50 protein-coding genes, 1 tRNA gene and 1 pseudogene are annotated in these 51956 nt (G+C 68.4%); 31 read left to right on the top strand and 21 right to left on the bottom strand.

Features of this window, described 5'->3' with window-relative positions:
- From XM50_RS20375 to XM50_RS03365, 4 genes and pseudogenes are all read left to right on the top strand, one after another.
- Positions 1-279 (top strand): annotated as a pseudogene (locus tag XM50_RS20375) (hypothetical protein); the annotation flags it as partial.
- A gap of 71 nt (positions 280-350) precedes the next feature.
- Complete coding sequence (gene polA, locus XM50_RS03375; protein WP_046407379.1) at positions 351-3131, top strand: DNA polymerase I; 2781 nt, start codon at positions 351-353, stop codon at positions 3129-3131.
- Positions 3132-3177: 46 nt separating this feature from the next.
- The gene (locus XM50_RS03370) at positions 3178-4695 is read left to right on the top strand and encodes a lipopolysaccharide biosynthesis protein (protein WP_046407377.1); all 1518 of its coding nucleotides are present in this window, start codon (positions 3178-3180) and stop codon (positions 4693-4695) included.
- 39 nt (positions 4696-4734) lie between these two features.
- Positions 4735-5199: a PaaI family thioesterase gene (locus XM50_RS03365; protein ID WP_046407376.1), complete on the top strand. Its 465-nt coding sequence runs from the start codon at positions 4735-4737 to the stop codon at positions 5197-5199.
- Between the two features lie 27 nt (positions 5200-5226).
- Here XM50_RS03365 and XM50_RS03360 read toward each other — a convergent pair whose 3' ends face one another.
- From XM50_RS03360 to XM50_RS03340, 6 genes are all read right to left on the bottom strand, one after another.
- Positions 5227-5529 (bottom strand): alkylphosphonate utilization protein, encoded by a 303-nt coding sequence (locus XM50_RS03360; RefSeq protein WP_046407374.1) that lies wholly within the window; start codon positions 5527-5529, stop codon positions 5227-5229.
- A gap of 87 nt (positions 5530-5616) precedes the next feature.
- Positions 5617-6207: a MarC family protein gene (locus XM50_RS19090; RefSeq protein ID WP_052742400.1), complete on the bottom strand. Its 591-nt coding sequence runs from the start codon at positions 6205-6207 to the stop codon at positions 5617-5619.
- Between the two features lie 100 nt (positions 6208-6307).
- Positions 6308-7090 carry a 7-alpha-hydroxysteroid dehydrogenase gene (gene hdhA, locus XM50_RS03350; RefSeq protein WP_231621838.1) on the bottom strand — a complete coding sequence of 261 codons (783 nt, stop codon included), beginning with the start codon at positions 7088-7090 and terminating at the stop codon, positions 6308-6310.
- A gap of 190 nt (positions 7091-7280) precedes the next feature.
- Positions 7281-7355: transfer RNA gene (locus tag XM50_RS03345), tRNA-Thr, on the bottom strand.
- A gap of 208 nt (positions 7356-7563) precedes the next feature.
- Positions 7564-7698 carry a hypothetical protein gene (locus tag XM50_RS20925; protein ID WP_269430555.1) on the bottom strand — a complete coding sequence of 45 codons (135 nt, stop codon included), beginning with the start codon at positions 7696-7698 and terminating at the stop codon, positions 7564-7566.
- Positions 7659-9461 carry an aminopeptidase P family protein gene (locus XM50_RS03340; protein ID WP_046407371.1) on the bottom strand — a complete coding sequence of 601 codons (1803 nt, stop codon included), beginning with the start codon at positions 9459-9461 and terminating at the stop codon, positions 7659-7661. Before XM50_RS03340 ends, XM50_RS20925 begins: the two co-directional genes overlap by 40 nt.
- 134 nt (positions 9462-9595) lie before the next feature.
- On the opposite strand from XM50_RS03340, the gene nadB reads away from it, so the two are divergent.
- The 4 genes from nadB to XM50_RS03320 all read left to right on the top strand — a co-directional run bounded on the left by nadB (position 9596) and on the right by XM50_RS03320 (position 14452).
- Positions 9596-11176: an L-aspartate oxidase gene (gene nadB / locus XM50_RS03335; RefSeq protein WP_046407369.1), complete on the top strand. Its 1581-nt coding sequence runs from the start codon at positions 9596-9598 to the stop codon at positions 11174-11176.
- A 116-nt stretch (positions 11177-11292) separates the two neighbouring features.
- Complete coding sequence (locus XM50_RS03330; RefSeq protein ID WP_052742397.1) at positions 11293-12414, top strand: serine hydrolase; 1122 nt, start codon at positions 11293-11295, stop codon at positions 12412-12414.
- 77 nt (positions 12415-12491) lie between these two features.
- Positions 12492-13496: a threonine aldolase family protein gene (locus XM50_RS03325; protein WP_046407366.1), complete on the top strand. Its 1005-nt coding sequence runs from the start codon at positions 12492-12494 to the stop codon at positions 13494-13496.
- A 38-nt stretch (positions 13497-13534) separates the two neighbouring features.
- The gene (locus tag XM50_RS03320) at positions 13535-14452 is read left to right on the top strand and encodes a DMT family transporter (protein ID WP_046407364.1); all 918 of its coding nucleotides are present in this window, start codon (positions 13535-13537) and stop codon (positions 14450-14452) included.
- On the opposite strand, the gene XM50_RS03315 is transcribed toward XM50_RS03320, so the two are convergent.
- Genes XM50_RS03315 through XM50_RS03305 form a run of 3 tightly spaced genes read right to left on the bottom strand, consistent with a single transcriptional unit; the run spans position 14362 to position 18143 of the window.
- Positions 14362-15183, bottom strand: coding sequence for an epimerase (locus XM50_RS03315; RefSeq protein WP_046407363.1), 822 nt, complete (start codon positions 15181-15183; stop codon positions 14362-14364). The two genes, XM50_RS03320 and XM50_RS03315, sit on opposite strands and share 91 nt — an antisense overlap.
- Positions 15180-16460, bottom strand: coding sequence for a M48 family metallopeptidase (locus tag XM50_RS03310; protein ID WP_082102671.1), 1281 nt, complete (start codon positions 16458-16460; stop codon positions 15180-15182). Before XM50_RS03310 ends, XM50_RS03315 begins: the two co-directional genes overlap by 4 nt.
- Positions 16461-16475: 15 nt before the next feature.
- The gene (locus XM50_RS03305; RefSeq protein WP_046407362.1) at positions 16476-18143 is read right to left on the bottom strand and encodes a M28 family metallopeptidase; all 1668 of its coding nucleotides are present in this window, start codon (positions 18141-18143) and stop codon (positions 16476-16478) included.
- A 216-nt stretch (positions 18144-18359) separates the two neighbouring features.
- Here XM50_RS03305 and pepN point away from each other — a divergent pair, with 216 nt between their 5' ends.
- Positions 18360-20954, top strand: a complete 2595-nt coding sequence (gene pepN / locus XM50_RS03300) for an aminopeptidase N (RefSeq protein ID WP_046407360.1) — start codon at positions 18360-18362, stop codon at positions 20952-20954.
- A gap of 38 nt (positions 20955-20992) precedes the next feature.
- Here pepN and XM50_RS03295 read toward each other — a convergent pair whose 3' ends face one another.
- Positions 20993-21418: a DUF1810 domain-containing protein gene (locus XM50_RS03295; protein WP_046407358.1), complete on the bottom strand. Its 426-nt coding sequence runs from the start codon at positions 21416-21418 to the stop codon at positions 20993-20995.
- A gap of 74 nt (positions 21419-21492) precedes the next feature.
- Here XM50_RS03295 and XM50_RS03290 point away from each other — a divergent pair, with 74 nt between their 5' ends.
- Positions 21493-22125 carry a YbhB/YbcL family Raf kinase inhibitor-like protein gene (locus XM50_RS03290; RefSeq protein WP_046407357.1) on the top strand — a complete coding sequence of 211 codons (633 nt, stop codon included), beginning with the start codon at positions 21493-21495 and terminating at the stop codon, positions 22123-22125.
- A 377-nt stretch (positions 22126-22502) separates the two neighbouring features.
- Here XM50_RS03290 and XM50_RS03285 read toward each other — a convergent pair whose 3' ends face one another.
- Positions 22503-23552 (bottom strand): GGDEF domain-containing protein, encoded by a 1050-nt coding sequence (locus XM50_RS03285; RefSeq protein ID WP_231621837.1) that lies wholly within the window; start codon positions 23550-23552, stop codon positions 22503-22505.
- Positions 23553-23601: 49 nt separating this feature from the next.
- A complete protein-coding gene (locus XM50_RS03280) occupies positions 23602-24141 on the bottom strand; it encodes a peroxiredoxin (protein WP_046407356.1) in 540 nt (179 codons plus the stop codon).
- Between the two features lie 63 nt (positions 24142-24204).
- Here XM50_RS03280 and XM50_RS03275 point away from each other — a divergent pair, with 63 nt between their 5' ends.
- Positions 24205-25065, top strand: a complete 861-nt coding sequence (locus tag XM50_RS03275) for an inositol monophosphatase family protein (RefSeq protein ID WP_046407355.1) — start codon at positions 24205-24207, stop codon at positions 25063-25065.
- 43 nt (positions 25066-25108) lie between these two features.
- On the opposite strand, the gene clpB is transcribed toward XM50_RS03275, so the two are convergent.
- Positions 25109-27688, bottom strand: coding sequence for an ATP-dependent chaperone ClpB (clpB, locus tag XM50_RS03270; RefSeq protein ID WP_046407392.1), 2580 nt, complete (start codon positions 27686-27688; stop codon positions 25109-25111).
- 245 nt (positions 27689-27933) lie between these two features.
- On the opposite strand from clpB, the gene XM50_RS03265 reads away from it, so the two are divergent.
- Positions 27934-28968: an alcohol dehydrogenase family protein gene (locus XM50_RS03265; protein WP_046407354.1), complete on the top strand. Its 1035-nt coding sequence runs from the start codon at positions 27934-27936 to the stop codon at positions 28966-28968.
- 40 nt (positions 28969-29008) lie between these two features.
- Positions 29009-29782 (top strand): class II aldolase/adducin family protein, encoded by a 774-nt coding sequence (locus XM50_RS03260; protein WP_046407353.1) that lies wholly within the window; start codon positions 29009-29011, stop codon positions 29780-29782.
- A gap of 50 nt (positions 29783-29832) precedes the next feature.
- Here XM50_RS03260 and ubiG read toward each other — a convergent pair whose 3' ends face one another.
- On the bottom strand, positions 29833-30612 hold the full coding sequence (gene ubiG, locus XM50_RS03255) for a bifunctional 2-polyprenyl-6-hydroxyphenol methylase/3-demethylubiquinol 3-O-methyltransferase UbiG (protein WP_082102669.1): 780 nt from the start codon (positions 30610-30612) through the stop codon (positions 29833-29835).
- A 52-nt stretch (positions 30613-30664) separates the two neighbouring features.
- Here ubiG and XM50_RS03250 point away from each other — a divergent pair, with 52 nt between their 5' ends.
- Positions 30665-31921: an aspartate kinase gene (locus XM50_RS03250; RefSeq protein ID WP_046407391.1), complete on the top strand. Its 1257-nt coding sequence runs from the start codon at positions 30665-30667 to the stop codon at positions 31919-31921.
- 18 nt (positions 31922-31939) lie between these two features.
- Here XM50_RS03250 and XM50_RS03245 read toward each other — a convergent pair whose 3' ends face one another.
- Positions 31940-33421, bottom strand: a complete 1482-nt coding sequence (locus XM50_RS03245; RefSeq protein ID WP_046407389.1) for an ABC1 kinase family protein — start codon at positions 33419-33421, stop codon at positions 31940-31942.
- 5 nt (positions 33422-33426) lie between these two features.
- Positions 33427-33843, bottom strand: a complete 417-nt coding sequence (locus XM50_RS03240) for a secondary thiamine-phosphate synthase enzyme YjbQ (RefSeq protein WP_046407350.1) — start codon at positions 33841-33843, stop codon at positions 33427-33429.
- Between the two features lie 89 nt (positions 33844-33932).
- Here XM50_RS03240 and XM50_RS03235 point away from each other — a divergent pair, with 89 nt between their 5' ends.
- On the top strand, positions 33933-34919 hold the full coding sequence (locus XM50_RS03235) for an NAD(P)H-dependent flavin oxidoreductase (protein ID WP_046407349.1): 987 nt from the start codon (positions 33933-33935) through the stop codon (positions 34917-34919).
- 42 nt (positions 34920-34961) lie between these two features.
- On the opposite strand, the gene XM50_RS03230 is transcribed toward XM50_RS03235, so the two are convergent.
- From XM50_RS03230 to XM50_RS03220, 3 genes are all read right to left on the bottom strand, one after another.
- Positions 34962-35168: a hypothetical protein gene (locus tag XM50_RS03230; protein WP_046407347.1), complete on the bottom strand. Its 207-nt coding sequence runs from the start codon at positions 35166-35168 to the stop codon at positions 34962-34964.
- 84 nt (positions 35169-35252) lie between these two features.
- Positions 35253-37346, bottom strand: a complete 2094-nt coding sequence (locus tag XM50_RS03225; RefSeq protein WP_046407345.1) for a S9 family peptidase — start codon at positions 37344-37346, stop codon at positions 35253-35255.
- A gap of 143 nt (positions 37347-37489) precedes the next feature.
- On the bottom strand, positions 37490-38335 hold the full coding sequence (locus tag XM50_RS03220; protein WP_046407343.1) for an enoyl-CoA hydratase-related protein: 846 nt from the start codon (positions 38333-38335) through the stop codon (positions 37490-37492).
- A gap of 135 nt (positions 38336-38470) precedes the next feature.
- On the opposite strand from XM50_RS03220, the gene XM50_RS03215 reads away from it, so the two are divergent.
- The 3 genes from XM50_RS03215 to XM50_RS03205 all read left to right on the top strand — a co-directional run bounded on the left by XM50_RS03215 (position 38471) and on the right by XM50_RS03205 (position 40230).
- On the top strand, positions 38471-39142 hold the full coding sequence (locus XM50_RS03215; RefSeq protein ID WP_046407342.1) for a glutathione S-transferase family protein: 672 nt from the start codon (positions 38471-38473) through the stop codon (positions 39140-39142).
- Positions 39142-39513: a tRNA-binding protein gene (locus XM50_RS03210; protein WP_046407341.1), complete on the top strand. Its 372-nt coding sequence runs from the start codon at positions 39142-39144 to the stop codon at positions 39511-39513. The genes XM50_RS03215 and XM50_RS03210 overlap by 1 nt, the downstream gene beginning before the upstream one ends.
- Before the next feature lie 141 nt (positions 39514-39654).
- A complete protein-coding gene (locus XM50_RS03205) occupies positions 39655-40230 on the top strand; it encodes a hypothetical protein (RefSeq protein WP_046407339.1) in 576 nt (191 codons plus the stop codon).
- Between the two features lie 80 nt (positions 40231-40310).
- Here the strand turns inward: XM50_RS03205 and XM50_RS03200 are convergent, their stop codons facing one another.
- Positions 40311-41543 (bottom strand): acyl-CoA dehydrogenase family protein, encoded by a 1233-nt coding sequence (locus XM50_RS03200; RefSeq protein WP_046407338.1) that lies wholly within the window; start codon positions 41541-41543, stop codon positions 40311-40313.
- 92 nt (positions 41544-41635) lie between these two features.
- On the opposite strand from XM50_RS03200, the gene lpdA reads away from it, so the two are divergent.
- Entirely contained in the window at positions 41636-43030 is a 1395-nt protein-coding gene (gene lpdA / locus XM50_RS03195; protein ID WP_046407336.1) for a dihydrolipoyl dehydrogenase, read from the top strand.
- Positions 43031-43105: 75 nt separating this feature from the next.
- Here lpdA and XM50_RS03190 read toward each other — a convergent pair whose 3' ends face one another.
- Complete coding sequence (locus tag XM50_RS03190) at positions 43106-44332, bottom strand: NAD(P)/FAD-dependent oxidoreductase (RefSeq protein WP_046407334.1); 1227 nt, start codon at positions 44330-44332, stop codon at positions 43106-43108.
- Positions 44333-44590: 258 nt separating this feature from the next.
- Between XM50_RS03190 and XM50_RS19085 the strand changes: the two genes are divergently transcribed.
- The 12 genes from XM50_RS19085 to XM50_RS03130 form a co-directional block, all read left to right on the top strand.
- Complete coding sequence (locus tag XM50_RS19085; RefSeq protein ID WP_052742395.1) at positions 44591-45352, top strand: hypothetical protein; 762 nt, start codon at positions 44591-44593, stop codon at positions 45350-45352.
- Positions 45349-46650, top strand: coding sequence for a DNA-packaging protein (locus tag XM50_RS03180; RefSeq protein ID WP_046407332.1), 1302 nt, complete (start codon positions 45349-45351; stop codon positions 46648-46650). The genes XM50_RS19085 and XM50_RS03180 overlap by 4 nt, the downstream gene beginning before the upstream one ends.
- A gap of 68 nt (positions 46651-46718) precedes the next feature.
- Positions 46719-47825: a phage portal protein gene (locus XM50_RS03175; RefSeq protein ID WP_046407385.1), complete on the top strand. Its 1107-nt coding sequence runs from the start codon at positions 46719-46721 to the stop codon at positions 47823-47825.
- Positions 47822-48130: a DUF6127 family protein gene (locus tag XM50_RS03170; RefSeq protein WP_046407331.1), complete on the top strand. Its 309-nt coding sequence runs from the start codon at positions 47822-47824 to the stop codon at positions 48128-48130. Before XM50_RS03175 ends, XM50_RS03170 begins: the two co-directional genes overlap by 4 nt.
- Positions 48127-48507, top strand: coding sequence for an HK97 family phage prohead protease (locus tag XM50_RS03165; RefSeq protein ID WP_197075319.1), 381 nt, complete (start codon positions 48127-48129; stop codon positions 48505-48507). The genes XM50_RS03170 and XM50_RS03165 overlap by 4 nt, the downstream gene beginning before the upstream one ends.
- A gap of 73 nt (positions 48508-48580) precedes the next feature.
- Entirely contained in the window at positions 48581-49597 is a 1017-nt protein-coding gene (locus XM50_RS03160) for a phage major capsid protein (protein ID WP_443024630.1), read from the top strand.
- A gap of 58 nt (positions 49598-49655) precedes the next feature.
- Positions 49656-50216 carry a head-tail connector protein gene (locus XM50_RS03155; RefSeq protein WP_231621836.1) on the top strand — a complete coding sequence of 187 codons (561 nt, stop codon included), beginning with the start codon at positions 49656-49658 and terminating at the stop codon, positions 50214-50216.
- Entirely contained in the window at positions 50213-50611 is a 399-nt protein-coding gene (gene gp17 / locus XM50_RS03150) for a tail completion protein gp17 (protein WP_046407327.1), read from the top strand. Before XM50_RS03155 ends, gp17 begins: the two co-directional genes overlap by 4 nt.
- Position 50612: 1 nt before the next feature.
- Positions 50613-51020, top strand: a complete 408-nt coding sequence (locus XM50_RS03145; RefSeq protein WP_046407325.1) for a phage major tail protein, TP901-1 family — start codon at positions 50613-50615, stop codon at positions 51018-51020.
- On the top strand, positions 51017-51328 hold the full coding sequence (locus XM50_RS03140) for a GTA-gp10 family protein (protein ID WP_046407324.1): 312 nt from the start codon (positions 51017-51019) through the stop codon (positions 51326-51328). Before XM50_RS03145 ends, XM50_RS03140 begins: the two co-directional genes overlap by 4 nt.
- The gene (locus tag XM50_RS03135; protein WP_046407322.1) at positions 51325-51570 is read left to right on the top strand and encodes a phage tail assembly chaperone; all 246 of its coding nucleotides are present in this window, start codon (positions 51325-51327) and stop codon (positions 51568-51570) included. The genes XM50_RS03140 and XM50_RS03135 overlap by 4 nt, the downstream gene beginning before the upstream one ends.
- On the top strand, positions 51563-51956 hold a 394-nt coding region (locus tag XM50_RS03130; protein WP_046407321.1), incomplete at its 3' end, for a hypothetical protein. The genes XM50_RS03135 and XM50_RS03130, both read left to right, overlap by 8 nt.

Genomic DNA, 51956 nt, shown 5'->3' with positions numbered 1-51956 from the left:
GCCGCCGCCCCCGCCCCCGCCCCCGCCGCGCCGCCGCCGGGCGACGCGCCGGTGACGCGCATCAAGGGGCTGGGCCCGAAGGTCGCCGCACGGCTGGCCGAGCTGGGCATTTCGACCGTCGGGCAACTGGCCGCGCTGGACCAGCGCGCTGCCGAGGACCTCGACGCGCATCTTGGGCCGTTCACTGGCCGGATGGGGCGCGATCGCTGGCTGGAACAGGCGCAATTGCTGGCCGCCGGCGACATCAAGACGTTCGAGGAACGGTTCGGCAAACTGTGAGTCGCGGGCGGCGCGATCCGGCGCCCACCGCATTGTTTGTTCGCGGCGCGCCGATCCGCTAAGCGGCCCCCATGCCGCACCTCTATCTCGTCGATGGCTCGAGCTTCATCTTTCGCGCGTACCACGTGCTGCCGAAGCTCACGAACAAGCATGGTGAGCCGGCCGGTGCGGTTTATGGCTATACGACCATGTTGTGGAAGCTGGCCAACGACCTGCACAAGGCCGATGGTCCGACTCACCTGGCGGTCATCCTCGACAAGTCCGAGACGACGTTCCGCAACGAATTGTACGACCAGTACAAGGCGCATCGCCCGCCCGCGCCGGAGGATCTGAAACCGCAGTTTCCGATGATCCGCGATGCAACGCGCGCCTTTTCGCTGCCGTGCATCGAGGAAGCGGGCTGGGAAGCCGACGACCTGATCGCATCGTACAGCAAGGCGGCGCTGGCGCAGGGCTGGCAAGTGACGATCGTCAGTTCCGACAAGGACCTGATGCAGCTCCTCACCGAGCCGGGCATCGACATGCTCGACACGATGAAGGACAAGCGCTTCGGCCCGCCCGAGGTGGTGGAGAAGTTCGGCGTCGGGCCGGACAAGCTCGGCGAAGTGCTGGCGCTGATGGGCGACAGCGTCGACAATGTGCCGGGCGTGCCGGGCGTGGGGCCCAAGACCGCGGCGAAGCTGATCCTGGAGCATGGCAGCGTCGAGGCGGTGCTGGCCGCCGCGCCCGAGATGAAGAAGGGCAAGCTGCGCGAGAATCTGATCGAGTTCGCCGATCAGGCGCGGCTGTCGCGCAAGCTGGTGGAGCTGGCGTGCGACGTGCCGCTGCCGCACCCGCTGGAGGAAATGGCGCTCGACGGGATCCCAGAGGCGCCGCTGCGCGCGTTCCTGGAGCATCACGGGTTCAAGTCGCTGCTGACGAAGCTGGCGGCGGAGCAGAATGACGGCGTCGATCCGACGCCGCCCGAGCCGGTCGGCGTGCCGCAGGAGGAAGACCCGCCCTGCGACCATGACAGTTACGAAACGGTGGTCGACGAAGATGCGCTCGATCGCTGGATCGCCGTGGCGCGGCATCAGGGCTGGGTTGCGATCGATACCGAGACGACCGCCAAGGATCCGATGCTGGCCGAGCTGGTCGGCGTGTCAATGGCGCTGGCGCCCAATCTCGCTTGCTATGTGCCGCTGGCGCATGTCGGCGAGGGCGGCGGGGGCGACATGTTCGCCGAGAAGCCCGTGCAGCTCGACCGCGACCTGGCGCTCGCCAAGCTGAAGCCGCTGCTGGAGGATCCGGCAGTGCTGAAGATCGGGCACAATCTGAAATACGATATGGTCGTGCTGGGGCGGCTGGGGATCGCGCTTGCGCCCTATGACGACACGATCGTGATGAGCTTCGACCTCGACGCCGGGCTGCACGGGCACGGGATGGACGAGCTGGCGGCGACGCACCTGTCGCACAGCTGCATCGCGTACAAGGACGTGACGGGCACGGGGAAGAAGGCGATCGGGTTCAACCAGGTCGATCTGGCCGCCGCGACGCGGTACGCGGCCGAGGATGCCGACGTGACTCTGCGGCTGTGGCGTCGATTCCGCCCGCGGCTGCCGATCGAGCGGGCGACGCGGGTGTACGAGATGGTCGACCGGCCGCTCGTTTCGGTCATCGCGCGGATGGAGCGGCACGGGATCAAGGTGGATCGCGAGCGGCTGGCGCAGCTTTCGACCGAGTTCGCGACGCAGATGGCGGAGCTGGAGGGCGTGATCCACGGCATCGCCGGCGCACCGTTCACGATCGGCAGCCCCAAACAGCTGGGCGACGTGCTGTTCGAGAAGATGGGCATCAAGGGCGGCCGCAAGGGCAAGAGCGGCGTCTATTCGACCGACGTCAACGAGCTGGAGCGGATCGCCGCCGATAAGGATTCACCGGGCAAGGAGATTGCCGCGCGGGTGCTCGACTGGCGCCAGCTGTCGAAGCTGAAATCGACCTACACCGATGCGCTTCAGGAGCAGATCAACCCGGCGACGGGCCGCGTCCACACCAGCTATTCGCTGACCGGCGCGCAGACCGGGCGGCTGTCATCCACCGACCCGAACCTGCAGAACATCCCGATCCGCACCGAGATCGGCCGGCAGATCCGCGACGCCTTCGTCGCCGAGCCAGGCAACGTCATTCTGGCGGCGGACTATTCGCAGATCGAGCTTCGGCTGGCGGCGCACATGGCGGACGTGCCGGCGCTGAAGGAAGCGTTCGCGCGGGGCGACGATATCCACTCGCTGACCGCGCAGGAGCTGTTCGGCGCGGTCGATCGCGACACCCGTGGGCGCGCCAAGACGATCAACTTCGCGATCCTCTACGGCATCAGCCGCTGGGGCCTTGCCGGGCGGCTGGACGTGACGGCGGACGAGGCCCAGGCGATGATCGACCGCTATTTCGAGCGGTTCCCGGGCATCAACCGCTACATCGCCGAGACGCTGCAAGCGGTGCGCGAGCAGGGGTTCACCGAGACTCTGTTCGGCCGCAAGACGCATTTCCCGCGGATCAAATCAAAGGTGCAGCACGAGCGGCAGGGCGCCGAGCGCGCGGCGATCAATGCGCCGATCCAGGGCACGAGCGCCGACATCATCAAGCGCGCGATGGCGCGGATGGAGCCGGCGCTGGCCGAGGCCGGGCTGACCGGCACGCGCATGCTGCTGCAGGTGCACGACGAACTGGTGTTCGAAGTCCCCCAAAGCGAAGTCGAGGCCGCGAAGCCGGTGATCGAGCGCGTGATGGCAACCGCAGCCGAGCCGTCGGTGAAGCTGGACGTGCCGCTGGCGGTGGAGATCGGCACCGGCGCAAGCTGGGGGGCGGCGCATTGACCGGCCCATTGACTGGCGGGCAGCGCGGGACCGGCGGGACGCCCCGGTGACCGAAACGTCGAAGGATATTGCGCAGCTCGCCAAGGGCGGGCGCACCAATGTCGCGGGGTTCATCCTGCGGCTGGCGGCGCGCATCCCGTTCCTGTTCATCGCCGGGCGGCTGTACGGACCGGAGCTCGTCGGGCGGTTCGCCATCGCGGTGGTGGTGGTGGAGCTGGCGGCGCTGCTGGCGACGCTGGGACTGAAGCGCGGGCTGGCGCAGGCGCTGAGCCGCACCGACCGGCCGCACGTCCATGTCGTCGCCGACGGGCTGGTGGTCGCGGCGCTGCTGTCGCTGCTGGCGAGCGCCGTGCTGTGGACCTTCCCCGAGGTCATGTACCCCAATACGCCCATCGTCGGCCTCGATCGATGGCTGCCGTTGATCGTGCTGGCGATCGCCTGGTCCGACGTGAGCCTGGCGGCGCTGGCCTATCGCCACAACGTGAAGGCCGCGGTGACGGCGCGCGCGGTGGTGGAGCCGTGGACGATCTCGATCGCGGCGTGGATATTCTCCTTCTTCACCACGCGCGATGGCCTGGTGCTGAGCTATGTCGCGTCGATGATCGCGGCGCTGATCGCATCGATCGTGCCGCTGGTGCGCAGTTACGGCCTGCCGCGTGGCTGGTCCCCGCATGTGCGCGGGCTGCTGGCGATGATCCGCGACAATGTGCCGCTGGCGGGCGCAGACGCGTTCGAATGGGGCACGCGCAACGTCGACCGGTTCATCCTGGGGGTGATGTTCGAGCCCAAGATCGTCGGCATCTATTATATGGCGCAGCAGGTCGCGAGCCTGCCGCAGAAGCTGAAGACATCGTTCGACCCGATCCTGGGCCCGGTGATCACGCAGAGCCTGGCGGTGAACGACCGGCTGGCGATCGCCAACCAGGTGCGGCAGGTCGCCTTCTGGATCATGGCGGCGCAGCTTGGCCTGGCGCTGATGGGATCGATCCCGGGCGAGGCGGTGATGGGGACGGTGGGGCCGCAATTCGTGGCTGGCACCGCGGCGCTCGCCTTCCTGCTGTTCGCCGAAGTGCTCGCGTCGACCGGGGCGGTGTGCGAGACGGCGCTGGTCTATACCGCGCGGCACCGCAACCTGCTGATCTCCGCCGTGATGCTGGCGTTCCAGGTGGCGCTCAGCTTTGGCATGATCATCGCCACGCGGCGGCTCGGCTGGTCGGAAGAGGCGCAGGCGGCGGCGCCGGCGGTGGCGCTGATGGTGAGCGTCGCGCTGACCTCCGTCATCAAGGCGCGGCTGCTGCGCCACATTTTGTCGGCGCCTGTGTCGCCGCTGCGCTGGCCGCTGGTCTGGGCGATGCTGGCGGCGCTGGTCATCGGCGGATTGGTGACGTCGCTGCCGCATGAATATGAATGGGCGGAGATCGTGTTCGGCATCCCGGCCATCGCCGGCGTCTACCTGTTCGTGCTGTGGCGCTGGGCGTTCACGCCGGCCGACCGGGCATTGTTCGGCAAGATGCCCAATGCCGAGGAGGCGACGCTGCCGAACGTCGGGTCGCCGGCGCGCTGAGCGGCGCGCGGATCATCCCAGGAGCCAAGAAGGAAGATTGTGGACATCACGACCGAACCCGGCATCGCGCTGACGCCGATCGACGACGGTGAGTGGCAGGGATGGCTGCGCTGGCCGGGGACCGACCCGTTCGAGGACCATGCCGGGCCGTTCTTCGCGCGCTATGATGCCGAGGGGCAGATCGAGTGCGGTTTTCGCCCCGACGCCAAGAACCGCAACGGCGGCGGCAACGTCCATGGCGGGTCGCTGCTGACCTTTGCCGATTTCTCGCTGTTCATGGTCGCGTCGGCAGTGCTGCCTGCCTTTCACGGCGTCACCGCGACGCTGAACGCCGAGTTCGTCGGCGCGGCGGTGCCCGGCCGGTTGCTGACCGCGCGGGGCGAGGTGGTGAAGGCCGGGCGCAGCCTGATCTTCGTGCGCGGCGTGATCGATGACGCGGGCGACGCGGTGATGAGCTATTCCGGGGTGATCAAGAAGATCGCGCGGCGGCCCGCGACGGCCTGACCGGTCGCGGGGTACGGTGCGCAGGCGTTATCGCTTGCGCACGAACTCGGCCCGCAACACCAGTCCCTTGATGCCTTCGTAGCGGCAGTCGATTTCCTGCGGGTCTCCGGTCAGGCGGATCGACTTGATGAGCGTGCCGCGCTTCAGCGTCTGGCCGGCGCCCTTGACCTCCAGATCCTTGATCAGCGTGACCTGATCGCCGTCCGCCAGCAGATTGCCGACCGCGTCGCGCACCTCCACCTGATCGGCCTCGGCGCGCTTGGCGGCAAGCTCGCTCGCCGGCAGCCATTCGCCGCTTTCCTCGTCATAGACATATTCGTCGTCAGCCATCTTGCTTCCCTGTTGTGCGCAGCGCGGTGGAGGCGGCTTTTATGCCGGAGCCGGGCCGATCGCCATGGGACATGATGCCCATGCCCGTCACAGCATCTTCACCGCGTTGACGATGAATTGCATCGCCAGCGCGACCTGCAGGACGCCGAACACGGCGCCCATGATTTCCAGCGGGCTGGAGCCCATCTTGCGCATCAGCCACTTGGACCGCAGCATCAGCAGCCAGTTGAGAAGGATGATGCCAAGGCCGATGGCGATGATCTCCAGTTGGGCGCCCGTATTCGGCACGGCGGCGGCGAAGATGATCGGGATCGTCACTGCGATCGGTGGGAAGAGGCCGGGAAAGACGAGCGTGGTCGGGCGCAGCTTCTGCGGATCGAGCAGCGTGGGGCTCTGTGCCGCCGGCACGAGCAGCGACTGGAGCGAGAGGGCCAGCAGCACGACGCCGGCGCTGCCGATCAGCACGGGGAGCGACACCTCCCACGACGCGAGCGTGCCGGTGCCGCCATAGACGGCAAGAACGAAGGCGAGTGCCGTGAGCAGCGCGGCGCGCGTCGCCAGCCGGCGGACGCCCGGCGCCTTGTCATCCGTCCCGACGGTCGCGAATATCGCCACGGCGCGGATCGGCCCCATGGTCATGAAGAGCAACCCGAAGAGCGTTGCCGCCGGGAATTCCATAGGAGCCTCGCTTCCGTCTCAGGCGGCCGCCCTCGCGGCGCGGTCCCCCGACGATGAGGCGGGGTGAAAGCTCACGGGCAGGAACCGCTGCGCGCAGGGATCATCCATTGAGTTCCTGGACGCCGCCGCCCGACACGGTGAGGACCTGCCCGCTGATCCAGGATGCGGCGGGCGAGCAGAGGAAGAGCGCCGCATAGGCGATGTCATCGGGGGTGCCGAGGCGTGGCAGCGGGGTGTGGCGCAGCATCGCCTTCTCGATCTCCGGCGTCAGGACGGAGGCGAGCGCATCGGTCTTGGTCGCGCCGGGCGCGATCGCGTTAACCCGGATGCCAGACGGCCCGAGGTCATAGGCGATGTTGCGCGTGAGGTGATTCACCGCCGCCTTGGACGCGGCGTAGGACGCCATATGGTCGTCGCGGTTCTCCCCCGCCATCGACGAGATGTTGAGGATCGCGCCGCTGCCATGCGCCGCCATGTGCGGGGCGGCGAGCTGCGCCAGCCGGAACGAGGAGAAGACGTTCAGCTCAAAGGCGCGGCGGAAATCCTCCATCGGCATGTCGAACGGCTTGGGACCACCGCCACCGGCATTGTTCACCAGGATCGTCAGCGCCTTGAATGTGTCGACCGTGGTGCCCACCGCGTCCTGCAGCTCCGCCTCCACGGTGACGTTGCAGGTGAAGGCGCCGGCCTTTCCGCCAGCGGCGCGAATCTCGTCGGCGACGGCCTCCGCCTTGTCACGCGCGAGGTCGGTGACCATCACCGCGGCGCCCGCGCCGGCGAACAAGCGCGCAATGGCGCGCCCGATGCCGTTGCCGGCGCCGGTGACCAGCGCGACCTGGCCCGTGAGGCGGAATTGGTCAGGGTCGAACAGCCGGTCGTCCACACGCATTCCTTTCCCGCGAATGCGACCAGGACCGGGCAGGCGGCGTGTCGCGGATGCCAGATGAGGTGCGCAGGGCCGTCGCGACAATCAGTAACATGCGCAGACGGCGACGCCGGGAGGTGGCGAATGGGCCAGATGGCGGGCAGCTCCGCGCCACGGCGGAGGTTCGTTCAATGACGGTCGGGGAAAATGGTGCTGCCGGTGAGGATTGAACTCACGACCTCAGCCTTACCAAGGATGCGCTCTACCACTGAGCTACGGCAGCACTCGGCCCGCGATCGGCGGGCGAGGGGGCGCTAGAGACGAGCGGCGGCCGATTGTCAAGGCGCTAAAGTCGCGCGATAGCCTGTTTCGATGGAAACCAAGGCAGAACGGGACGCGCGGCTGGCCGCGGCGCTGCGGGCGAACCTGCGCCGGCGCAAGGAGCAGGCGCGGGCAGTGAAGGAGACAGCGGCGGACGGTGACGGCGACGATCAGTCCGCGACGAATCGGCCGACCGCATAGCAGAAGTCGCCCGTCAGATAGGCGATGGTCAGCGCCGCCCCGCCGACCACCGCCCAGGGAAGCGTTACCCGACAATGATGGGCGAACACCTTGAGACGATCCATTCGCGTTCCTCCCCCTCCAGCACGGGGGCGAGCGTTGCCGCGACCCGGGCGTGATAGTCATTGAGCCATGACAATTCGCCGGGGGTCAATAGGGCCGGATCGACCAGATCGCGGTCGATCGGAGCGAGGGTGAGCGTTTCGAAGGCGAGCATCGTCGACTCCCCGCCGGGCACGTCCTGTTCATGGACGAGGAGCAGGTTCTCGATCCGGATGCCGTATTCGCCGGCCTTGTAATAGCCCGGCTCGTTGGAGAGAATCATGCCGGGCAGCAGCGGCTCCGACGGGCCGGCGCCGGGATAGCTCGGCTTGGCGATCCGCGCGGGCCCTTCGTGAACCGAGAGGTAGCTGCCGACGCCGTGGCCGGTGCCATGGGCGAAATCCAGCCCCGCCTGCCACAAGGGGAGGCGGGCGAGCGCGTCGAGCTGCGCGCCCGTCGTGCCGCGCGGGAAGACGGCCGTGGCGAGCGCGATATGCCCCTTCAGCACGCGGGTGAAGCGATCGCGCATCTCCTGCGTCGGGTGGCCGATCGGGACGACGCGAGTGACGTCGGTGGTGCCGTCGACATATTGGCCGCCCGAATCGATCAGATAGAGCTGCCCCGGCTCGATCGGCAGGTTCGATTCCTCAGTGACATGATAATGCGGGATCGCGCCGTGCGGGCCGGTGGCGGAGATGGCGTCGAACGACAGGTCCTTCAGCACGCCCGTTCCGCGGCGGAATTCCTCCAGCTTTGCCGCCGCAGACAGTTCGGTCTGACCGCCCTTCGGCCCTTCGATCGCGATCCAGCGCAGGAAGCGCGACAAGGCGGCGCCGTCGCGGATGCTGGCCGAGCGATGGCCGGCCTGCTCGACCGCATTCTTGGTCGCGCGCGGGATCACCGTGGGGTCGCGCAGCGGCACGACCGTGCCGCCGGCGGCCTCGATCGCGAGCGGAATGGCCGCGACCGACAGCGCGGGATCAACCGCGACACGCTGGCCCGCGAACCGGGCCAGCGCGGCGGCGAAGCTGCGCCGGTCATGGACACGAACGGCGTTGCCGAGATGCGCGGCAACCGCATCGTTCATCTTTTCCGGCGCGACATACAGATCGGCGGTGCCGTCCGCGTTGACGATCGTGTAGGACAGGGCGACCGGTGTGCGCGACACGTCGCCGCCGCGCACGTTGAGCAGCCATGCGGTCGATTCAAGCGACGCGAGCACCACCGAATCCGCGCCATGCGCCACCAGCCAGTCGGCAACGGCGGCGCGCTTTTCAGCCGAGGACCGGCCGGCATGGGCATCGTCCTGCACAGCGAGCGGCGCATCGGAGGGCGCAGGGCGGTCGGGCCAGACCGCGTCCACCGGATTGGTGTCGACCGGCACCAGCGTCGCGTCGATCGCGGCCAGCGCGCGGCTTGCCTCATCGACCCAGGCGCGGGTGTGGAGCCACGGATCATAGCCGATGCGCGCGCCCTGCCGGGCATGATCGGCAAGCCAGCCGGAGACGCTGGTTTCCGGCACGCCGACGAACTGCCAGTCGTCGCCCGACACCTGTTCGCGCACCTGCAGCGTGTAGCGGCCATCGGTGAAGATCGCGGCCTCCGCCGGCAGCACGACGGCGGTGCCGGCCGACCCTTGGAAACCGGTGAGCCATGACAGGCGCTGCGCATAGGCGCCGACATATTCGCTCATATGCTCATCGGTCAGCGGCACGACGAAGCCGTCGAGCTGCTGGCGCGCAAGCTGGTCGCGCAGGGCGGCGAGACGGGCGGAGTAGGTGGACATGGAGCTTCCTTGCAAACCAACCCACGGCCACCTCACCGGGTCAGGTGCCGCGCGGGAACATCATCGCCCGATATGGCAGATGCCGGCGCTTCGTGCCATGCAGCCGGGATGCTTCTTCCTCCCCAGAGCCGCGCATGACGAGCGCGGACGTGCTTATCGTCGGATCGGGTGCTGCGGGGCTGACGGCCGCCCTCAACCTCGCCAATCGATTCAAGGTGATCGTGCTGGCAAAGGGCGCGCTCAACGAAGGGTCCACCGCCTGGGCGCAGGGTGGGATCGCCGCGGTGCTGGAGCCGGGCGACACGTTCGAGAACCATGTCGAGGATACGATGGTGGCGGGCGCTGGACTCAATGACCGCGAGATCGTTGAATTCGTGGTGGAGAATGCGCCGGCGGCGATCGAGCGGCTGCAGAAGCTGGGCGTGCCGTTCGCGCAGGACGGGAATGCGCTGCACCTGACACGCGAAGGCGGGCATTCGCATCGGCGCATCGTCCATGTCGACGACGCGACCGGCTGGGCAGTGCAGGAGGCGCTGCAGCGCGCGGCGGAGGCGAATCCCAACATCACGCTGGTTCCCGATCAGGTGGCGATCGACCTCGCCACCAGCCGGCATGAGGAGCGCTATTCGGGTGCCGGCAACGTCTGGGGCGTCTATGCCGTCGATCGCAAGAGTGGGGCGGTGAACCTCTACACCGCCCGTGCGACGATCCTGGCCACCGGTGGCGCGGGGCGGACGTATCTGTTTTCGACCGCGCCGCGCGGCGCGACCGGCGACGGCATCGCCATGGCGTGGCGCGCGGGCTGCCGCGTCTCCAACATGGAGATGATGCAGTTCCATCCGACCTGCCTGTACAATCTCGACGTCAAGAACTTCCTCATCACCGAGGCGGTGCGCGGGGAGGGCGGGCGGCTGATCAACCCGCTGAACGGCCACCGCTTCATGGTCGATTATGATCCCGAGCGGCTGGAGCTGGCGCCGCGCGACGTGGTGGCGCGGGCGATCGACGCCGAGATCAAGCGCTATGGCCTGGATTACGTCCACCTCGACATCAGCCATCAGCCGGCCGATTTCGTGCGCGGGCATTTTCCGAACATCTACGAGAAGCTGATCGGGCTGGGCATCGACATGACGGTGCAGCCGATCCCGGTCGTGCCCGCACAGCATTATACCTGCGGCGGGATCATCGTGGACCGCCACGGGCGCACCGACCTGCCGGGGCTGTATGCGGCGGGCGAATGCACCGAGAGCGGGTTGCACGGCGCGAACCGGCTGGCGTCAAACTCGCTGCTGGAGTGCTTCGTGTTTGGCGAGGCGGCAGCGCAGCATATCGCAGCGCATTGGGACATGCTGCCGTCGGTGCCGAAGATCCGGCCGTGGGACGAAAGCCGGGTCACCGATTCCGACGAGGAAGTGGTGATCAAGCAGAACTGGACCGAGATCCGCCGTTTCATGTGGAATTATGTCGGTATCGTGCGCACGACCAAGCGGCTGCAGCGCGCGCAGCATCGCATCAAGATGCTGACCGCGGAGGTGGAGGATTATTACGGCCATTTCCGGGTGACGCCGGACCTGATCGAGCTGCGCAACCTGCTTCAGACGGCGGAGCTGATCGTACGATCGGCACTGCACCGACACGAAAGCCGCGGCCTGCATTATACGCTGGACTGGCCGGAAACGCTGGAGGCGCCGGTCGACACGGTCCTGGTTCCGTAACGGCATCCTGTTCATCGCAGCAGAGGCGCCGTTCATCGCAAAGCGGGTAACCCACGGTTTTCAATGGCGTCTTTTCCGATAGCCTCCCGTGTCATGGCATGGGGCAGGCGAGGATCATGATCGGACGGTTGGGCGCAGGAGCTGCGTTGCTCGCGCTGGCCGGCTGTGTCGGGGAGCCACCCTCGCGGAACGCGCGCGCCGTCGCGCCGGCCCCCGCGCCCTCCTATGTCGTCGCCATCCCGGTGCCCAAGCCCAAGCCGCTGCCGGCCAGCCGCGCGCCGCGCGCGCTGGATGCGTCGATCCAGCAATTGGTGCGCGAGTTCCCGGGTATTGCCGGCGTGGCGGTGCGCGCCGTCGACGAGGATTGGACGATCGAGGCCGGGGGGCGTCGACTGCTGCCGCAGCAGAGCGTCAGCAAATTGTGGGTCGCGATGACCGTGCTCGATCAACGCGACAATGGCCGGCTGAAGCTGGACGATCCGGTCAGCGTGACGGCCAGCGACCTGACGCTGTTCCACCAGCCGGTCGCCTATCTGGTGAAGGGCGGGACGTGGAACACGACCGTCGGCAACCTGCTGTTCCGTGCGCTGACGCAGAGCGACAATACCGCCAATGACCGGCTGCTGACGCTGGTCGGTGGGCCGAGGGCGGTGAACGCCTTTATCGAGCGCAAGCGGCTGGGCGACATTCGCTTCGGCCCGGGTGAGCGGCTGCTCCAGGCGAAGACCGCCGGGCTGACGTGGGATCAGTCGATGAGCATCGGCAACAATTTCTCGATCCAGCGGGCGAAGCTGGATCCGGCGGTGCGCGCGCGGGCGATGCAGGCCTATATCGACAATCCGCCCGATGGCGCGGCGCCGTTAGCGATTGCCGATGCGCTGTCGCGGCTGGCGCGGGGCGAATTGCTGTCCGAAACGTCGACGCGGCTGATGATCTCCACGCTGGAATCGAGCCGCACCGGGCGGGCGCGGCTGAAGGCGGGAATCGCGCCGGGATGGACGCTGGCGCACAAGACTGGGACGGGGCAGGAACTGGGCCGCCGCAACGCCGGCTTCAACGACGTCGGCCTGCTGACCGCGCCGGACGGCCGGCGTTATGCGGTGGCGGTGATGATCGGCGACACGACGCGCCCGATGCGCGAGCGCCAGCAGCTGATCCAGGCGGTGGCGGCCAGCGTCAGCGGCTATCGCGGGACGGCGACGATCGCCTCGCGCGAGCAGGACGATCCCGAAACCTGATCCGGTCACAGCGTCGGTGCCCGATCGCTTGATCCGTGTCGATTGACGGTCGCGCGGTAGCGCCGCAAGGCACCCCCATGCGCTTCTTTTCCGACAACGCCGCCCCGGTCCATCCCGCCGTGCTCGCCGCCATGGCCGAGGCCGATGTGCTCGACACCGCCTATGATGGCGATCGCTGGTCCGGGATGCTGGACGCGCGGCTGTCGGCGCTGTTCGAGACCGAGGTCGAGACCTTGTGGGTGCCGACGGGCACCGCGGCCAATTGCCTGGCGCTGGCAGCGCTCTGCCCGCCACACGGCGCGGTGCTGTGTCACCATGACGCGCATATCCAGAATGACGAATGCGGCGCGCCGGAATTCTACACCCATGGCGCCAAGCTGCTGCTGGCGGGCGGTGAGGGCGCGAAGCTGACGCCGGAAACGCTTCGCGCGCTGCTCGGCACGATTCGCAAGGACGTGCATCAGGTGCAGCCGCACGCGATCTCGATCACCAATGCGACCGAATATGGGCTGGTGTACCGTCCCGACGAGGTGGCGGCGATCGGCGCCCTGGCGGCCGAGCAGGGGCTGGCGCTGCACATGGATGGTGCGCGCTTTGCCAATGCGCTGGTTCACGCCGGCTGCTCGCCCGCCGACATGACGTGGCGCGCGGGCGTGACCGCGCTCAGCATGGGCTTCGTCAAGAATGGCGGGATGGGTGCCGAGGCGCTGGTGTTCTTCAAGCGCGGGCTGGTGGAGGCGAGCCGCTATCGCCGCAAGCGCGCTGGCCTGCTGTTTTCCAAGGGGCGCTATCTGGCGGCGCAGATCCTCGCGCTGCTGGAGGAGGACCGCTGGCTGGCCAATGCGCGCAATGCCAACGAAGGCGCGGCGCTGATCGCCGCCGCCGCGGGTGATCGGCTGGTGCATACGGTGGAGGCGAACGAGGTGTTCCTGCGCGTCTCGGCCGAGGAAGCCGCGGCGCTGCGGGCCAAGGGGTTCGACTTTTATGATTGGGGGCCGGGCGAGGCGCGGCTGGTGGTTTCGTGGAACCAGCGGGCCGAGGATATCCGCCCGCTCGCCGAGGCGATCGCGGCGCTCGGCTAACCGCTTCACCCGCCGCCCAATCCGCACTACGCGGCGGCATGACCACCGCCCCGCCGCCGCAATCGACTCGCGCCCGTGTCCTGATCCCGTTCGGGATCGTGACGCTGATCTGGGGATCGACGTGGCTGGTCATTCGCGACCAATTGGGCGTGGTGCCGCCGTCCTGGTCGGTGAGCTACCGCTTTTTGGTGGCGGGCGCGGCGCTCCTTGCCTGGGCGGTGATTCGGCGGGAGCCGGGGACGATCGATGCGCGTGGCTATGCCTTTGCCGCCGCGCTTGGCCTCGCGCAGTTCGTGCTCAATTTCAACTTCGTCTATCGCGCGGAACAGTTCATCACCTCGGGGCTGGTCGCGGTGGTGTTCGCGCTGCTGCTGATCCCCAACTCCTTGTTCGGGCGCATATTTCTCGGGCAGCGGATGGGGCGGCAACTGATCGTCGGATCGGCGGTGGCGATGGGCGGGGTGGCGCTGCTGTTCGTCCATGAGGTGCGCAGCGACCCGCATGGGCCGACGACCGCGCTGACCGGTATCGCCTTGACCTTGTGCGCTATTCTGTCCGCCTCCAGCGCCAATGTTATGCAGGGGACTGAGACCGCGCGGCGCTATCCGATGCTGCGCACCACCGCTGTGGCCATGCTGATGGGTGGGATGTTCGATGCGGCCTGGGCGTGGTTCACGGCGGGGCCGCCGGTGATGGAGTGGCGCTTGGGGTATGTAGCCGGCATCCTGTACCTGGGGCTGGCGGCGTCGGCGCTGGCGTTTCCGCTGTATTTCGGGGTGATCCGGATCATTGGCCCGGCAAAGTCGGCCTATTCCAGCGTCATCGTGCCGGTGATCGCCATGGCCCTTTCCACATTGTTCGAGGGTTACCGCTGGTCCACATTGGCCGCTTGTGGCGCAGCATTGGCCGCTTTTGGCCTGGTCATCGCGCTGACGGCGCGAAGGCCTAACCGATAGTCAGGGTAGAGCGGCGTCCAGCCGAGCACGCGCTTTGCCTTGCCATTCGCGACGCGGCGGTTCTCGGCATAAAAAGCGCGGGCCATCGGTGAGAGGCTGTCGAGCGGCACCACGGGGGGCGGCGGCAGACCGAGCAGCGCGGCAGCGAATTCGATTACCGCATCCTGGCTGGACGGATGATCGTCGGCGAGATTGTAGGCACCTGGCGGCGCGGTGAAGCCCGCGACGACGCCGCGCGCGATGTCATCGACATGGACGCGGCTGAACACCTGACCGGGGATGGTGGTGCGGTGCGCCTTGCCGGCCGCCACCCGGTCAAGCGCGGAACGGCCCGGGCCGTAGATGCCGGGGAGGCGGAAGACGCGCGCGCCGAGCGCCAGCCATGCCGCGTCGGCGGCGTTGCGGGGCGCGCGCCGGCCGGTGATGGGCGCGCTTTCGTCCACCCAGGCGCCGCCCGCATCGCCATAGACGCCGGTGGAGGAGAGGTAGCCCAGCCACTTGCCCTCCAGCAGCGCGCAATATCGCACCAGCACCGGATCGTCCGCGCCATCCGGTGGCACGGAGGACAGCACATGCGTTGAGGCGGCGAGCCCGGCGCGCACCGCATCTCCATCATCGAAGCGGATCGTGCCGGCGCGGCCGTCGCGCGTCGTCGCCAGCACCGGGCCGCCCGCGGCATCGCCGATCGCGCTCGCCGCATAGCCGAGGCCGAAGATGAACAGCCGGCTCATCTCGCGAGCGTCGGGGTGACCATCGTGGCGCCGGGCAAATTATCCTTCTTCCACTGCATCGACATGCGAACGCGCGTCGCGCCCGAAGGATGATCGAAGAACAGGAATTCCTCGATCGGCCCGGGCTCAAGCTTGCGATATTCTGACAGGCGGATCGCCGCGGTGGCAAAGCCGTCAGGCGCGCGGGCGGCATCGAGGCCGAAGCGGTCTGCCTCGCTCTCGCTCAGGCGGGTGACCGTGCTGATATACGGCGTCGCCAGCGCCACGAGGACGCTCGTGATCGCGAGCAGCAGCGGCGCGCCGGCAGGGTCCGCCACGTCGCGCACGCCCCAGCGCGGGTGGCGCGCGATCAGCCGCGGCGCCAGCCGGGAGAGCGCGAAAAAGATGACGAGCACCGCGAGGGCGAACCACAGCAGCAGTCGCCAGATGTGGCCGAGCACATAATGGCCCATCTCATGCCCCATCACCGCTGCGACCTCGTCAGGTGAGGTGCGGTTAAGGAGATTGTCGTTGAGCGCGATGCGGATCGTGGGGCCGAGCCCGGCGACATTGGCGGAAATCCGCTTCGTCTGGCGTGAGGCATCGGCGACATAGATATGGTCGGCCGGGATGTGATGCGCCTCGGCCATCGCCACGATCCGGTCGCGCAGGGGACCGGCGGGCATTTCGGTGTAGCGGTTGAACAGCGGCTCGATGAACACCGGGCCGAGCAGCAGACCGATGGTGAGGAAGCTGATCATCACCGCCGTGCCGACCGCCCACCATGCACGGCGAAAGCGGCGAATGACGGCGTAGATCGCGGTGAACAGCAGCGCATTCACCACCAGCGACACGCCCAGCATCTTGAGCTGGTCGATGAACCAGGCGCCGAACGTCTGGCTCATCAGGTCATATTGCGCCTCGCGCACGAAGCCGGTGTAGATCGTCCATGGCAGGAACAGGAGGAAGCTGACGAGCGTGAACAGCACGCCGTACAGGCCGGGGACGAGCCAGGTGCGCCTGATGCGCCGTTCGGCGAGATCGCGCATCCGGGCGGAAAAGCCACTGGCGAGCAGCGCGCCATAGACCAGCACGGCGACAGCTGCGTTCCACAGGATCAGCCAGTATCCGCCCTCGAAATAGGCGTCCGACTTGGCCCGTGCCGGCCCCTGCAGAAGATCGAGGTAGGCGCGGGTTGCCGCGTCGACGTCGAAACCGGGGTTTGCCCCCTGTCCTTGCGCGATGGCGGGCAACAGCGCCGCTGCCCCCAGCAGCGCTGCCCCGATGACCTTCCTCATCCCCTGTTCCCCCGATTACGGGGCCATTGGCCCCTTGAACAACGTGCCGAAATAATCGCCCTTGTTCCACACCGGGCGCGTCGGCGCGTCGGCGATGTCGCGGGCGATGCGATAGTTCACGTCGACGAAGCGGACGCCCTGTTCCCACTCGATCGGCTGCGACAGATCGTCGCTGGGCTTGTGGTAGTTGGTCGACATGAAATGTTCGACCGCGGCCTTGCCCGGTCCCTTCTGGCCCGGCCACAGGAAGACCGAGGGCACGCCCTTCTGCACGAAGCGGAAATGGTCGGAGCGAACGAAGATCCCCTCGTCCGGCATCGGATCGGGCGACAGGCTGACGCCGGCGCCTGCGACCGCGCGGCTGATGATCGGGCCGAGCGTCGAGCGATCGCCGCCGAACGCGACCATATCCTCGAACTTGTAGGTCAGGATCGGCATGTCGAGATTGACGTTGGCGATGATCGACGAGGCCGGCACGGTCGGGTGGTTGGCGAAATAATCGCTGCCGATCAGCCCCTTTTCCTCCGCCGTGACGGCGAGGAACAGGACGGTGCGCTTGGGCGCCCCTTCCTTCTGGAAGCGCTTGGCCTCCTCGATCAGGCTGGCGATGCCGATCGCATTGTCGAGCGCGCCATTGTGGATCTTGTCATCGGCCTTGCCGCTGACGCCGACGTGGTCGAGGTGCGCCGAGAGGACGACGACTTCCTTCGCCAACGCCGGATCGCTGCCGGGCAGCACGCCGACGACGTTGGACGAGCGTGCGGGGGCGAAGCTGGTCTTGGTGGTGGCGGAGAGCGTGGCGGGCAGCACCTCCGGCGTGAAGCGCGCATCGGCCTTGTCCGATTCCTTTGCGACCTTCGCCCAACTGGTGCGCGCGCCGGCGAACAGCTTTTCCGCGCCCGACAGGCTCAGCGTCGCGAGCGTCGGGATGCCGCCTTCCTCGACATGGCCGGTGCCGTCGGGATTGGCCCAGGTCATGCGGGTGTGGCCGATCCCTTCGACCATCTTGGCGAAGGGGCGCTGCTTGTCGCTGCGCGGAGTGACGAGCGTGATCGTGCCGACCGCGCCGCGTTCCGCCGCGAACCGTGCCTTGGTCGTCGGCGAGCCGAGCCATGCACGCTCCTCACCCGTCATCTTGGACGGCGAGCCGCTGACGAAGGCGACGATCTTCCCCTTCACATCGACGCCGCGATAATCGTCGCGGCCATATTGCGGCGCGACGATGCCATAGCCGACGAACACCACCGGCGCGGAAAGATTGGTTTCCTTAGCGCGCGGGTTCGCGGAGGGGACGTAATCGGTGCCGTAGGTGAGCGGCAGCGTGGTGCCGCCGCGCGTGATGCCGAGCTTCCCCTCGCCCTCGGGCTTGTAGGCGACCAGCGGCACTTCCTGCAGATAGCCGCCCTTGGCCGCGCCCGGCTTCAGCCCGGCGGCAAAGAATTGCGAGGCGACATATTCGGCGGCGATATCATATTCCGGGCTGCCAGCCTCACGCCCGCGCATCGCGTCCGAGGCGAGGAGCATGACGTGCGACTTGATCGCCGCAGCCTCGGGCGAGAGCGGCGTGGTGGCCGCGGCGGTTTGAGCCTTCGCAGGCGTTGCCGGAGCGGCGGGGGCAGCCTGCTGCGCGATGGCAGCGACGGGCAGGGTGGCAAAGCACAGAGCAATGGCGAAACGACGCATGAATATCCCGTGGTGATGGCGCCCGCCCCCGTCCGGGGCGGCGAGAAGGGCGGGGCGACGTGGCACCGGCGACGGGCGCCTGCGACACGCGGCTCGACCTCACTCGACATGAAAGACAAGGATTGGGCGGCTTGATGCCGCAAGTCGTAGCATTGGGGGAGCGCGCCGCAAGCATTACCGATGGAACCGGATCGCGCGCCGTCTATATCTCTTCCCATGCTCGACGCTCTTACCGCCACCGCGACCCCGGCCGTTCACCGCCGCGAGGATTATCGACCGCCGGCATGGCTGGTCCCCGACGTGTCGCTGGACTTCGCGCTCGACCCGTCGGCGACGCGGGTGCGCGCGCGGCTGGACGTGCGGCGGGGCGGCGAGACGGGCGAGCCGCTGCGGCTGGACGGTGACGGGCTGACGGCGATCGCGGTGCTGGTCGATGGTGTCGCGGTGAATGACTGGCGGATGGAGAATGACCAGCTGGTCATCCCGCTGTCCGGTGACGCGCATGTGATCGAGACCGAGGTGGAGATCGCGCCCGATCGCAACACGCAGCTGATGGGGCTGTATTCCTCCGGCGGAAACCTGTGCACGCAATGCGAGGCGGAGGGATTTCGCCGCATCACCTTCTTCCCCGACCGGCCCGATGTGCTGGCGACCTATCGCGTGCGGATGAGCGCGGACAAGGCGCGCTACCCGGTGCTGCTCGCCAATGGCGATCCGATCGCGTCGGGCGACAATGACGACGGGACGCACTGGGCCGAATGGCATGATCCGTTCCCCAAGCCGTCCTATCTGTTCGCGCTGGTCGCCGGGGACCTCGCCTGCAACCGCGGGACCTTCACCACGCGGTCCGGGCGCGAGGTGGAGCTGGGCATCTGGGTGCGCGCGGCAGACCTGCCCAAGACCGATCACGCGCTCCATGCGCTGAAGCTGTCGATGGCGTGGGACGAGCGCGTCTATGGCCGCGAATATGATCTCGACGTGTTCAACATCGTCGCAGTCGATGATTTCAATTTCGGCGCGATGGAGAACAAGGGGCTGAACATCTTCAACAGCCGCTACATCCTGGCCGATCCCGACACCGCGACCGATTACGATTACGACGCGATCGCGACCGTTGTGGCGCACGAATATTTTCATAACTGGTCGGGCAATCGCGTCACCTGCCGCGACTGGTTCCAGTTGTCGCTGAAGGAAGGCTTCACCGTCTTTCGCGACCAGGGATTCTCCGCCGACCAGGGATCGGCGGCGGTCAAGCGGATCGAGGATGTGCGCGGGCTTCGCGCCAGCCAGTTCCCGGAGGATGCCGGCCCGCTGGCGCATCCGGTGCGGCCCGAAAGCTATCTTGAGATCTCTAATTTCTACACCTCGACGATCTACAACAAGGGCGCCGAGCTGATCCGAATGATGGCGACGATCCTGGGGCCGACGCGCTTTCGGGCGGCGTGCGACCTGTATTTCGATCGCTTCGACGGGACGGCGGCGACGTGCGAGGATTTCGTCGCGTGCATGGAGGAGGGCGGCGGGGTCGACCTGTCGCGCTTCCGCTTGTGGTACAGCCAGGCGGGCACGCCGCGGGTGGCCGCCAGCCTGTCGCATGATGGAGGGCGCGCGACGCTGCGGCTGGCGCAGCATGTGCCGCCGACGCCGGGACAGGCGGTGAAGGAGCCGATGGTCCTGCCGCTCAAGATCCGGCTTTTCGGCGCGGAGACCGGGCGGCCGCTGGGGCCCGAGCAACTGGTGCTGTTGCAGGACGCCAGCGAGACGATCGTGTTCGACGGCATCGCCGAGCGACCGGTGCTGTCGATCAACCGCGGTTTTTCGGCGCCGGTGACGATCGAGAGCGATCGTACCGCAGAGGAGCTGGCGTTCCTGGCGCGGCACGATGACGATCCCTTTGCACGCTATGAGGCGATGCAGCAGCTGATGCTAGACACGCTGGTAGCGGGTGCGGTCGAGGGCGCGGCGGATCATCGTGCGGTGATCGACGCGGTCGCCGACACGCTCGACGATCCTACGCTGGACCGGGCGTTCGTCGCCGAGGCGGTGCTGTTGCCGTCGGAGAGCTTCATCGGCGACCAGCTGAGCGTGGTCGATCCCGATGCGATCTTTGCCGCGCGCGAGGCGCTGCGCGCGGATCTTGGCCGCGCCCTAGGCGATCGCTGGCGCGAGATCTACGACGCCAATGAGAGCGACCGGCCGTATGAATATACGCCGGCGGCGAAGGCGGCGCGGCGGATTCGCAACGTGGCGCTGGGCTATATCGCGGCGTCGGGGGCGAGCGATGCGGCGGCGCTGGCGTTCCGCCAGTTCGAGCGCGCCGACAACATGACCGATCGGCAGGGTGCGCTGTCAGTGCTGGTCAATGGCGAGAGCGACCTGCGGGAGGCGACGCTCGACATCTTCTACAACCGTTATGCGGGTAATCCGCTGGTGCTGGACAAATGGTTCCAGACGCAGGCGTTGTCGACTCGGGTCGATACGCTGGCGGCGGTGCGCGCATTGGCCGAGCATCCCGACTTCACCCTGGCCAATCCCAATCGGGCGCGCAGCCTGATCGGCGCCTTTGCGGTCAACCAGCGGGCGTTCAACCAGGCCGATGGCGCGGGCTATCGCTTCCTTGCCGACCAGCTGATCGCGCTTGACCGGCTCAACCCGCAGACGGCGGCGAAGCTGCTGCCGCCGCTGGGCCGGTGGCGGCGGTTCGACCCCGCGCGCGCGGCGCTGATGCGGGCGGAGCTGGAGCGGATCGTCGGGACCAGCGGGCTGTCCAAGGACCTGTTCGAACAGGCGTCGAAGAGCCTCGACGGCTGAGGCCCGCTGAACCCCAAAGCCCAGACGCGTGCGGCGCGTCAGGGTGCCTTGGGCAGCAGCGCGGCCGTGGCCGGGTCCGGCCCGTCGAAGAACCGGTCGATGATCGCCTGGAACGGGGCAGGATCATCGGCCGCGCGCGCGAAGAGCGTCATCGAGGACCGAAGCTTCATCGCGTCGACCGGCCCAAGGATGTCGACCGCACTGCCGCTGGCGGCAGCCAGCGCGGCGCACGCCGCGTGCAGACGCGGGCCGAGCAGGGGATGCGCAAGATAGGCGCGCGCCTCATCCAGCGACGCGATTCCGAAATGCTGCGCAGTGGGGCTGTGACCCAGCCCGCGGAGCTGCGGAAAGACATACCACATCCAGTGGCTGGTCTTTCGGCCGTGGCGCAATTCCGTCAGCGCGTCGGCATAGCTGCCGTGCTGCGCGGTGACGAAGCGGTCGAGATCGAACGGGTCGTCCATGCCGCACCCAACGCGCAACACGCATCGCGGATGCGGCCTCGTGCGTTGAAATCGGCGCAAGAAAAGGAGGCGACATGCTGGAACATATCCCCGCCTGGCTTGGGCGAACGCTGGGCAATGTGCGCGCGGGTGCGGACAAGCTGGCGATCGTGCAGCCCGAACTGGGTGGAACATTCGGCGCGCTTGACCTGTCCAGCCCGGCGTTCGCGCAGGAGGCGCGTCTGCCGCCGCGATTCACCGCCGATGGCGAGGGTGTCTCACCGCCGCTGACCTGGGGCGCGGTGCCGGAAGAAACGGCGCTGCTGGCGCTGTTGGTCGAGGATGCGGACGCACCGGCGCCGCAGCCGCTGGTCCATGCCGTCATGTGGGGCCTGCCGGCGGACGCCGGGCGGCTGGAGGAGGGCGCGATCGTCGCCGATGGCAACGGGCTGGCCGAGCAAGGCGACGTGGGTCGCCATTCGTACCTGGGCGAAGGCTGGCTGCCACCCGATCCACCGACCGGTCATGGCGAGCATCGTTATGTGTTTCAGTTGTTCGCGCTGGGTGCCGGGGTGGGCGATCCCGGCGCATCGCCCGGTCGAACGGCGCTGGTGCGCGCCATGACCGGGCATGTGCTTGCTGCGGGGCTGCTTATCGGGACCTATTCGCGTGGCGAGCCGGCCGAGGCAGCGCCGGCTCAGACCGCGTTTGCGGCGGCGTCGACATAAGCGAGGAGGCCCGACATGCTGACAAAGGCAGCGAGGGCGAGGCAGGCGGAGCGGACCATCGAACAATCCTTTCCAGAACAGAGGGAGGCGTGTGGCCGGATCAGGCGATCGGGCTGACGGGAACGGCGGCGCTGATCATGAGCGCGGCGAAGATGAAGGCGCCGGCGAGGCTGGCGACATTCTGGTGAAGCTGGTTGAGGCGGACGAACATGGTGCAATTCCCTTGTGCTATCTGGCGGCCGGACCATCCGGCGCCGATGCTCAAGGCATTTGCATGGGGCGTGCCAGGTTTGACCGCCGACGCAATATCAACCACTTAGCTGGTTCGCCGTTCAGGGTTGGGAAATATCGCCATCCGCGCGCGGTGGATCACACCATCAAACGGCGCTGAGTACCTGATTACGGCCGGCCGCCTTTGCCTGGTAGAGCGCGGCGTCCGCTCTCGCACACAGGACCTCGCGCGTTTCGCCGGCCGTGCCGGCGGCGAGCCCTGCGGAAATCGTCACCACGCCGATCGGGGCATCGGTCGCACGCGAGCGGAAGCGGCGCGCGGCAACCGCGCTGCGGGCGCGATCGACGATGCCGGTCGCAGTGTCCATGTCGACGCCGACGAGGAGCAGCGCAAATTCCTCGCCGCCATAACGCGCGACCAGCGCCGACCCGCTTTCGGCGGCGATCGTCTGGCCTACCGCGCGCAGCACCCGATCCCCGACGGCATGGCCGAACTGATCGTTCACGCGCTTGAAGTGGTCAATATCGCACAATGCGAAGATCACCGGGGTGTGCGGGGCCAGCGCCGACAGCGCCTCGTCAAAGGCGCGGCGATTGGCCAATTCGGTCAGCGGATCCTGCCGCGCGTCGCTGCGTGCATCGGCGAGGGCGCTGCGGAGCGCCTCGCTTTCCTGTTCCGCCGCGGCCAGCCGTGCCTCCGCCTGGCGGACTCGTTCGATCATCGCGGCGGTGAGTTCGCTGATGTAGTTGCGCGTCGATGCGGGGTCCGCCTGTCGCATCGCGGCGGCGGTGGCGATCAGATCGCGGCCAAAGTCGCTGGTTTCGGCATGGATCGACCGGACGGTTTCCGAAAAGTCGCCCAATTGCATGGTGAGTTGCGCGACCAAAGCATCCTCGGCGGGGCGGGCCGGGGTGTCGTGCGGCTGCGTTCGGGCGAGCACGCCAAGTTCCGCCATATCCTGCTGCGTGAGGCGTACGCCGCCGTCGGTGCGCACGGCGACTGCCCGCGCCAGCGCGCCGTCCGGATGGCTCAATATTTCATGCGCCAGCGCATAATATGCCGGGTCGGCGCTGAGGCGGTGAATGGCGAGAAAGGCGCCAATCGCCTCATAGAGGCTGAACGCCTCCGTCTCGGCCGTGCTTACCTTCACCGTGCTGGTCCGCTTTCTTCCCCAGGCGCTGCCAGCCAGCGCCACGGGCGGTGTCCTGAGCTAGCGCGAAATCGCTAAGATAGCGTTGCGATTGTTACGACTTTGCGAGCCGGCGAACGGCGTCGAGGGTAAGGGCAACGTGACGCTCGGCGGACATGTCGTCATGGACAAAGGCGATGCGGCCGGTGCGATCGATGACGTAGCTGGTGCGGCGGGTGGCATCGCGGCCCTTCACCTGCCGGCCGAGCGCCACATCATAGCCGCTGACGACGCGCGGTCCCGCACTGGCCACTGCGAAGCGGCCGGCGCATTCGGCGGCGGAAAACTTGGTGAGATCCTCGACCGAATCGGCGGACATGCCGATCACCGTCGCCCCCGCGGCGCGGAACTTGTCGATATTCTCGGCAAAGGCGCGCGCCTCCGCATTGCAGCCGGCGGTGAAGGCCGCGGGGAAGAAGTAGAGCACGACCGGCCCGTTCTTCAGCTGGCGGGCGAGATTGACGTTCACCACCTTGCCCGCGATCGCGCCGCGGGTGGTGAAATCGGGCGCCTTTGCGCCCACCGCCAGCGTCGCCCCGGCGGGAGCGGCGAGCGTAAGGGAAAAAGCGGCTGCAAGGGCAAGGACGTGGCGCACAGGGTATCTCCCGTTGGTGCGCCGGTTCTAGCGCGGCCGTGCGGGGCGCGATAGGGCTGCGCCATGCCGATCCGCCAAGCTGACCTCGCCCTTGCCCACCGCCTCGCCGATGCCGCGGGGGAAGCGATCCGCCCCTATTTCCGCGGCGAACTGGGCACCGAGATGAAAGCCGACCATTCCCCGGTCACGCTGGCCGATCGGGCGGCGGAGGCGGCGATGCGCCGGATCCTGGATGCCGAAGCGCCGGGCGACGCGGTGCATGGCGAGGAATATGGCATCAAGGAAGGCGTGACCGGTCGCACCTGGGTGCTCGATCCGATCGACGGTACGCGCAGCTTCACCGTCGGGCGGGCGATTTTTGGGACGCTGATCGCGTTGGTCGAGGATGGCTGGCCGATGATGGGGGTGATCGACCAGCCGATCCAGCGTGAGCGGTGGATCGGCGCGGCGGGGCGGCCGACGCTGTTCAACGGGGCGCCGGTGCGCACGCGCGCCTGCCGCGAAGTGGAGGGCGCGATCCTGGCGACGACCAGCCCGCACGCCTTCAACGACGATGAAGTGCCCTATTTCATGGCGCTGGTTGCGGCGGTCTCCGGCGGGCACGCGCGGCAGGGGCCGGTCTATGGCGGTGACTGCTACAATTACGGGCTGCTGGCGAGCGGGCACCTCGACATCGTGTGCGAGGCGGGGCTGGCGCTGTACGATTTCGCCGCGCTGGCGCCGATCGTCGAGGGCGCGGGCGGGCGGATGTGCGACTGGAACGGTGATCCGCTGACGCAGGCGAGCACGGGGCAGGTGCTGGCGATCGGCGACCCGGCGCGGATGGACGAGGTACTGGAGGCGCTGCACGCGGCGCCCGGCGCGCACGACCATGGGCATGGGCATGGGCATGGGCATGGGCATGGGCATGACCACGATCATTGAGCGGTAAAGGGGAGGGCGTGGGCGCGCCCTCCCTGGTTGCGGGTCAGACGACGGACAGCACCAGCTTGCCGTCGCCTTCGTCGACCTTGATCGTGCTGCCGTCCTTCACTTCGCCGCGCAGGATAAGATCGGCGAGCGGATCCTGCAGATAGCGCTGCACCGCGCGCTTCAGCGGGCGGGCGCCGTAGACCGGATCGTAGCCGACGCGGCCGAGCCACGCGCGCGCGGCATCGGTGAGGTCCAGCGTCACCTTGCGGTCCGCCAGCAGCTTGCCGACGCGCGCCACCTGGATGTCGACGATCGGCCCCATGTGGGCCTGGCCCAGACGGTGGAAGAGGATGATCTCGTCCAGCCGGTTGAGGAATTCCGGGCGGAAGTGCGCGCGGACGATCTCCATCACCTGCGGCTCGACCGTCTCGACATCCTCGCCCTCGCCAAGATTGGCGAGATACTGGCTGCCGAGGTTCGAGGTCAGGATGATGAGCGTGTTCGAGAAGTCGACCGTGCGGCCCTGGCCATCGGTGAGGCGGCCGTCGTCGAGCACCTGGAGGAGGACGTTGAACACGTCGCCATGCGCCTTCTCCACCTCGTCGAACAGCACGACCTGATAGGGCCGGCGCCGCACCGCCTCGGTCAGCACGCCGCCTTCCTCATAGCCGACATAGCCCGGAGGCGCGCCGATCAGCCGGGCGACCGCGTGCTTCTCCATGAACTCGCTCATGTCGATGCGGACCATCGCGTTGGGGTCGTCGAACAGGAATTCGGCGAGCGCCTTGGTCAGCTCGGTCTTGCCGACGCCGGTCGGGCCGAGGAACAGGAACGAGCCCAGGGGGCGGTTCGGATCCTGTAGCCCGGCGCGGGCGCGGCGGACGGCGGTGGAGACGGCGCGCACCGCATCCTCCTGACCGATCACGCGCTTGCCGATCACTTCCTCCATCTTGAGGAGCTTGTCGCGTTCGCCCTCCATCATCCGCTCGACCGGGATGCCGGTCCAGCGGGCGACGACGGCGGCGATATCCTCCGGCGTCACTTCCTCGCGCAGCATCGCATTGGCCGCGGCGCCCTGCGCCTCGGCGAGCTGCTTTTCGAGCGCGGGGATGCGGCCGTAGGAAAGCTCGCCCGCCTTGGCGAGATCGCCCTGGCGCTGCGCCTGTTCCAGTTCGAGCCGCGCGGCGTCCAGCTGCTCCTTGAGCTTCGCCTCGCCCGCCAGCTTGTCCTTCTCGGACTGCCAGCGCTGGGTCAGTTCGGCCGACTGCTGCTCAAGATTGGCGAGTTCCTCCTCGATCTTCTCGAGCCGGTCCTGCGAGGCTTCGTCGGTTTCGCGGCGCAGGCCCTCGCGCTCGATCTTGAGGCGAAGGATGCGGCGGTCGAGCGTCTCGATCTCCTCGGGCTTGCTCTCCACCTCCATGCGGATGCGGCTCGCGGCCTCGTCCATCAGGTCGATCGCCTTGTCGGGCAGGAATCGATCGGTGATGTAGCGGTTCGACAGCGTCGCGGCGGAAACCAGCGCGCCGTCGGTGATGCGCACGCCGTGGTGAAGCTCGTACTTCTCCTTCAGCCCGCGCAGGATCGAGATCGTATCCTCCACGGTCGGTTCGCCGACGAACACGGGCTGGAAGCGCCGCTGGAGCGCGGGATCCTTCTCGACATATTTGCGATATTCATCGAGCGTGGTCGCGCCGACGCAGTGCAGCTCGCCGCGCGCGAGGGCCGGCTTCAGCAGGTTGCCCGCGTCCATCGCGCCTTCGGATTTGCCGGCGCCGATCAGCTGGTGCATTTCGTCGATGAAGAGGATGATGTCGCCCTCGGCGGCCTTCACCTCGTCGATCACGCCCTTCAGCCGCTCCTCGAACTCGCCGCGATATTTTGCTCCGGCGATCAGCGCGCCCATGTCGAGCGCCATCAGCGTCTTGTTCTTGAGCGTATCGGGCACGTCGCCATTGGCGATGCGCAGCGCCAGCCCCTCGGCGATGGCGGTCTTGCCGACGCCGGGCTCACCGATCAGTACGGGATTGTTCTTGGTGCGGCGGGCGAGGACCTGGATGGTGCGGCGGATTTCCTCGTCGCGGCCGATCACCGGATCGAGCTTGCCGTCACGCGCCGCCTCGGTGAGGTCGCGGGCAAACTTCTTCAGCGCGTCATAGCGATCCTCGGCCGTCGCGGTGTCGGCGGTGCGGCCGCCGCGCAGGTCGTTGATCGCGGTGTTGAGCGCATCGGCGCGCACGCCGGCGGCCTGCAGCGCCTTGCCGGCGGCGGTGTTGAGCGACAGCGCGAGGGCGACCAGCAGGCGTTCGACGGTGACGTAGCTGTCGCCGGCCTTCTGCGCGATCTGCTCGGCCTGGTCGAGCACGCGCACGGCATCGTTGTTGAGCCCCGGCGTCGATTGCGCGCCCGAACCGCTGACCGCGGGGATTTTCGCGAGCGCGGCGTCGGTCTCCGTCACCGCGCGGCGCGCGTCGCCACCGGCGGACTGGATGAGGCCCGCCGCCATGCCCTGCTCGTCCTCAAGCAGCGCCTTCAACAGATGCTCGGGGCCGATCTGCTGGTGGCTCATGCGGATCGCAACGGTCTGCGCCGACTGGAGGAAGCCCTTGGCGCGGTCAGTGAATTTCTCGAGGTTCATGGTGTTCCTGTTTCCTTCGAGCATCATGTGGTGTTGCCGATTAGCAACACAAGAGAGCGATCAAGCGAAAGATGGCGACGCGCGGCGGGCGCGTCCATAGGCGCATGTCTAGCCGGCATCTTCCCGACTTCCTTGTTGTCATCGGAGGCGAACTCCGCCGCGGGTATCCGGGATTTCCGAAGGACAGTTGACGCCTGCCTGGCGTTTGCGCTTCCCCTGTAGGCAAAGTGACACGGGAGCGGATCATGAAGGCTTTGCGGTATTTCGGCGCGCGCGACATCCAATACGGATCGACAGAGGACGCAGCGTTGCAGGACGACCGTGATGTGCTGGTCCGGGTGAAGCATTGCGCGATCTGCGGCAGCGACCTTCACATCTATCACGGCCACGGCTTTTCAGAGGATACGGGCTTTTGCGTCGGGCATGAGGCGGTGGGCGAAGTGGTCGAGACCGGCCGCGCGGTGCGCACCCTGAAGTCAGGCGACCGAGTGATGATTTCGGCCGCGGTCGGCTGCGGCGCGTGTCCCGGGTGCCTGATGGGCCGGGTGCATGAGTGCGAGAACAATGGCTCCGGCTGCTACGGGCTGTCCGCGGCGCTGCAGGGTAGCCAGGCGGAAGCGGTGCGGGTGCCGGCGGGCGACGTCAACGCGCGGCGCATTCCGGAGGGTATCACCGACGAACAGGCGCTGATGCTGACCGATGCGCTGCCGACGAGCTGGATGGCGGTGCGCAATGCCGACATCAAGCCGGGCGCGAGCGTCGCGGTGGTGGGGCTGGGCCCGATTGGACTGATGGCTGTAGAGGGCTGTGTGGCGATGGGGGCGGGGCGGGTCTATGCGATCGACCTGGTGCCCGGGCGCCGCGCGATCGCCGAGGGGCTGGGCGCGATCGGCGTCGATCCGGCCGAGGCGGTGCCGTTCATCCGCGAGGATACGAAGGGGCGGATGTGCAGCAGCGTCGTCGAGGCGGTGGGGGCGGATGCGACGATCGACCTGTCGCTCCGGCTGGTGGGGAAATGGGGCACCGTGTCGTGCCTTGGCGTCAACCAGACGCGGCGCTTTCCGTTTCCGATGGAGCGCGCCTTCGCCAGCGGGCTGACGTTCCGCACCGGCACCTGTTCCGTGCCGCACTGGTGGCAGGAGCTGATCCCGATGGTGCAGAAGGGGCAGCTCAGGCCCGAACGCTACATCTCGCACCGGCTGCCGCTGTCAAAAGGCGCCGAGGCCTACGCCATCCTCGACCGGCGCGAAGCGCTGAAGGTGGTGATGACGCCGGAGTGAGGCTATAGTCGTGGGTAAATCGAACGAAGGAGAGTTTGCCATGGCCACGCTGGCGCCGGTCGACAACACCAACCAATATGCCCCCGGTGAGTGGGAGGCGCGGGTTGATCTGGCCGCGGCGTACCGCCTCGTCGCGCTGTACGGCTGGGATGACCTGATCTTCACGCACCTGTCGGCGCGCGTGCCCGGGCCGGAGCATCACTTCCTGATCAACCCCTATGACATGATGTTCGAGGAGATCACCGCGTCGAGCCTCGTGAAGATCGATGTCGAGGGCAATCCGGTCGGCCATACCGATCATCCGGTGAACCCGGCGGGCTTTACGATCCACTCGGCGATCCACATGGCACGCGAGGATGCCGCCGCGGTGATGCATCTTCACACCCCGCATGGCCAGGCAGTCTCGGCGATGGAATTCGGCCTGCTGCCGCACACCCAGACGGCGATGATCGCGCAGCACAATGTCGCCTATCACGACTATGAGGGCATCGCGACCGACCTCGACGAGCGCGAGCGGCTGGTCGCGGACATTGGCGACAAGCATGCGATGATCCTGCGCAATCATGGAACGCTGGCGGTGGGCGACAGCGTCGCATCCTGCTTCCTGCGGCTCTATTTCCTAGAGCGGGCGTGCGAGGCGCAGGTGCTGATGCTGTCGGCCGGGCGCGAGAACCTCAACAACCCGCCGCAGGGCGTGGAGGAGAAGGTTGCCGGGCAGAGCGCGCCGACCGGCATGGGCAAGCTGGCCGAGAAGCTGGCGTGGCCGGCGCTGCTGCGCAAGCTCGACCGGATTGATCCCAGCTTCCGCAACTGAGGCCGCGCGGTCGTCATCCGGTACCTGCCGGGTGACGACCGGGGCGGATGTTATGTGCGGGTCGCGGTGACGAGGTAGTTCAGCGTCAGCGAGTCGGAGAGGGTGAAGCCGCTGGTCGGCGAAAAGGCGATGCCGCGCGTGTCGCGCACCGTGAAGCCGACGGCGGCGAGCATCTCGCCCAGTTCCTCCGGCGTGATGAACTTGTCCCAATCATGCGTGCCGCGCGGGATGCGGCCGGTGCCCTCGGCCAGCGTGATCATCGCGAGGCGCGACACGGGCGTGCGATTGGGGGTCGACATGATCAGCAGGCCGCCATCTGCGACCGCGCCCGCCAGCCCTGCGACGAAGGCCGCCGGATCGGCGACATGCTCGATCACCTCCATGCAGGTGACGAGATCGAACTGCTCGCCCTCCACGGCCTCCACGCCGCCAGCGCGGTAGTCGATCACCAGCCCGCTCTGCGCAGCGTGATCGCGCGCGACGGCGATATTCTCCACCGCGGCATCGATCGCGGTGACTGCGCCGCCCAGCCGCTTGAGCGGTTCGGCGAGCAGGCCGGCGCCGCAGCCGACATCGAGCACGCTCTTTCCCGCGAGCGGCGTGAAGCTGGCGGGATCGAGATCGAAATGCCGGTCGGCCTGTTCGCGGATGTAGCGCAGGCGCACGGGATTGAGCCGGTGAAGCATCGCGGATGAGCCGCGCGGATCCCACCATTCACTGGCCATCGCGCCGAAATGCGCCGCCTCGCGCGCGACAATGCTGGAGTGGCCGCTGCCGTCGCTTCCGAGGGGGGAGGGTGCAGTATCGGTTGTTACAGTTGCGTCGGCCATGGGCCTTTCCTATCAGGCGCGCCTGTTTTCCCCAAGCACCCGAGAGTATCCCGTGGCCCGCATCGTCATGAAATTCGGCGGCACCTCGATGGCGGGGATCGAGCGGATTCGCTCGGTCGCGGCGCGGGTGAAACGCGAGGCGGCGGCCGGCAACGAGGTCGCGGTAGTGGTTTCCGCGATGGCGGGCGAGACTGACCGGCTGGTGAATTTCTGCCGCGAGGCGAGCGCGCTATACGATCCCAAGGAGTATGACGTCGTCGTTTCCGCGGGCGAGCAGATCACCAGCGGGCTGCTGGCGATTGCGCTGCAGGCGATCGGCGTGCCGGCGCGTTCCTGGCTTGGCTGGCAGCTGCCGGTGAACACCTCAGGCGCCTTCGCCAAGGCGCGGATCGAATCGATTGATTCCGAGGCGCTGCTGGCCAGCATGGGCGCGGGCGAAGTGGCGGTGATCCCGGGTTTCCAGGGCGTGCATAACGGCCGCGTGACGACGCTGGGGCGCGGTGGCTCCGACACGTCGGCAGTGGCGGTGGCGGCGGCGATCAAGGCCGATCGCTGCGACATCTACACCGACGTCGACGGCGTCTATACCACCGACCCCAGGATCGTGCCGCGCGCGCGCAAGCTCGCCAAGGTGACGTATGAGGAAATGCTGGAGCTCGCCAGCGTCGGCGCCAAGGTGCTGCAGACGCGGTCGGTGGGCCTGGCGATGAAGGAGAATGTCCGCATCCAGGTGCTCTCGTCGTTCACCGGCGACGATGCCCCGATGGCGGATACACTGCCCGGCACGATGATCGTGGGCGAAGAGGAGGTTGAAGACGTGGAACGCCAGCTGATCACCGGCATCGCGCACGACAAGAACGAAGCGAAGATCACGCTGACCGCGGTTCCGGACAAGCCGGGCTCGGTCTCGGCGATCTTCGAGCCGCTCGCCGCGGCGAACATCAACGTCGACATGATCATCCAGAATATCGCCCATGGTTCGGGCTCGACCGACGTGACGTTCACGGTGCCCTCGGCGGATCTCGCGCGATCGATCGAGACGCTGAACCAGGCGCGGGAGACGATCGGCTTCAAGGAGCTTGTGCACGATACGCGCGTGGCGAAGATCAGCGTCGTCGGCGTTGGCATGCGCAGCCATGCGGGCGTGGCGAGCACGATGTTCTCGACGCTGGGCGCGCGCGGGATCAACATCCAGGCGATCTCGACCAGCGAGATCAAGGTCAGCGTGCTGATCCATGAGGACGAGACCGAGCTGGCGGTGCGCGTGCTGCACACCGCCTATGGCCTGGACGCCGAAGAGGCCGCCTGAACCCCGCCGCCCGGGCCGCTAGGTCAGCATGATCGCCGCCGCGATGATGAGCGCGGCGACGATCAGCGCGGCCTCGAGGACCCGACTGTCGAACGGTTGAGCCGGGGCCGGCGCGGGGGGCGCCTCCGCGCGGCGGACGAGTGCGCGGATCAGGCGCGGGAGATCGTCGCCCAGGCGATCCACCTCCAGCGCGACGGCGGCGGCACGGCGTGACCAGCGTTCGGGCGACAGCCGCTCCATCACCAGCCGCCCGCTGGCGCGGCGCATCGCGGCGGCGAGATCGAAGTTCGGCTCGATCGCGCCGAGCACGCCGTCGAGCGTGATCAGGGCCTTGAACAGCAGCAGAAGATCGGGCGGGAAGGCGAGCTTCTCCTCGCGCAGTGTGCCGAACAGGTCCGCGACGAGATCGGCCAGCACCAGACGGCGGCCGTGGCGGATCACCAGCCCCTCCGCGATCGGCATGAAGCGGGGGACCTGATGTTCCAGCTCCGCCCAGCGCGCGAGCGTTTCGGCGAGGAGTGCGGGATCGTCGGTCACCAGCGCCTGGACGAAGGCGATGAACTCCTCGCGCCGGCGCGGGCTGACATGGCCGATGAGGCCGAAGTCGATCATGCCGATGCGGTCCCCCGGCAGGCACAGGAGGTTGCCGGGGTGCGGATCGCCGTGGAAGCGGCCGTTGATGAGCGCCATCTGGAGCACGATGTCCGCGCCCGATGCGGCGATCACGGCGGGGTCGATCCCGGCTTCGCGCAGCATTTGGCCATTGCGCGGCGGCACGCCGGGGACGTGATCCATCACGATCAGCGCCTCGGACGTATAATCCCAATGGATGCGCGGGATGAGGACGCGGGCGTCGCGCGCGAAATCGTCGCGTAGCAGATCGGCGTTGCGGCCCTCATTGGCGAAATCGAGTTCGCCAAGGATCGCGCTGCCGAGCTGGCGGATGAGCTTGGTCGCGCCGAAGCGGCGGGCCTCCGCGTTCGAGCGCTCCATCACGCGGGCGACTTCGCCGAGCAGGCGCAAGTCCGCCTCCATCCGCGGGCGGATGCCGGGGCGGCGGATCTTGACCACCACGGCGGTGCCATCGTGCAGCGTGGCGCGGTGGACCTGCGCCATCGAGGCGGCGGCGAGCGGCTCGGGATCGAACTGGGCGAAGACCGTCTCGGGCGGCTCGCCCAGCGCGGCCTCTACCGCGGGGCGCAGGTCCTCGAACGGCAGGCGCGGGGCGGAGCTTTGCAGCTGTTCGAAGGCGACGATCCATTCGGGCGGCAGGATATCCGCGCGGGTTGCCATGATCTGGCCGAGCTTCACCCAGGTGGGGCCGAGCGCCTCGAGCGCGCGGCGGGTGCGATCGGGCAGGTCGAAGGGTTCCGGCTGCTCCTGCGCATTGCCCACCCCGAGGCGGGCGAGCAGCACGTCGAGGCCGAAGCGCGACATGACAGCGGCGACTTCGCCCAGCCGGGCGCGATCGCGGGCGGCGACTTTCAGCGTTCCCAGCATTTCGATCACTCACCGATCAGGTGAAGCGCGACCTGCCGGCGGTGCGGCGCGTGGCGATGTTCGAAGAGGTAGATGCCCTGCCATGTGCCGAGCACCGGGCGGCCGTTCGAGACCGGGATCGAGAGGCTGGTGGCGGTGAGCGCGGAGCGGAGGTGCGCGGGCATGTCGTCCGGCCCTTCGTCATCATGTTCATAGTCACGCGATTCGGGGGCGATTCGGGCGAGGTAGCGTTCCATGTCGCGGCGCGCGGCGGGGGCGGCATTTTCCTGGATCAGCAGCGAGGCGGAGGTGTGGCGGATGAAGAGGGTGAGCAGACCCTGTTCGATGCCGGTCGAGGCGACCCAAGTGGTGACATCGCGGGTGAATTCGTGAAGGCCTTGGCCGGGCGCAGTGATAATCAATTCGGTGGCGTGCTGCCGCATGTTTGTCTCCGCCGCGCGACCCGTGTAGCGGCGCGGTGATGAACGATACCACGATTGACCGTTCCGGTTCCGCCCGTCTCGCCCGCCGCATGGCGCGCGGCGCCGCATTCCTCGGCAGCGAAGTGGCCATCATGGCCGGTGCGATGAGCTGGGTGAGCGAGCGCAACCTCGTCGCCGCCATGTCCAACGCCGGCGGCTTCGGCGTGATCGCGTGCGGCGCGATGACGGTTGAGCTGCTCGACAAGGAAATCGCGGCAACCAAGGCGCTGACCGACAAGCCGTTCGGCGTGAACCTGATCACCATGCACCCCGATCTGATGGCGCTGATCGAGGTGTGCGGTAAGCATCAGGTCGGGCACGTCGTGCTGGCCGGCGGGCTGCCGCCCAAGGGCTCGCTGGAGGCGATCAAGGCGAGCGGCGCCAAGGTGATCTGCTTTGCGCCGACGCTGGCGCTGGCGAAGAAGCTGATCCGTTCGGGCGTCGACGCGCTGGTGATCGAGGGATCGGAAGCGGGCGGGCATATCGGCCCGGTGTCGACCAGCGTGCTGGCGCAGGAGATCCTGCCGGCGATCGCCAATGACGTGCCGGTGTTCATCGCCGGCGGCATCGGCCGCGGCGAGGCGATTGCGGGCTATCTCGACATGGGCGCGGCTGGCGTCCAGCTCGGCACGCGCTTCGTCTGCGCGACCGAATCGATCGCGCACCCGAAGTTCAAGCAGGCCTTCATCCGCGCCTCCGCGCGCGACGCGGTGGCGAGCGTTCAGATCGACCCGCGGCTGCCGGTGATCCCGGTGCGCGCGCTGAAGAATGCCGGGGGCGAGCTGTTCACCGCCAAGCAGCGCGAAGTGGCGCAGGCGCTGGACGAAGGCGCGGTCGCGATGGCCGAGGCGCAGCTGCAGATCGAACATTATTGGGCCGGTGCGCTGCGCCGGGCGGTGATCGACGGCGATGTCGAGCATGGCAGCGTGATGGCGGGCCAGTCGGTCGGCATGGTGACCAAGGAAGAGCCGCTTGCCGACATCATCGCGTCGTTGATGGCCGAGGCGGCGCAGGCGCTGGAACAGCGCGCGGCCTGATCAGGCAAACGAACAGGGCCATCGCCGCGGCGCGGTGGTGGCTCAGCGTGTCAGCTGGTGCGCCGTCCAGGTGACCAGAATCGAGGCGCTGGCGAGGCCGAGGTCGACCCCGGCCTGGAAACGGGCCGGCGAGGTGTCGGCGCGCTCATGCGTCAGGATGCGGATGTCCGCGCTGGGCGGGTCGATCATGGCGAGCGCGGCGAGCGACAACGTGCCGGTGACGATCGCGATCTGGCGGCGCTTTTCCATCAGAGGATCATACGCCCGCTCGCGGAGTCGCGCCAAACGATTATGGCATGGCGGCGAACGCGCGGTCCGCCGCCATGCCGATGATCAATTGGCCGGGGTGGATGCCGCCGGCGCGGCGTTGCGGTAGCGATCGAACCAGGCGAGGATCGCGCTGGCCTTCGCCGCCGATTGTGACGGGCGGCTGGTGAAGCCGCCGTGGCTGGCGCCGGGCACCTTCACCAGCGCGGTCGGGACGCCGGCGATCTGGAGCGCGGCATAATATTGCTCACTCTCGCTGACGGGGGTGCGGTAATCCTCGCTGCCGACGACGACGAGCGTGGGGGTCTTCACGTTGCCGACGAGGCTCAACGGCGAGCGGTTCCAGTAGCTCATGGGATCTTCCCACGGCAGCTTGGAGAACCAGTAGCGCGACGTGAACAGCGTGTTGTCCATCGTCAGCGCCTCGCTGATCCAGTTGATCACGGGCTTTTGCGTGGCCGCCGCCTTGAAGCGATCGGTCTTGCCGACGATCCAGGAGGTGAGCACGCCGCCGCCCGAGCCGCCGGTCACGAACAGATTGTTGGGATCGGCCACGCCCTCCGCGATCGCCGCGTCCACCGCGGCCATCAGATCGTCATAGTCCTCGCTGGGATAATTCTTGTCGATCAGGTTCGCGAACTCGGCGCCGTAGGAGGTGGAGCCGCGCGGGTTGGTCCACAGCACGGCATAGCCGGCGGACGCATAGAGCTGGACGTCGGTGGCGAAGCTCGGGCCGTAGGCGGAATGCGGGCCGCCGTGGATTTCGAGGATCAGCGGCACGCGGGTGCCCGGCTGCCAGCCCGGCGGGGTGGCGAGCCACGCGTCGATCGGGCGGCCGTCGGGCGCGGTTACCGCGATCTTGCGCACCGGCGCCAGCGTCTTGGAGGCGGTGAGCACGGCGTTGAGGTTGGTCAGGCGACGCGCCTTGCCGCCGCTCCACACCCACACATCTGCCGGGGCCGAGGCATCGCCTCCGCTGTAGGCGATCGTGCCGCCGCGCGAGACGGAGAAGTCGCCGCCGGTATAGGGGCGGTCGAGCCCGCCGCCGGCGAGGTTGTCGGCAAGAACCGTCGAACGCCCGTCGAGCCCGATGCGGGCGAGCTTGCGCTGCCCCTTGTCGTCATAGCTGGCGTAGAGCGCGCGGCCGTCGCCGGCCCATTGGGCGTCATCGATCGAACGATCGAGCGATGCGGTGAGCGAGCGCGGCGACGCGGCATTGGCGTCACCGACGTACAGTTCGGCGTTGGTATAAGCGCGGCGCTTATCGTCGAAGCCGATCCAGGCGACCCGGTTGCCATCGCTGGAGAAGCGCGGTGCGCCGTCCGGCCCATCGCGGCTGGTGAGCGTGCGCAATGCGCCGGTGCGGGTGTCCACCGCGATCACTTCGGAATTCATCACCTGACGCTCGGCATCCGGGCCGCGGATGGCGGAGAACAGGATGGTGCGGCCGTCCGCGCTCCACGACAGCGGGCCGCCATCATCGAACTTGCCGAAGGTCAGCTGCTGCGCCGCGCCGCCCTCCGCCGAGACGACGAAGACATGGTCGTAGCCGGGCTTGCGATAGCCGGGGCCGTCGTTGCGATAGGTGATGCGATCGATCACCTCGAGCGGTTCGGCCCATTTCGCCCCCTCCGGCTTGGCGGGTGCCTTGCCGAGCTTGGTCGGTTCGCCAGCGACGGTCGCGATGTACGCGAGACGCGTGCCGTCGGGCGACCAGGACAGGCTGTTGGGATCACCCGGCAGGCTGGTCACGCGCGTGCTGGCGCCGTTGCCGACCCAGCGGACGAAGAGCTGGGCGCGCTCGCCATCGGCGGCGACATAGGCGACCCGCGTGCCGTCAGGCGACCAGCGCGGGCTGGAGCCGCTGGTGGCGAAGGGCGTCTGCTTGCCGCTGGCGACATCGATCAGCCACAGGGACGATTGCATCCGGTCGGTCATGATGTCGCCGGTGCGGCGGACATAGACGATGGTGCGGCCGTCCGGGCTGATCTGCGGATCGGCCGCGATCGAGAGGCCGAACAGGTCGTTGCCAGTGAAGGTGCGGCTGGGGCCATCAACCGGCGCGGCATTCGCCTGCTGCTGCGCAAGCGCGGGGGCTGGGGCGGCGAGGACGGGGGCGGCGAGGACGGAACAGGCAAGGAGAAAAGCGAAACGGCGCATTGGGTTACTCCGGTGGATGCGCGGTTGAAGCGCAGCAGGGGGGCGGGGCGCAAGCAAGCATCGTGCGCGCGCCATTGCAGTTCGGGCATGGGTCCGCGCCGCTTCCGGCAACGGTGATGGCGGCGATGGCGGGGCGAGCGCCGTCAGCGGCCCCACCAAGGGTAGCCGGGCGGCATGTCGGTGGCGATCCGCCCGGGGAAGGCGGGGGGGCGCTTTTCCAAGAAGGCGGCGACGCCCTCGCGCACGTCGGGCCCGGCGCCGAGCGTCATGGCGAATCCGCCATCGACCTTGAGCGCGGCGGCTGGCGATGGCTCGCCAGCGAAGCGCCACAGCATCTGGCGGGTCAGCGCGATCGAGACGGGAGCGGTGTTCTCGGCAATCTCGCGCGCGATTTCGTGGGCGCGGGCGAGCAGGATGTCGGCGGGGACGACCTCGCTGACCAGCCCGCCGCGAAGCGCCTCAGCCGCGTCGAACAGTGCGCCCGACAGGCACCAGCGCAGCGCCTGGGGCAGGCCGACGAGCTGCGGCAGGAACCAGGCGCTGCCCGCCTCAGGGACCAGCCCGCGGCGCGCGAAGACGAAGCCGAAGCGCGCGGTGTCGGCGGCGATGCGGATGTCGCATGGCAGGGTGAGCGTGGCGCCGACCCCGACCGCAGCGCCGTTGATCGCGGCGATGATCGGCTTGGGACTGTCGAACAGCGCGCCGACGAAGCCGCCGCCGTCCTGCCGCGGCTTGCCCTTGGCGGCGAAATTAGGCCCGCCGCTGCCGAAGCTGTCGGCGCCGCCGGAGATGTCCGCGCCCGCGCAGAAGCCGCGGCCCTCGCCAGTCAGGATGATGACGCGCACCTTCTCCTCGGTGCCCGCCTTGCGCACCGCTTCGGCCAACTCAGCCCCCATCACCGCGGTATAGGCGTTCATCTTCTCCGGGCGGGCGAGCATGATCGTCGCGATCGGGCCATCGATCGTGTAGCGGATCTGTTCAAAGGTCATCGGCCTCTCCTGATGATGCGGATCCTGCGTCCGCTTGCGGCACGGCATAACCTGCCCCGGCGTGACACGCCATGCGGTGGCGCAAGTTCGCCGAAGCGCCTTTCACTGGCCGGCTTGGCGGCCTAACGATGGGGCATGTGGCAGCTCCATCAATTTCCTTTGTGTCCCTTCACCCGCAAGGTCCGCATCCTGCTGGGCGAGAAGGACGTCGGCTATGAGCTGGTGCGGGAAATGCCGTGGTCGCGGCGGGACGAGTTCCTGCACCTGAACCCCGCCGGGCAGACGCCGGTGATGGTGGATGGCGAGCGCGGCACGGTGCTGATCGATTCGATGGCGATCTGCGAATATTTCGAGGAGACGGTCGATCGCGCGGCGATGATCAACGGATCGGCCGCCAACCGCGCCGAGATCCGCCGCCTGACAACCTGGTTCGACGCGCAATTCTTCCGCGACGTCAGCCAGCCGTTGATCGAGGAGCGGATGGTGAAGCGGCTGGTGCTGCGCCAGTCGCCCAACGCCGCCCGGCTGCGCGAGGCGATGAAATCCGCGATCGGGCATCTCGATTACATCGATTACCTGCTCGACCATCGCAAATGGATGGCGGGCGCGACGATCAGCCTCGCCGACCTTGCCGCCGCGGCGCATATCTCGGTCGCGGATTATCTCGGCGGGATTGACTGGTCAGGGCATACCCATGCCAAGGCGTGGTATTCGGCGTTCAAGAGCCGCCGCAGCTTCCGGCCCTTGCTGGCCGAGCGGATGAGCGGGATCGAGCCGCCTGATTATTACGAGAACCCGGATTTCTGATGCACGCCAATCATGATGCCGGCGCCCCGGCGGCCGAGACGATCAGTTTCGACGATTTCCTGAAGGTCGACATTCGCGTCGGCACGATCGTGTCGGCCGAGCCGTTCCCAGAAGCGCGCAAGCCGGCGCTGAAGCTGGTGATTGATTTCGGGGCGGTGATCGGGCGCAAGAAATCGTCGGCGCAGATCACCGAGAACCATGCCGCCGAGGATCTGGTCGGCAGGCAGGTGATGGCGGTGGTGAACTTCCCGCCGCGGCAGATCGGCCCGGTGATGAGCGAAGTGCTGACGCTCGGCTTTCCCGACGCGGCGGGCAAGGTGGTGCTGGCTGCGCCGACGCTGGCGGTGCCCGACGGCGGGCGGCTGTTCTAGGTCGTCCCGTTTCGGCCACAGTAGTGTTGCTGCAATGCAACACGATTTCTTTGTCTCGCAAGTGCAGCAACTTGCGGGAACCCTGACGGTTTGAACGTGTGGACCGCGCATCAAGCGGCGGCCTCGTGATAAGGTATTGTGATGAAGAAGTTGCTTTCGGCGGCCGTTGCCGCCGCTTTTGTGATTCCGTCTGTGGCGGCGGCGCAGGAGACCACCAGCGACGGTTCGCGCGCGTTCGGGATCGATCCCTATGTCGGCGTGCTGGGCGGCTATGAAGGCTTCGAGAGCGCACCGGGCGGCGGCATCCCCGTGTCGCAGCCGGGCAACCGCCTGAAGGGCGGCCTGGTCGAGGGCGTGGTCGGCGTGAACGTGCCGCTCAACAGCTTCTTCGTCGGCGTCGAGGGCAATGCGGCCAAGGGCTTCACCGGCGACATCGACTGGGAATATGGTGTGCACGGCCGGGTCGGCGCGCGCGCTGGTGAGACTGGCCTCATCTACGTCAAGGCCGGCTATCGCTGGGTCAACTTCGACCGCTACGGCAACGACAGCCGCGACTATGGCCGTATCTCCTACGGCATCGGCGGCGAGTTCGGCCCGTCGGCGATCGGCCTGGACGGTCTGGTCAAGAAGGAAGGCATCCGCATCCGCGCCGAAATCGCCACCACCGGCGATTTCGAGACGGTGCGTCCGATGCTGGGCGTGATCGGGCACTTCTGATCCCCGCGCCGAGCTAGCGAAAGGGGGCTCCGGCGCAGGCCGGGGCCCCTTTTTTCGTGCAATCGGAGCGGGGGGCTTGGTCAGAGCCCCAGCACCTGTTTGGCGATGATGTTGCGCTGGATTTCGTTGGAGCCGGCGTAGATCGGGCCGGCGCGCTCGTTCATGTAGCGCAGCGGTGCGAGCGCGTGCCATTCCTCGCCCGACACATAGCCGTCGGCGGGCGGCGTGTGGCGGGGGACCGGGCCGCCGGGCATGGTGGCGTGGGGTTGATAGACGAGGCCGCGGTCGCCCGCCGCCTCCATGGTCAGTTCGGTCAGTGTGCCGGCGAGTTCGGTGCCCATGATCTTCATCATCGACGACAAGGCGCCGACGCTGCCATCGTCGTTCGCCGCCGAGAGCAGGCGGAGTTCCATGATCTCCAGCACGTCGGCGCGGATCCGCGCGCGGGCGAGCTTGGTGGCGAAAACCGGGTCATCGAGGAGCGGCGCGCCGTCGCTGCCGATGGTTTCCGCCGCATAGCGGGCGATGGCGTCGGCGCGGGCCTTGAGCGCGGGGGCGTAGGCATTGCCGCCGCGTTCGAATTCGAGAAGATATTTCGCGACGCTCCAGCCGCGGTCGATCTCCCCCATCACGTTCGCCTTGGGCACGCGCACGTCGGTGAAGAAGACCGCGTTCTGGATCTGCTCGCCCGAGGCCATGGTGAAGGGGCGGACCTCCACCCCGGGGGTCGTCATGTCGATCAGGATGAAGGTGATGCCCTGCTGCGGGCGGCCTTCCTTCGACGTGCGGACCAGTGCGAAGATCCAGTTCGCCTCATTGGCGTGGGTGGTCCACACTTTCTGGCCGTTGATGATGAGATCGTCGCCGTCGTCGATGGCGCTGGTCTGCAAGGACGCCAGATCGCTGCCCGAGCCGGGTTCGGAATAGCCCTGGCAGAAGAAGATCTCGCCCGAAAGGATGCGCGGCAGGAAGAAGCGTTGCTGCTCGGGCGTGCCGTATTTCATGATGACATAGGCCACCATTGAAATGCCCATCGGCGACAGGCCCGGCGCGCCGGCCGCGATCCGCTCCCGATTCCAGATGTAATGTTGTGCCACGGTCCAGTCGGTGCCGCCGTGCTCGGGCGCCCAGTGCGGTGCGGCCCAGCCCTTTTCGACCAGGATCTGCTGCCATTTCATGCTGGCTTCGTGATCGGCATAGACGCTGGTGGAGAGGCGGCCGGCGCGTTGCAGATCGGGGGTGAGCGCGGTGGCGAGAAAATCGCGCACCTCCGCCTCGAACGCCTGTTCCTCAGGGCTCCACGTCAGGTCCATCCGGCCTCTCCTAAGTCGCTCGCGGGGTTGCACCCACGTCATGAGGGTCTATGTCGCAGCCGGTTTCCCTAATCCAGAGGCGAGTGCACCCGATGGCTGACGAATTCGACTATGACGTTCTCGTGATCGGTGCCGGTCCGGGTGGCTATGTCGCAGCGATCCGGGCGGCACAATTGGGCCTGAAGACCGCCTGCGCCGAGAGCCGCGAGACGCTGGGGGGCACCTGCCTCAACGTCGGCTGCATCCCGTCCAAGGCGATGCTTCACGCGAGCGAATTTTTCGATGCGGCAGCCAATGGCTCGATGGCGAAGATGGGCGTGAAGGTGACGCCGGAGCTGGACCTCGATGCGATGCACGGCCAGCGCCGCGAGTCGGTGAAGAGCCTGACGGGCGGCATCGAATACCTCTTCAAGAAGAACAAGGTGACGTGGCTGAAGGGCCGCGCCAGCTTCGAGGACGCACACAGTGTCACCGTCGGCGGGCAGAAGGTGACGGCGAAGAACATCGTCATCGCGACCGGATCCAGCGTCACCCCGCTGCCGGGCGTGACGATCGACCAGAAGGTGGTGGTCGATTCGACCGGTGCGCTGGAACTGCCCAAGGTTCCCGAGCACATGGTCGTCATCGGTGGCGGCGTGATCGGGCTGGAGCTTGGCTCGGTGTGGCGTCGTCTGGGTGCGAAGGTGACCTGCGTCGAGTTCCTCGACCAGATCCTGCCCGGCTTCGACGGGGACGTGCGCAAGGAAGCCAACAAGATCTTCAAGAAGCAGGGGATCGAGTTCAAGCTGGGCACCAAGGTGACCAATGTTGCCGTGAACGGCGACAAGGCGACGCTGACCGTTGAGCCGGCCGCCGGCGGCGAGGCATCGACGATCGAGGCGGATTGCGTGCTGGTGTCGATCGGCCGCAAGCCGAACACCGACGGCCTGGGGCTGGAGAAGATCGGCCTCACCCCGAACAATCGCGGCCAGATCGAGACCGACCACGATTTCCGCACCTCGGTTTCGGGTGTCTGGGCGATCGGCGACGTCATTCCGGGGCCGATGCTGGCGCACAAGGCCGAGGACGAGGGCATCGCCGTTGCGGAGAATATCGCGGGCCAGCATGGCATCGTGAACCATGATGTGATCCCGTCGGTCGTCTACACCTGGCCGGAGATCGCGGGCGTCGGGCTGACCGAGGAAGCCGCCAAGGAGAAGGGCGAGATCAAGGTCGGCAAGTTCCCGATGATGGCGAACAGCCGCGCCAAGACCAACCATGAGCCGGACGGGTTCGTGAAGGTGATCGCCGACGCCAAGACCGATCGCGTGCTGGGCGTGTGGTGCATCGCGAGCGTCGCGGGCACAATGATCGCGCAGGCGGCGCAGGCGATGGAGTTTGGCGCGACCAGCGAGGACATCGCCTACACCTGCCACGCGCACCCGACGCATTCGGAAGCGATCAAGGAAGCCGCGATGGCGGTGCAGGGCAAGCCGATCCACATCTGATCGGGTCGCCCGGGCGACACAGGAAAGGGGGCGCTGGCAGATTTGCCGGCGCCCCTTTTTCGTTGGTGGCGGCGGCTAGGCGGTGAGTTCCTTCAGCGGAGTCGCCGCATCCGCCAGCCGGTCGGGATCGGGCGCGGCGCGGGTTTCGATGAGCTTTCGGCCCTGGACGTAATCCTTGACCGAATTGACGCAGTCGAGCGCGATGACTCGGCCGGCCTTGAGGTAGATGATCGAGAAGCTGCGGGTGGCGGGGTCGCCGCGCAGGACAGTGGCGTCATGGCCGATCGAGAGGCCGACGGTCTGAAGCTTCAGATCATATTGGTTGGACCAGAACCACGGCACCGCGTGATAGGCCGCGTCCTGACCGGCGATCGTCCTGGCGACGACATTGGCCTGGTCATTGGCGTTCTGCACCGATTCGAGCCGGATGTCGGCATCGTCGGCGAAGCCGTTGGCGTGGAGCGCGCAATCGCCGATCGCGAAGATGTCGGGCAGGCTGGTGCGGCATTGCGCGTCGACCGCGACGCCATTGCCGCCGACCGCGCCGGCGGCCAGCAACGGTTCGACCGCGGGGATGATGCCGATGCCGACGATGACGAGCTGCGCGGGGATCACGCTGCCGTCGGCGAGGCGAACGCCGGTGGCGCGGCCGTCCTCCCCGACGATGCAGTCGACCGCGACGCCGAGCCGAACGTCGACGCCGCGCGCGCGATGTTCCGCCTCGTAGAAGCGCGACAGGTCGGGGCCGGCGACTCGGGCAAGGACCCGGTCGAGCGCCTCGAGTAGAACGACCTTCTTGCCGAACTTCGCGAGGACGGCCGCGGCCTCCAGCCCGATATAGCCGCCGCCGATGACGACCGCGTCCGTCACGCCGGGAAGCTCCGCCATCATGCGATCGGCATCGGCGCGGGTGCGCACGGTGTGGACGCCGGCGAGATCATTGCCGGCGCAGGCGAGACGGCGCGGGCTGCCGCCGGTGGCCCAGATGAGGTGGCGATAGCCGATCGTCGCGCCGTCAGCGGTGGTGACACGATGCGCGGCGGGATCGACGGCGGTGACTTCGCGGCCGAGCAGCATGTCGACACTGCGTTCCTGCCAGAAGGCCGCCGGGCGGATCAGGATACGGTCGAACGCCTTGTCGCCGGCGAGATATTCCTTCGACAGGGGCGGGCGTTCGTAGGGCAGTTCCGGCTCCGCGCCGATCACCGCGATCGTGCCGTCGAACTTCGCCTGGCGTAGCGCGATGGCGGCCTGAGCACCGCCATGGCCCGCACCGACGATCACCACGTCATAGCTGCTCATTCGTCCTCCCCGCAGTCATTCGCGAGGGTTCCTGCGCGGGGGCGCGGCCAAGGGCAAGCGAAACGCGCTTGACAGCGCGACGCTGTTTGTGTACAAAACAGGAACATCGAGGAAGTGCAGGCGCGATTGGGCAGCGCCGCCAGCTCGATGCGGCGACGGGCCGGTGAGCGCAGGGATGAGCCCTGTCGCTCCCGGCCCGTCGGCGTTTGGGGGCCTGTCCGAACGGCGGGACCTCCACGGCAGCGGGGGAGAGGCGCGATGAACAAGGGCGCAGCGGACGGGATCGTGCGCATTGGCGGCAGCGGCGCGCGGGAGCAGGTGCCGGCCGATCCGGCGCGAGCGCGGCGGGCGGTGCGAGGCACCACGGCGGGTGAGGCCGCGCAAACCACGGCGCGCAAGCCGGGTGCCGCGACCGGCGTGGGGCGGGGAGGGAAAGCGCGCAGCCGCAGCGAAGCGCCGGGCGCCGTGTCGCAGGGCGGCGGCGAGGGCGTCGTGACTGACGTCGCGACGTTGTCGCCAGCGCCCGGGGATGAGGCTGGCGCGGCGGCGGACGCGAGCGCGTGGCCGCGCGACGAAAAGCGCGGGGTCGAGCGGATCGCCGGGCATACCACCCGGCTGCGGCAGCTGCGCTTTGCCAAGGTGCTGGCGGAGACCTGCAATGTGGCGGCGGCGGCCGCGTCGGCGGGGCGGACGCTGGCGACGGTCCACCGCTGGCGCAGCGTGGATGCCGCCTTTGCTGCGGCCTGGGATGAGGCGCTGGCGATCGGATACGACCGGCTGGAAAATGCGCTGTTGGTCTATGCGATCGGCAAGGTCGATGCGGTGGCGGCTGGCGCGCCGGGCGCGAGCATCAGCAATGGCGACCTGCAACTGGCGGTCGGCATGTTGCAGCGGCATCGCGCCGCCGATGGCGGGCGCAGGGGGCAGGTGCTGCCGGTCCGCATGCCGACCGAGGCGGAGAGCGACGCGGCGCTGAAGCGCGCGCTCGACGGGCTGGCCAGGCGGGGGGCGGCGTCATGAACGACGATCTGCTGATGCGGCTGGCGCTGCTGCCGCCGGACGAGCGCGACCGGGTGATCGCAGAACTGTCGATGCCGATGAAGGTGGAGCTGGCGGGGCGCTGGCACACCTTCGCGCATGGGGGGCAATATTGGTCGGAGGAGGCGTGGCGCGTGTGGCTGGTCCGGGCGGGGCGCGGGTTCGGCAAGACGCGCGCCGGGGCGGAATGGGTCAATGGCGTCGCGCGGCGGGTGCCCGAGGCGCGGATCGCCTTGGTCGGGGCGACCGCGGACGAGGCGCGGCGGGTGATGGTGGAGGGGCCGAGCGGGGTGCTTGCCACCGCGCGGCTCGACATGCGGCCCGCATGGGCGGCGAGCAAGGGCGAGGTGCGCTGGCCGGGCGGGGCGATCGCCACCGTCTATTCGGCGGATTCGCCCGAGGGGCTGCGCGGGCCGGAACATCATGCCGCCTGGTGTGACGAACTGGCGAAGTGGCGGCGCGGCGAGGCGGCGTGGGACAATCTGATGATGACGATGCGGCTGGGAAAGCAGCCGCAGGTGATGGTGACGACCACGCCGCGATCGACCGTGCTGATGCGCCGGGTGATGGCGCTGCCGGGGCTTCACCAGACGACCGGGCGGACGGGCGACAATGTTCATCTGCCGGCGGCGTTCATCGAGACGATGATGGAAAGCTATGGCGGCACCGCGCTGGGCCGGCAGGAGCTGGACGGCGAGATGATCGAGACGGTCGCGGGGGCGCTATGGTCGCGCGCGATGATCGAGGGGTGCCGGATCGTGGCGGCGCCGGTGCTGGTGCGCGTGGTGGTTGGGGTCGATCCGCCGGCGGGCGTCGGGGGCGACGCCTGCGGGATCGTTGCCGCCGGGCTGGACGCCGAGGGAGGCGGCCATGTGATCGAGGATGCCAGCGTGACCGGCGCGACGCCCGAGGGCTGGGCGCGCGCGGTGGCGGGCTGCGCCGCGCGGCATGGCGCCGACCGGGTGGTGGCGGAGGCCAACCAGGGCGGCGAGATGGTGCGATCGGTGCTTCATGCCGCGGATACGGGGCTGCCGGTCAGGCTGGTCCATGCCAGCCGCGGGAAGGTGGCGCGGGCGGAGCCGGTGGCGGCGCTGTATGAGGCGGGACGCGTGCGCCATGCGGGCGTGTTCCCGATGCTGGAGGACGAGCTGTGCGGGATGGTGGTCGGCGGCGGCTATGAGGGGCCGGGGCGATCGCCGGACCGCGCGGACGCCCTGGTCTGGGCGCTCAATGAGCTGATGCTGGGGCGGCGCGGGGCGGCGGCGGTGCGCGCGCTGTAGCGCGCCTCTGGAGCTGTTGCGGGCGCGCTGTAGCGCGCCGTCGGCTTCGACATTCGGGAGAGATGAGCATGAGATGGTTCGGCATGAGGGCCGGGCGCGAGGAATCGCGTCCGGCCTTGTCGCGGGGGGCGGGGTCGCACGGGGGGCAAAGCTTCGCACACGGGGAGTGGCCCACGGGATATGAGGCGCAGGTGCGCGCGGGGTATCTCGGCAATGCGGTGGCGCAGCGCGCGGTGCGGCTGGTGGCGGAGGCGGTGGGATCGGCGCCGCTGGACGCGAGCGATCCCGCGCTGCTGGCGTTGGTGACGGCACGCAGCGGGGGCGGGCGGCTGGCGGAAGTGGTGGCGGCGCAGGTGCTGCTGCACGGCAATGCCTTCGTCCAGGTGCTGCGCGACGAGGCGGGCAAGGTGGCGGAGCTGTATCCGCTGCGGCCCGAGCGGGTCGGCGTGGTGCTGGACGCCGGCGGCTGGGCGGCGGGCTATCGCTACACCGTGGGCGGGCGGGTGAGCGAGATCGCGCCCGATGCGGTGATCCATGTGCGCGGGTTCCACCCGCTCGACGATCATTACGGGCTGGGGTGCCTTGGCGCGGCATCGGGGGCGATCGCGGTGCACAATGCCGCTGGCCGCTGGAACAAGGCGCTGCTCGACAATGCGGCGCGGCCTTCGGGGGCGCTGGTCTATGATCCCGGGGACGGATCGGCGCTGTCGGCCGACCAGTTCCAGCGGCTGCGCGAGGAAATGGAGGCGGGCTTTGCCGGCGCGGGCAATGCCGGGCGACCGATGCTGCTGGAAGGGGGGCTGAAGTGGCAGGCGCTGAGCCTGTCGCCGGCCGACATGGATTTCGTCGGGCTGAAATCGGCGGCGGCGCGGGAGATCGCGCTGGCCTTTGGCGTGCCGCCGATGCTGCTGGGGCTGCCCGGGGATGCGACCTACGCCAATTATCGCGAGGCCAATCGCGCATTGTGGCGGCTGACCGTGCTGCCGCTGGCGGATGCGGTGTTCGGGGCGCTGGCGGCTGGCTTGCGCGACTGGTTTGCCGAGGCGCGGATCGAGATCGATCCCGATCGCGTGCCGGCATTGGTGGAGGATCGCGAGCGGCTGTGGGCGATGGTGTCCGCGGCCGATTTCATTTCCGCCGACGAAAAGCGGCAGATGGTGGGGTGGGCGCAATGACAGGGTCTTCTGGAACTGGTTCTGTTCTGGCGCAGCTGCTGGCGCAGGGGAGCGCTGGCGGCACGGACATGGCGACGTTGCGCGCGATTGCCGAGGAGGCGGGCGAGCTGGGCGCGACGCGGGCGATGACCCGGCTGGGGCTGGCCGACGATGCGGCGTCACGTGATCTCGCCGAACTGCGCGAGCTGCTGACCGCGTGGCGCGATGCCAAGAGGAGCGCGTGGAAGGCGTTCGCCGGCTGGGCGGCGGCGCTGCTGCTCGCCTTGCTGGCGGTGAAGCTGGGGTTCGGGGAGTGGGTGCGATGAGCCTGCGGATTCAGGGCTATGCCGCCTTGTTCGACCGGGTCGACCGGGCGGGCGACGTGTTTCGCAGCGGCGTCTTTGCCGATGCGGTGCCGGTGCCGGTGCCGCTGCTGATGCAGCATCAGGGCAAGCCGGTGGGGGAGATCTGGGCGATCGGGGAGGATGCGCGCGGGCTGTGGATCGAGGCGTGCGTTGTTGATCCCGAGGTCGCGCGGATGGTGCGCAGCGGGGCGCTGCGCGGGCTGTCGGTCGGGTATCGCGCGCTGGCGGCGCGGCAGGGGGCGTGGCGCGAGGTGCTGCGCGCACGCCTTGCCGAAGTGAGCCTGGTCGCCGTGCCGATGCAGGCGGCGGCGCGGGTGGAGACGATCATCGAGATCTGAAGGTGCGCGCCCGTGGTGGGTGCAGCTTCCCGGCCAAGCGCGGCCGGGGAGGGTTTTCGCGTGGGAGAAGAACATGGGTGAGATGATGGTGGCACGGCCGGTGCTGGATGGCGCGTCGGCAATTCCGGGTACTGGCCGCGACGCCGCGTTCGGGGCGTTCGTGCGCAGCGGCGCGGTGCTGGAGATGAAGGCGTTTTCGGGGGTGACCGGCGACACCGGCGGCTATGCCGTGCCGAAGGAGCTCGACGCGGTGATCGATGCGACGCTGAAAGCCGCGTCGCCGATCCGGAGCATCGCCAATGTCGTGTCGGTCGGCAGCGCCGGCTATCGCAAGCTGGTGACGACGGGTGGCACGCCGTCGGGCTGGGCGGCCGAGACGGGCGAGCGGGGCGAGACGGCGACGCCGACGATGGTGGAGATCGCGCCGCCGATGGGCGAGCTGTTCGCCAATCCGTCGGCGACTCAGGCAATGCTCGATGACGCGCATTTCGACGTCGAGGAATGGCTGGCGGGCGAGATCGCGGCGGAATTCGCCAAGGCGGAAGGCGCGGCGTTCGTCAATGGCAACGGCATCAACCGGCCCAAGGGGTTCCTGCAGCAGGCGACGGCGGCGACCGGCGATGCCGCGCGGCCGTTCGGCACGCTGCAGCATATCCTGTCGGGCGCGGCGGGCGATTTCGGCAGCAACCCGCAGGAACGGCTGATCGACCTGGTCCAGTCGCTGCGCGCGCCATACCGGCAGGGGGCGGTGTTCGTGATGAACGCGGCGACGCTGGCGCGCATCCGCAAGTTCAAGACCAGCGATGGCGCGTTCGTGTGGCAGCCGAGCCTGGCGGCGGGGCAGCCGGCGACGCTGCTCGGCTATCCGGTGGTCGAGGCGGAGGACATGCCCGACATGGCGGCGAACACGCTGTCGATCGCGTTCGGCAACTTCAAGGCGGGCTATCTGATCGCCGAGCGCAGCGAGACCGCGATCCTGCGCGATCCCTACACCAAGAAGCCGTTCGTCAGCTTCTACGCCACCAAGCGCGTCGGTGGCTGCGTGTCGAACAGCGAGGCGATCAAGGTGATGAAGTTCGCCGCGTCGTGATCCTTTCCCGCCCCTCCCGTTCGCGCGGGAGGGGCGTGTCGTTGCTGAGGGGGAGAGGATGATGACGGTTTCGGGGGTGTCGCCCGCCGCGATCGCCGCGGCGGTGGAGGAGGCGCGCGGCTTTCTGCGGCTGGAGGGAGAGGCGGAACAGGCGCTGCTGGAGCGGCTGGCCGCCACCGCGATCACGCTGGCGGAGGCGTTCACCGGCACGTTGCTGGTGACGCGAACGGTGGAGGATGTGCTGCCGGCGGCGCGCGGCGGCGGGTGGCAATTGCTGGCGGCGGCGCCGGTCCGCGCGATCGGCGGCGTCATGGGACTGCCGGCGGAGGGGGCGCCGTTCGTGCTGCCGCCGGACGCCTATGCGGTGGACGTGGATGGCGCGGCGCGTGGCTGGGTGCGGGTGATCGCGCCGGGCGCGGCGGGGCGCGTGGCGGTGAGCTATACCGCGGGGCTGGCAGTGGACTGGGACGCGCTGCCGCCACCCATCGCGCAAGGCGTCGCGATGCTGATCGCGCATCTGTTCAACGATCGCGACGCCGGGCGCGCGCCGCCGGCAGCGGTGGCGGCGCTGTGGCGGCCGTATCGGCGAATGCGGCTGATGGCGGAGGCGCATCCATGAGTGGCGGCGGGAGCGATCCGGCGACGGCGTTGCAGGCGGCGCTGGTCGCCGCGGTCGGCACTGTCGTGACAACGTTCGATGCGCCGCCGGTGCGCGCGGCGCTGCCCCATGCGGTGGTCGAGGATGCGGTGCTGGCGCGCTGGGGCGGGGCAGGAATCGACGGGCGCGAGGGGCGGGTGCGGATCATGCTGCACGATGCCGGCGAGCGGCCGGTGCGGCTGCGCACGCTGGCGGCGCAGGTCGAGGAGGCCATCGCCGCGCTGTCGGGCGCGATCGATGGCGGGTGGCGGGTGGTGGCGCTGCGGCTGGTGCGAACGCGCATCGTGAAAAGTGGCGGGGGCGACCGCTGGGCCGCGACGGGCGAGTTCGCGGTCAAGATCTATCGGGAGATATAAGATGGCGGTGGAGAAAGGTTCGGCCTTCCTGCTGAAGGTGGGCGATGGCGCGGCGACGCCGGCATTCGCGACGGTGGCCGGGATGCGCACCACGCAGCTGAGCATCAATGGCGAGGCGGTGGTGGTGACCAACAAGGGGTCGGGCGGGTGGCGCGACCTGTTGTCGGGCGCGGGCGTGCGCAGCGTCAGCGTGTCGGCGGCAGGGGTGTTCACCGGATCGGCGGCGGAAACGCGGGTGAAGACCAATGCGCTGGCGGGGACGATCGACGATTACCGGCTGAGTTTCGAAAGCGGCGAGACGCTGACCGGCCGGTTCCTGGTGACTCGGCTGGACTATGCCGGCGATTTCAACGGCGAGCGCAGCTACACGGTGAACCTCGAAAGCTCCGGCCCGGTGGTGGCGGCATGAGCGGGGCGAACGCGCAGCGCGGCGAGGCGAGCCTGCGCGTCGCGGGCGAGGCGCTGGTGCTTCGGCCGAGCTTTGCCGCGCTGGTCGCGGCTGAGGCGGAGCTGGGGCCGCTGTTTGCGCTGGTCGAGCGGGCCGCCGAGGGGCGGCTGGCGCTGGGCGAGATCGTCGGGCTGTTCTGGCATTGCCTTCGCGATCGGCCGGCGGCGCTGACGCGCGACATGCTGGGCGAGGCGGTGGCGGCGCAGGGGCTGACCGCGGCGATGGCGCCGCTGAAGGTGTTGATCGGGCAGATACTGGCGGGGCGATGAGATCGGCCACGGCCGCGCCCCGGCCGGGGGACAGCTTTGCCGAGGCGGCGGTGCGGCTGGCGGGGCTGTCGGGCGTGCTGTTCGGCTGGAGCCCGCACGCGTTCTGGGGCGCGACGCCAGCCGAGCTCGCCGCGCTGGTGCGGGTGCTGGGCGAGGCTGACGGGTCGGGCCGGGCTGACGGGGCGGGGCCCCCCGATGCGGCGATGATCGCCGCGCTGAAAAGGGCATTTCCGGATGGATGAGGATTGGGATCGGATGGTCGTCGGCGTGCGCGCCGACGCCAGTGGCTTTGCACGCGACGTGGCGGAGATGCGCGCCGCGCTGGAAGGGCCGCTGGCCGCAGGTGCGGACCGCGCCGGGCGGGCGATCGAGATGACGCTGGCGCGCGCGGTGCGGACGGGCAAGCTGGGGTTCGAGGACCTGAAAACCGTCGCCTTGTCGGCGATGGGCGAGATTGCGGCCAATGCGCTGCGCGCTGGGATCGGCAGCGTGTTCGGCAGCGTGACGGGCGGGAGCGGGAGTGCGCCGGGCGGGGCGCTGGCTAGCGTGCTGCTTGCCGCGCTGGGCGCGCCGGGGCGGGCGACGGGCGGGCCGGTGTCGCCCGGGCGGCCCTTCTGGGTCGGCGAGC

It is taken from the genome of Sphingomonas sp. Ag1 (genome assembly GCF_000980895.1).
GTDB classification, from domain to species: Bacteria; Pseudomonadota; Alphaproteobacteria; order Sphingomonadales; family Sphingomonadaceae; genus Sphingomonas; species Sphingomonas panaciterrae.
This window is presented reverse-complemented; position numbering and strand designations above follow the sequence as displayed.

Excerpts from the sequence above, each read along its gene's own strand:
- clpB (WP_046407392.1), bottom strand. The coding sequence starts at position 27,688 with ATGAACCTCGAGAAATTCACTGACCGCGCCAAGGGCTTCCTCCAGTCG.
- XM50_RS03360 (WP_046407374.1), bottom strand. The coding sequence starts at position 5,529 with ATGGCTGACGACGAATATGTCTATGACGAGGAAAGCGGCGAATGGCTG.
- XM50_RS03200 (WP_046407338.1), bottom strand. The coding sequence starts at position 41,543 with ATGGACCTGACGTGGAGCCCTGAGGAACAGGCGTTCGAGGCGGAGGTG.
- XM50_RS03275 (WP_046407355.1), top strand. The coding sequence starts at position 24,205 with ATGCCGATCCGCCAAGCTGACCTCGCCCTTGCCCACCGCCTCGCCGAT.
- XM50_RS03295 (WP_046407358.1), bottom strand. The coding sequence starts at position 21,418 with ATGGACGACCCGTTCGATCTCGACCGCTTCGTCACCGCGCAGCACGGC.
- XM50_RS03240 (WP_046407350.1), bottom strand. The coding sequence starts at position 33,843 with ATGCGGCAGCACGCCACCGAATTGATTATCACTGCGCCCGGCCAAGGC.
- XM50_RS03315 (WP_046407363.1), bottom strand. The coding sequence starts at position 15,183 with ATGAGCCGGCTGTTCATCTTCGGCCTCGGCTATGCGGCGAGCGCGATC.
- polA (WP_046407379.1), top strand. The coding sequence starts at position 351 with ATGCCGCACCTCTATCTCGTCGATGGCTCGAGCTTCATCTTTCGCGCG.
- nadB (WP_046407369.1), top strand. The coding sequence starts at position 9,596 with ATGACGAGCGCGGACGTGCTTATCGTCGGATCGGGTGCTGCGGGGCTG.
- XM50_RS03265 (WP_046407354.1), top strand. The coding sequence starts at position 27,934 with ATGAAGGCTTTGCGGTATTTCGGCGCGCGCGACATCCAATACGGATCG.
- XM50_RS20925 (WP_269430555.1), bottom strand. The coding sequence starts at position 7,698 with ATGGATCGTCTCAAGGTGTTCGCCCATCATTGTCGGGTAACGCTTCCC.
- XM50_RS03145 (WP_046407325.1), top strand. The coding sequence starts at position 50,613 with ATGGCGGTGGAGAAAGGTTCGGCCTTCCTGCTGAAGGTGGGCGATGGC.
- XM50_RS03230 (WP_046407347.1), bottom strand. The coding sequence starts at position 35,168 with ATGGAAAAGCGCCGCCAGATCGCGATCGTCACCGGCACGTTGTCGCTC.
- ubiG (WP_082102669.1), bottom strand. The coding sequence starts at position 30,612 with ATGGCCGACGCAACTGTAACAACCGATACTGCACCCTCCCCCCTCGGA.
- XM50_RS03180 (WP_046407332.1), top strand. The coding sequence starts at position 45,349 with ATGAACGACGATCTGCTGATGCGGCTGGCGCTGCTGCCGCCGGACGAG.
- XM50_RS03190 (WP_046407334.1), bottom strand. The coding sequence starts at position 44,332 with ATGAGCAGCTATGACGTGGTGATCGTCGGTGCGGGCCATGGCGGTGCT.
- XM50_RS03260 (WP_046407353.1), top strand. The coding sequence starts at position 29,009 with ATGGCCACGCTGGCGCCGGTCGACAACACCAACCAATATGCCCCCGGT.
- XM50_RS19085 (WP_052742395.1), top strand. The coding sequence starts at position 44,591 with ATGAACAAGGGCGCAGCGGACGGGATCGTGCGCATTGGCGGCAGCGGC.
- XM50_RS03325 (WP_046407366.1), top strand. The coding sequence starts at position 12,492 with ATGCGCTTCTTTTCCGACAACGCCGCCCCGGTCCATCCCGCCGTGCTC.
- pepN (WP_046407360.1), top strand. The coding sequence starts at position 18,360 with ATGCTCGACGCTCTTACCGCCACCGCGACCCCGGCCGTTCACCGCCGC.
- XM50_RS03220 (WP_046407343.1), bottom strand. The coding sequence starts at position 38,335 with ATGACCTTTGAACAGATCCGCTACACGATCGATGGCCCGATCGCGACG.
- XM50_RS03305 (WP_046407362.1), bottom strand. The coding sequence starts at position 18,143 with ATGCGTCGTTTCGCCATTGCTCTGTGCTTTGCCACCCTGCCCGTCGCT.
- XM50_RS03205 (WP_046407339.1), top strand. The coding sequence starts at position 39,655 with ATGAAGAAGTTGCTTTCGGCGGCCGTTGCCGCCGCTTTTGTGATTCCG.
- XM50_RS03235 (WP_046407349.1), top strand. The coding sequence starts at position 33,933 with ATGGCGCGCGGCGCCGCATTCCTCGGCAGCGAAGTGGCCATCATGGCC.
- XM50_RS03165 (WP_197075319.1), top strand. The coding sequence starts at position 48,127 with ATGAGCCTGCGGATTCAGGGCTATGCCGCCTTGTTCGACCGGGTCGAC.
- XM50_RS03245 (WP_046407389.1), bottom strand. The coding sequence starts at position 33,421 with ATGCTGGGAACGCTGAAAGTCGCCGCCCGCGATCGCGCCCGGCTGGGC.
- lpdA (WP_046407336.1), top strand. The coding sequence starts at position 41,636 with ATGGCTGACGAATTCGACTATGACGTTCTCGTGATCGGTGCCGGTCCG.
- XM50_RS03135 (WP_046407322.1), top strand. The coding sequence starts at position 51,325 with ATGAGATCGGCCACGGCCGCGCCCCGGCCGGGGGACAGCTTTGCCGAG.
- XM50_RS03320 (WP_046407364.1), top strand. The coding sequence starts at position 13,535 with ATGACCACCGCCCCGCCGCCGCAATCGACTCGCGCCCGTGTCCTGATC.
- XM50_RS19090 (WP_052742400.1), bottom strand. The coding sequence starts at position 6,207 with ATGGAATTCCCGGCGGCAACGCTCTTCGGGTTGCTCTTCATGACCATG.
- XM50_RS03160 (WP_443024630.1), top strand. The coding sequence starts at position 48,581 with ATGGGTGAGATGATGGTGGCACGGCCGGTGCTGGATGGCGCGTCGGCA.
- XM50_RS03225 (WP_046407345.1), bottom strand. The coding sequence starts at position 37,346 with ATGCGCCGTTTCGCTTTTCTCCTTGCCTGTTCCGTCCTCGCCGCCCCC.
- XM50_RS03175 (WP_046407385.1), top strand. The coding sequence starts at position 46,719 with ATGAGATGGTTCGGCATGAGGGCCGGGCGCGAGGAATCGCGTCCGGCC.
- gp17 (WP_046407327.1), top strand. The coding sequence starts at position 50,213 with ATGAGTGGCGGCGGGAGCGATCCGGCGACGGCGTTGCAGGCGGCGCTG.
- XM50_RS03155 (WP_231621836.1), top strand. The coding sequence starts at position 49,656 with ATGATGACGGTTTCGGGGGTGTCGCCCGCCGCGATCGCCGCGGCGGTG.
- XM50_RS03290 (WP_046407357.1), top strand. The coding sequence starts at position 21,493 with ATGCTGGAACATATCCCCGCCTGGCTTGGGCGAACGCTGGGCAATGTG.
- XM50_RS03340 (WP_046407371.1), bottom strand. The coding sequence starts at position 9,461 with ATGTCCACCTACTCCGCCCGTCTCGCCGCCCTGCGCGACCAGCTTGCG.
- XM50_RS03140 (WP_046407324.1), top strand. The coding sequence starts at position 51,017 with ATGAGCGGGGCGAACGCGCAGCGCGGCGAGGCGAGCCTGCGCGTCGCG.
- XM50_RS03330 (WP_052742397.1), top strand. The coding sequence starts at position 11,293 with ATGATCGGACGGTTGGGCGCAGGAGCTGCGTTGCTCGCGCTGGCCGGC.
- XM50_RS03310 (WP_082102671.1), bottom strand. The coding sequence starts at position 16,460 with ATGAGGAAGGTCATCGGGGCAGCGCTGCTGGGGGCAGCGGCGCTGTTG.
- XM50_RS03215 (WP_046407342.1), top strand. The coding sequence starts at position 38,471 with ATGTGGCAGCTCCATCAATTTCCTTTGTGTCCCTTCACCCGCAAGGTC.
- XM50_RS03210 (WP_046407341.1), top strand. The coding sequence starts at position 39,142 with ATGCACGCCAATCATGATGCCGGCGCCCCGGCGGCCGAGACGATCAGT.
- XM50_RS03170 (WP_046407331.1), top strand. The coding sequence starts at position 47,822 with ATGACAGGGTCTTCTGGAACTGGTTCTGTTCTGGCGCAGCTGCTGGCG.